Raw genomic sequence first — 57,671 nt, 5'->3', positions numbered from 1 at the left:
TCTTGGCCCTGAAGATGTATTTCAACGAGTGAAAGCAACTTACGGTGGTGATGTTGATATTCGTCTATTGTGGAAATTTGCAGGTGCTGCAGATGGTTGTCATTGGAAACTTCTTCAAGAACCTAGAAAACAACAACTTTTATCCAATGTACACCATTAAGAAAAGATAAACGTTATATGTGATTTCATGTGTCATAAAAAACCTCGCAATGCGAGGTTTTTTTATGGGGCATATATCAATAATTAATCAGTTTAACTAATCGACCCAACGAAGAGGGGGGAATTAGTACTTGAACCGGGTTGTGACCATTAATTGGCTGCCGTAAATGTAATTTAATTTACCTTCTAAGCCGATCGAAAATAATTCAGTAGCATGGAAACGGCCATAAAAGGTACCGTAAACATCGTCGGTATCGGATTGGTTATTAATCTTGAAGTAGCCAACTTGACCACCTAGTTCGAACTGTGGACCAATCCATTGACGTAAACCTAAATTGACTTCAACTCCGGTATCGTTATCGAATTTTTTACGATCATCGACCATTTTAAAAAGCATTTCACCGGTAATATCTGCCCAGTTATTGACTGGAGCATGGAAACCCAAACCCGCCGACATATCATAATCATTATCAAATTCAGAATCGATAGAGAAAACAGCATGAGCATTAGGGTGGATTGATTTGCTGATCCCTGCCCCAAAGGTCATCGGAGCAATACCAACACGTGCATCCACATAGTCGTAGTTAAAATTACTCATGTTGGCAGAGTTGGTTGAGTTACCAGCCGCGAAAGTAGATGTGGATGCCAACAGTAAACTAGTTAAAATTAGTGATTTACGCATGTTCAAGAAAACCCTTTCTTAATACAGTATAAAAAGCGGCAAAAGATAAATGAGAGAATGATGCCTATATACAGTTATATTGCCGTTGTGTGCTTGCCTGTGTTGATATTATCCAATAGGTTCAACTCAGATATGCAATGAAGTGGGTAAATTAACAAAATTCATCGGTTTATTAAATGATTTCGATAAATATTTACGCTGTAATCGCCAAAATTTATACTTTAAAGACGATTTCTCTCTCAATCTTTCAATTTTGTGCTTTTGTGTTGAGTAATTTATGACAACTGAAATTCATTTGCGATAAACTGAATGATAACCATAATGATATTATCAGCAAGGATCAGAATGAATAGTTTGAAAAAATTTGCAGCAATCGGCGGCACGATTGCCGTGGCGGCGTGTTGGCCATTAGCAGTAGGGCAAATTGCTCAAAACATGATTTCCGATGGCATTAGTCACTTGGATCAAAAAGAATTGAAAGTAGAGCTAGTGGATTATAATCGCGGCTACCTCAACTCAACTGCCACCACCAAAGTGACGGTGATTGATCCCGCATTAAAACAGCAGTTAGAATTAAACGGATTCCCGACTAGCATGGTGTTTGATCATAAAATTAAGCATGGATTAATCTCAGTTAGTACCGATACTCAAGCGGAAGACTTTAAAGCGTTACCTCTAAAAGCCCATTCTGTGACTCAATTGAATGGGTCAACTTCGATTGATGTGCAATCTGAACAACTGGTGGTGAATTTTTTACATGATGCGAGTTCAAAATTAACTATTGCACCAATCAAAGCGTCTGCTGATTTTACCTCCGACGGTCATATTAAATTTGATTACCAAATACCTTCTTTTTCTGGCGACTTTGCTAATGGTGAAGCGATTAAAGTGAAAGGTCTGACCGGTTCTGGCGATGGTTATAAAGAGCAAGGTTTCTGGTTTGGTCGTCAGCAAGTCTCGGTGGCGAATGTCGATGCATTAACCTCGGCTGGTGATAAATTATTCAATCTGCATAAATTCCATTATGTATTTAATACCGATGAAGACAGTAAAAAGGTGAGCTTTAACAGTCATCATAACGCCAGTGCCGAAAGCTTAGATTTTGAATCAGACAAATTAACCGATCTTGGTATTGAATTCTCTTTTGATAACATTGATAAAGCATCTTTTACTCAGTTATTATCCGTTTACCAAAAAGACACGCAACCACCATCGCAACAAGATATGAAAGTGGCTATGCAACATGTGGATACGTTATTTGAAAAAGGCTTATCGGTCGCCTTAAATAAAATTCAAGTGACGATCCGTGAAGGTAAATTTAATGGTAATTGGACGCTTAACTTACCGGCAAGCGATCAGAAAGTGACGAAAAACCCAACTGCGGTGTTTAATAGCGTGACCGGTGATACCCATTTCTATATTTCCAATGAAATGGTCGATCAGTTTCCATACATTGAATCTGGCTTAGATAACTTTATCAAAGAAGGCATGATGGCCAAAAAAGAGGATGGTTATTATGTCGATGGTAAAGTGATTAATGGCAACATCGAGTTTAATGGTGGTCACAAAGTGCCAATGTTTATGTTATTGGCGCCGTTTTTGATGCGTTAATCAATGCGGTGATCCTGTTTGTTATGACAAGCAGATAACAGTAAAAAATACAACCAAGAGGTCATTATGGCCTCTTTTTTTATGGTATATCAAAAAGGTATTTTGTACTGACCTCAAAAGGTGGTATTACTATATTTCAGTCATATCTATTGTTAACAATACATTATCGCAGCAGGAGCAAATTCAATCATGGAATCAATCTATAACTTTAGTGCCGGCCCCGCAGCACTACCAAAACCGGTTATGCAGCAGGCTCAAAGTGAGTTTATTAATTGGAATGGTCTTGGCACATCCGTTATGGAAATCAGCCACCGCAGTAAGCCTTTCCTGAAAGTGGCAGCGGAAGCTGAACAAGATCTACGCGATCTGTTATCTATTCCGACCAATTATAAAGTTTTATTTTGCCAAGGTGGAGCACGCGCGCAATTTGCCGCGGTACCAATGAATTTACTGGGTGATAAGAAAACGGCTGATTATATCGATGGTGGTTATTGGGCGCAAAGTGCGGTCACTGAAGCCAATAAATACTGCCAACCGAATGTGATTAACGCCATGGTTGAGATTGATGGTAAAAAAGCCATTACTCCTGCCACAGATTGGCCGTTGTCGGATGATGCTGCTTATGTGCACTTTTGTCCTAATGAAACCATTGATGGTATTGAAATCAATGACCTTCCTGTTACCGATAAGCCGATTGTGGCGGATATGTCGTCAACTATTTTGTCGCGTCAAATTGATGTATCGAAATATGGTGTGATTTATGCTGGCGCACAAAAAAATATTGGCCCGGCTGGTATTTGTATTGTGATTGTGCGTGACGATTTACTCGATCTGGCGAGCGATTTATTACCAAGTATTCTGAATTACAAAGTATTGTCTGAACAAGAATCAATGTTTAATACGCCGCCAACTTACGCTTGGTATTTATCGGGTTTAGTTTTTAAATGGCTAAAAGCGCAGGGCGGAGTGACGGAGATTGAAAAAATTAACCGCACTAAAGGCGAAGTGCTTTATGGTTATATTGATCAATCGAGTTTCTATAAAAATACCATCCACCCAAATAACCGTTCTTTAATGAATGTTCCATTTCAATTAGCCAAACCAGAGCTTGATGGGTTGTTTTTACAACAAGCAGAACAACGTGGTTTACAGGCACTAAAAGGGCACCGAGCAGTTGGTGGTATGCGAGCGTCGCTTTATAACGCTATGCCGCTAGAAGGAGTACAAGCGTTGGTGGACTTTATGCAAGAATTTGAGCAAGCTAATGCGTAACACCAATTCCATTTAGTATTTGATCAATTTGAATACGCTGAAAAGACGCGGATCCGTCTCTGGTCGCTTGATAAAAGGGCATCTATTGCCTTTGAGACTTTTCTCTGTACTCAATTTTGAACGATCATTAAATTTATGGAATAGGTATCACACCGCTTAGAAAATTGACGTTCTTGAGGTTGATTTCAAGCGAATAAAAAACCGCCAGTTGGCGGTTTTTTTGTTGGTCTAATAACCAAAGAGTCAGTATCAACTACAGTCGCTGATGTAACCTATGATACAAACCTTGCTGAGCTAACAACGCTTGATGAGTACCAAGCTCTACAATCTCACCTTGCTCCATTAAAGCAATCGAGTCCATAGCGTCTAGGCCAATCAAGCGGTGGGTGACAAATACCACGGTTTTATTGACCGAGTGTTTGTGTAATAACTGCATGATCTGTTGTTCAGTTTGTTTATCTAAACCTTCGGTTGGCTCATCGAGTAATAAGATTGGCGAATCGTGTAAAATCGCGCGTGCGATCCCAATACGGCGTTTCTCACCACCTGATAACTGTCGGCCTCCGTCACCTAACCAAGCATCAAGACCATTGCCTTCGGTTAAATGCTCTAAACCTACTTCGTGTAAAATGGCGACTAATCCTTGGTCATTAGCGTCTGGTTTTGCTAAAAGAAGGTTATCTTTTAACGTGCCATTTAAAATATCCACCCGTTGACTCACCACTGAAATACTGTGGCGTAAGCCTTTTTCAGTCCACTGTGAGATGGGTTGATTATCAATTAATAACGCCCCTGATGTGACATCAAATTGACGAGTTAACAATTGCAGTAAAGTCGATTTACCAGAGCCAGTTTGACCGACAATCGCCATTTTTTGGCCCGCTTCAAGCGAAATACTCACTTTGTTTAACGCCAATTCCTCGCTGTCTTGATATTTAAAACTCACCTCTTGCAGTTGAATGCTGGCATCTTGACATTGCTCAACACCGGTTGCTGGATAATGTATATCTGGCGTTGCGGTGAGCACTTCATTAAGACGGCGCGCTGATTCTAAGGTTTGTCCAAGATATTGGAATGCGCCGGCAATAGGCATTAACAGCTCAAAACACGCCATAGTTGCAAACGCTAGCATCGCCACCATCGGTCCTGGTGGTTGACCATTCATGCCATCGGCGGCCATCCAAATGATCAAGACCATAGTCCAACCATTAGCCAGCAGAAGTAGCGCACTGGCAAGGCCGGTTAAATTGGCATTGTTAAACTGATTTTTCACCAATTTTTGTTGATGATCGTTGATCGCCTGACGGTATCGAGGCTCTGCGCCAAATAACACCAATTCACTATGACCTTGCACCCAATCTAGAGTAGCAATGCGTAAATTCGCTTTATTTTGGGTTAAATGAGTACCATTATGCTTGCCTAACTTGTAGAACAAAATTGGCCAGATCAACAGCAATGACAGCAAAATGCCACCCAATGTTAAGCCAATGGTCATATCAAACCAACATAGGAAGAAAGTCAGTGAGACAATCCCTAATGTGCCTACTACGATAGGACTGATAAGACGCAGATAGACATGATCCATCGCATCGACATCGGCCACAAGGCGGTTAAGTAAATCGGCATCACGCAGTTTAGAAAAACGCCCAGGGATGAGTGGGGTTAATTTTCTAAAAAAGAAGATACGTAAATCAGCCAATAGCTTAAAAGTAGCATCATGGCTGACTACTCGCTCGCCCCAACGGCCAGCCGTTCTGGCCATTGCAAAACCACGCACACCGCCGCCTGGCAGCATATAGTTAAAAGATTGACGGGCAATGGTTAAACCGGCAACCGATGCTGCTGCAATAAACCAACCGGATAAAGTCAATAAGCCGATAGAGGCCACTAAGGTCGCAAAACCTAATAGCATTCCCAGTGAAAGGCTAAACCAATGCTTTTTATATAATTTGAGATAAGGCAGTAACTCACGCATCTAAATTCCCCTTATTCTCGCTATCCATTTGTTGTTTTGAAGACAGCATTTGTGCAAATAGTCCTGTGTGTTGGATGTCATCATAACGACCCGATTGGACAATGTCTCCAGACTGCATCACCAGAATATTGGCCACTTGTTTCAAATGCTCTAACTGGTGGGTCACCATGAGTGTGGTGGTGCCTTGAGTATTGGCATTAAGCGCTGTCATAACTAAATGTTCGCTATGCGCATCTAAGCTAGCGGTTGGTTCATCGAGTAGCCAGAAGCTGCCTTTTTGTAACATGGCGCGGGCAAGGGCTAAACGTTGTGCTTGTCCAACCGAAAGACCACCAGAGCGATCGCTAATGTGATAATCCAATCCGTGTTTTGAGACAAATTCATCGGCAAAGGCATCTTTTAACACTTTAGTGAGATCGGGTTCGCTAATGTCATGCTGACCCAGAATCACGTTTTCGTAAATACTGCCATTAATCAATAATGGATTTTGACCGACCCAACTTATGTGTTGACGCCAGTGCTTTAAGTTAAGCTCTTTGACTTCAACGCCGTTAATGGTCAGCGATCCTGAATAAGGCAAAAAGCCAAGTATCGCATTAATTAAACTGGTTTTACCTGCGCCACTAGGGCCGACTAAAGCCGTAGTTTGGTTAGCATCAATGCAAAAGGAAACCGGACCAAGCAAATGTGTTTTTTCGGAGCTAAATACTTCGAGATTATCGGCACAGATGATAATGCTATCGGGAGTGGGTAAGTCAGTAGTGCCCGATTTAGCGGCTTCAACATCTGCTTCTAAAAACTCAACTAAGCTTTCTGCCGCGCCTAATGCTTGCGCTTTAGCGTGGTAGTAAGTGCCTAAGTCGCGCAGAGGTTGATAAAATTCAGGTGCTAAAATCAATACAAACAGGCCGGTAAATAAGGTAATGCCAGCGCCGTAATAACCAAAATCAAGTTCACCAATGTAACTAAAACCAAAATACACCGCGGTGATGGCAATTGACAGTGAGGTGAAGAATTCTAGAACCGCAGAGGAGAGGAAAGCAACCCGCAATACATCCATGGTGCTTTTACGCAATACATCGGAGGCACTGCGCAGTAATTCAGTTTCCGCTTCAGCGCGATGGAACAAACGAATGGTGGTCATCGATTGTAAACGATCGTAGAAGTGACCGGATAAACGCTGCAGCGCTTTAAAGTTGCGTTTATTGGCATCGGCGGCTTTCATACCCGCTAAAGCCATAAAGAGTGGCACAAGTGGGGCGGTGATCAAGAAAATAAGCCCTGCCGCCCAGTTGGCAGGAAACACTACCACTAAAATAATAAACGGAATAAACACCGATAACGCCATTTGCGGCAAGTAGCGCGAGAAGAAATCTTGCATATCTTCAACTTGCTCTAACAATAGTGTCGCCCAAGTACCCGCTGGTTTGCCTTTAATATAAGCAGGACCTAAATCACGCAGTTTATCGAGAATTTGCTGGCGAATATAAATCCGCACATATTCCCCACAACGATAACCGGTAATTTCACGTCCCCAAGTACAAGCTGCACGGCCAACAATCATCGCCGCCAAACCAATAAAGGAAGGGATGAGTTGGTGCTTATCAACGTGCTCAATAATGATTTGATGAAGGATCGAGGCGAGTAGACCGGCTTGACCAATTAAAAATAAAGTCGACACGATCCCAAGCGCGATCGTGGCACCTAGCCATACTTTGGCCAGTTTACCTTGTTGCTTGAGCCACTGGTTTAAATGGCGTCTTTGTTGTTTTTCCATGTAAGCTTGTTTCCCATCTGGAGGGTAGGGTCATAAACATTATTTATAGCGGATCAGCTCAGCACAAAGCGCCGGAGCTGATAATAAAGACACCGCTATATTAATGGGTGATGACATTAACTTGAGAGGTTTTAATCATTGAGCGAATCAAGATAGCGCTCGGCATCCAATGCCGCCATACAACCGGTTCCTGCGGATGTTATTGCTTGTCGATAGTTATGATCCATTACATCACCAGCTGCAAATATGCCTTCAATGCTGGTTTGGGTAGCATTACCATTTAAACCTGATTTGACCACAATGTAGCCATCTTTCATTTCTAATTGATTTTGGAAAATATCGGTGTTCGGTTTATGCCCAATCGCAATAAAAGCACCCATCACGTCAATGACTTCTTCGGCGTCCGATGTGGTTGCTTTAATTCGAACCCCAGTCACGCCCATATCATCACCGACCACTTCTTCAAGGGTGCGATCAGTATGCAAAATGATATTGCCGTTATTGACTTTATCCATCAGACGATTGATTAGGATCTTTTCGGCGCGGAAACTATCGCGGCGGTGAACCAGATGCACTTCTGAGGCAATATTAGACAGGTATAATGCTTCTTCGACCGCTGTATTACCGCCACCGATCACCGCGACTTTTTGATTGCGATAAAAGAAACCATCGCAGGTTGCACAAGCCGATACGCCACGACCTTTAAAGGCTTCTTCAGAGTCTAAGCCTAAATATTTGGCTGAAGCACCGGTTGAAATGACCAGTGCGTTACAAGTGTATTCGGTTGAATCGCCTTTTAAGCGAAACGGGCGTTGGCTGAAATCAACTTCATTAATATGATCAAATAACATTTCAGTTTCAAAACGTTCAGCGTGTTGTTTCATTCGCTCCATTAAAGCAGGACCGGTTAACCCCTCAGCATCACCAGGCCAATTTTCAACTTCAGTGGTGGTGGTTAACTGACCACCTTGTTGCATGCCGGTGACCAGTACTGGGTTTAGATTGGCGCGAGCGGCATAAACGGCAGTGGTGTAGCCGGCAGGACCCGACCCAAGAATGAGTAAATTACAATGCTTAACGTTGCTCATTGGAACTCCGAAATGAAATGAGAGGAATGCGAATTCTTATCACGCGATTGTATGGAAAATATCGCGCTAAAGAAAGCGATAGATTGCATTCTTGTTATAGTTCAACAGCCCCGAGCATTAAACCTAATTACCATAAGGTTTTACTGTGGCTGCCTCCTATTAATCACGATTGGGGTTAATCAGAAAATGTCACTTCATAGGAACTGAATTTTCGAATATTGATCACGCCCGTATCTAAAATTAAATATTGGCCTTTAATGCCTTGTAAAACGCCAGATACCACGGGGTTTTTATCAAAGTTATGAGAAACAATTTTTACCGGATGTTGTTCAACAGGGTAGTCAATCGGTGTGATATCAGCGGATAAAATCTCGATCGCGTCTTCGCCATATTGCTGCTTAATGGCCTCAATGGTTGGTAAAACCTGTGGCAATAGCTCAGCAAACTTATCTTGCAATGCCATCGGCGCGCCATCTTCTTTTAGCAAGGTACGCCAATTGGTTTTATCGGCAATATGCTTGGCCAGTTCAATTTCAATTAAACCCGAGATATAACGGGTTTTTACTTTAAAAATCGGCAGGCCTTGAGTCGCCCCTTGATCGATCCAGCGAGTGGGGATTTGAGTGTGACGAGTAATGCCAACCTTCACACTTGAGGTATTGGATAAATAGACGAAATGATCGACCATGCAATTTTCTTCGCCCCATTGTGGTTCACGGCAAGTTCCCACCTCATAATGGCAGGTCTCTGGCTTCATTATGCACATATCGCAGCTGGCTAATTTTTTCATGCACACATAGCAATGGCCTTGTGAGTAACTCTTTTTGGTTTTTTTACCGCAAGATGAGCAAAAAATATTACCCGAGTGAGTCAAGGTGATCACATGCCCAATATAAGGCATTAGGTCAACGCTTTGATCGCCAACCGGCAGGCGATACTGAACTTGATTGTTTTGTTGGGGATCAAGAGAGGAATGCAGTTTGGCCAATGTTCCTGTAATGCTAAAAGTCATGCTTAAACCTAGTAGTAAAATAAACAGTTTACCGGATTTTTTAGCGATAACAATTCGCGATATTAATCACTAACATAAAAGGTGTGAAGTAAACGTGAAAATATGATTTTAAAACTATCAATAGCGATTGTTCCTAGCGTGGTTATTCCAAATATTATTCCTATTTGATATGAATCAAAAAACCTTAGTGTACTAAGGTTTTAGTGATAAATGACTATCAAATTTAGTGCTTTTTTTGTATGGTGAATTAAGTTAGGGAATAAATTGGTGTTGCAGTGTTTGTTGAATCAATAGACGCTCAAACACTCATTGTAATGGATTGCATTTATAACCGCTGCTGCAAGGGTTGCGGAACGAGTTCGTTTGGCGGTTGAACAATACCCATGGCACGTGGTTGGTAAGTTAACCTGCAGTTTTGGTGTAACTGAGTTGGTAGGCTCTGAACGTATTACCGAGATGATTGCTCGCGCCGATGAAGCCTTATACCATGCAAAAAATAACGGACGTAACCGAGTTGAAGTGTTGGAAAAGTTGACGATCCCACAAGATCGTTAATTATTTAAGCGATTGACTTGGTTCAATATGGGATAGATTTTTCTGCTCTGAAGCAGATAGCTTTTCTGCTTCTAATTTATCTTCATGTCCAAAAATAGGATTAATCGGACCTAAAAATTTCGGTTGAGATTTTAAAATATACAGATCAAGAAATGCTTTGGTACGGGCAAATACTTCTCTTAATCGAACATGAAATCCAGAGGTTTCAACTGGCCCTGGTACCGCCAAGCAGCTGGCATCAATATGATGATATTGAGCAATATACAGCGCTCGTTCACAATGAAAGTCTTGGGTGATAATTAAGAAATGATCGGCTTGAAAAATATCTCGTGCACGGATGATTGAGTCGAGAGTTCTAAATCCGGCATAATCTAAATTAATATTCTTGTCTTCAACCCCTGCTTTTAATAAATCCCGCTTCATGGTCCACGGCTCGTTATAAGAGCGGTGGGCATTGTCACCACTGAGTAGAAATGTACGAATTTTACCCTGTTGATACAGTTTGATCGCAGCTTCTATCCGGTGTGAATAATAGGTGTTCAAAGTGTGACCAATGTATTTGCTGGTACCTAAAACCAAGCCGATGTTATACGGAGGAACATCTACAACATTGTGGTAAATAGAGTCTTGGGTTTTCCAGCTAATAATACGATCAATGGCAAAAACAGAAAGGCACAGCAGCAAAACGCCAGTCACAACAATGGACAACGTAATCATGATATATGAACGATTAAGCAAGGTGCGTTTGTGTGGCATTGAAACTGTTTCCATAACTAATCTTTTCCTAGTGGCGACAGTTTAACGCAGTGACGGGGCGCAATGTCATACTTTTTTCAATAAAAAAGTTGAATGAAATTTGTCACATAACAAATCATGTGACATGAAGGATAACAGTCAATGTGAGCCTGAAAAACAAAAATGCCCACTATTTTTAAAATGGTGGGCAAATTAGCTGAATCATATTTTAGTTAAAAGGCTGTTCGTTTGTAATTACGATACTCAGGTTGCCAGAAACCATTATTAATCGCGGTTTCAAGTGCTTCGTCGGTAATTTCAAGCGCAACCCCTTGTTCGATGGCCTTCTTGGCTACCGCAAAAGCAATCTTCTTAGATACCGCATTAATTTCTTCTAATGGGGGTAACAAGGCCCCTTTGCCTTTGATTGCCAGTGGAGAACATTGAGCCAAAGTGCGGCTTGATTCTCTTAGCATTTCATCGGTAACACGCGACGCTGAAACCGCCAATACCCCTAAACCAATACCAGGGAAGATGTAACTGTTGTTACATTGGGCGATAGGGTAATCCTTACCTTCATAGCGTACTGGTTCAAATGGGCTGCCGGTTGCAACCAGTGCTTGGCCCTTGGTCCATTGGAAAATATCGTTCGGTGTTCCTTCTACTCGGCTAGTAGGGTTCGATAATGGGAAAATAATTGGACGCGCACAGTTTGCGTGCATCGCCTCAACCACTTCTTGACTAAATAATCCAGGCACACCTGAAACACCAATCATCACGGTTGGTTTGGCATTTTTGATCACATCAAGCAAAGAGAAACCTTGCTCACCACCTTTCCATTTCGCAATGTTTTTCTTACTCTGACGCAGTTTTTTCTGGAAATCGAGTAGGTTCTTCATGCCTTCTTGCAATAAGCCCCAACGATCAACCATATACACTTGTGAGCGAGCTTGCTGATCGGTTAATCCTTCAGCAACCATTTGCGCAATAATCGCTTCTGCGATCCCACAACCAGCAGAGCCTGCGCCAACAAAGGTAATTCGTTGCTCACATAATTTACTGCCCGCTGCATGACATGCGGCGATCAATGAACCCACCGAGACTGCTGCAGTACCTTGAATATCATCATTAAAACAACAAATTTTATCTTTATAACGCTCAAGTAAAGGCATGGCATTTTTTTGCGCGAAATCTTCAAACTGGATAAGTGCGTCAGGCCAACGACGTTGAATTGATTGAATAAAATCATCAACAAACTTGGTGTATTCATCACCGGTAATTCGAGGGTGACGCCAGCCCATGTACATAGGATCAGCTAGGCGTTGGGGGTTATTGGTGCCCACATCTAATACAATTGGTAGGGTGTAAGCTGGGCTAATACCACCACAAGCGGTATACAGTGATAACTTACCAATTGGGATCCCCATGCCGCCAATACCCTGATCGCCAAGACCAAGAATACGTTCACCGTCAGTCACTACGATTACTTTGACATTTTGGCTGGTGGCATTGTTGACCAGATCATCGATACGATCACGATTAGGGTAAGAAATAAATAATCCACGCCCACGACGATAAATATTCGAGAAGTTCTCACATGCCGCGCCCACCGTTGGGGTGTAGATGATCGGCATCATTTCGGTAATGTGATTTTGAACGAGTCGGTAGAAAAGGGTTTCATTGGTATCTTGAATATTACGCAGATAGATATGTTTATCCATATCATTATCAAAAGCTTTGTATTGCTGATAAGCGCGTTCAACTTGTTCTTGAATGGTCTCAGTTGCTTCAGGCAATAGACCTTCTAAGTTAAATGCTTTTCTTTCTTCAAAGGTAAAGCCGCTACCTTTATTTAAAAGAGGGGTGGCCATTAATACTGGGCCGGCGTAAGTGATATATAAAGGACGTTTATCATTCTTATTCATGTGCGGACTCTTTTGTTTTTCGCGATCGATGGATCTTAAATGGTGTCGTATTGCACTATTTTTTGGCGTTTAACAGTTGTAAGAACATTCTTGACCAATAGTTCAGTGTACTGGGCTTGAAGTAACAATTTGTTACGACCTTTTCTTTATTGCTCTATGATAAAAGGGTTCTGAGTATTGTAAACAATTTTAGCCCTATGTTTGACTATAACGCACAAATTATACAGATTAATCATCTAAGCTGCTGCAAAGGTACTTTAAAGGTAGTGCGAAGGTTAAAATTCTACAACATTAAGTTCACAAAAATACGTGCTCCACCGCTCAATAATTAACATCAATGTACAAATCATTGTATACAATGCTCTGGTGTGGCGTTTGGGTGAGTATTTGCCCTAAGAGCAGGAAGATCAGTGAAGAGTCTCTGGGTATAAATGGTGAGCATAAGAAGACATCGACTGACTTGAGATTGTTGCTTTCAAGTCAGCCGATTTTTATTTTTGGAGCGTTAATTTTTAGATCTTACTTTATTTTGTGATATGAAAACTTAGTCAATTAAATCGTATTCTTTTCGTAGTACATCGATGATTTCTTGTTTTGGATCATCACTCAGTACAATCGTTTTACCGGTGACTTTTTCGGCAATGGCAAGATAGGTCTGTGAGATTTTCATGATCTCTTCTACGGGCAGCGCATTGTCTTCTGCTAAGGAAAAACGCTCTGGCATACGTTTTTTATTTAACAAAATATCGGGATCGGGGAAATGGTTAAGCAAAAATTGACGGAAACCTTCTTTGGAGTTTTCGACAATTTGACCATTGTTATAGGCTTGTTTATCCCAAATACGTGATGAATCTGGCGTGCCAACCTCGTCCATATAAATCAGTTTTTCATTGCCTTTTGCATCTTGAACATAACCAAATTCAAACTTGGTATCGACAAAAATCTGATCAACATTATCCAGTGCTTGGCTAATCACTTTAAAACCTTCTTTTAATAGCTTTTCATATAAAGCGATATCGGATGGTTGAGAGAAGTTAAATGCGGCAAAATTATTTTCAATGTCATGGCGAGTGACATTAACATCATCGGCTTCAGGCACATTAGGAATACCCTTTAAAATACCTTTGGTTGATGGTGTCATAAGAAGTTCTGGTAACACTTTATCTTTTTCTAGCCCTTCAGGCAGTGCAATGCCGCAAAATTCACGTTCGCCTTGTTGATAAGCTCGCCACATTGAACCAGTAATATATTGACGACAAATCGCTTCAATCATGACTGGTTTGGCTTTTTGTACGATCCAGACAAACGGATGAGGGATATCAAGAATATGGCTATCGGCTAATCCATTGTCTTTAAAAAGTTGAAACCAATGATTAGAGATAGCGTTCAGTGCCGCGCCTTTTCCTGGTACGCCATTTAAACCACCTTCGCCACGCCAAATACAATCAAAGGCTGAAATACGATCACTGATCACCATAATGGCAAGTGGGGCATCGGCTGCTACGTTATAGCCTTTTTCTTTAATTAAGCGGCGGCTATCTTCTTCGGTGAGCCAATAAACAGAGCGGACTTTTCCACTGTGGACTGGTTTGTCAGTACGGATTGGAAGATCATCATTGACAGCAAGAACTTGATTAGCAGGGCTCATTTCCACATTCCTATTAAAAGCTAGGGCGAATAATTTAAAGTTAAATACATAACCTAAATCAGATTAATCACGAGAAGTATTATTCTCATACCACAAAGCCGAATAATAACAGAATAGAGGCGTATCCATCCAGCACAAAAGCAAACGATTGCTTAAGATTTAATTGCTGCAAGTTTTATGGTCATAAATGAAACTATGAATTTACTTATTTTGATATTTAGCCTAAGCATTAATGCATATTGCGAGTTAAGGTTTGTTGGATTGCTTGGCTAATAAAGAAGACTTCGCAACCAGTTTGCTGCGCTTGTAATTCGATTTGCTGGCGCTCTTGGTGACTAAATTCATCACCGGTCACAATCGCGCTGGCATTATTGATGGACAGAACTTTCATGATCACGTCTTTTTCACTCATCACTTGAGATGACTTCATCTTGATCACTTTTTTGGCCTCAATATGAAACATGTGTAATTCGCTGACGGTAGGCAGAGCCACTTGGTCAGTAAATATAATCCATTTTTGTTGTTTGGCTAAGATGGCTAAGCGAGCAAACAAAGGGCTACTGGCTGAATACGTTTCTTCATTTGCTGCCAAAATGTGTGAGGTTGATGCTTGATTGAAATTCGTTTGAGTCAACATAGTACTGTCCATATATCCATACTGTATGCATGCACAGTACTTGTGTTTTTATGATTGATCAAGTCAAAAATTGAACTATTTATGACCATCTGTGATGACAATCACTTTTTTAGTGGTGCTTTTTAAAAACTAAGGTAAACTTTCCATATAGCTAACTTGTTAATATTTCAGTAATTAATGAAATGTAGTCTTTAGCTTAGATTTGATTGCAGTCTCGATTGTGATTTCCGATAAATGTTTAGGATAGGACTAGAGCTTGCTCGCTAGAATCACTTAGCAGTCTAAAAGAGGCAAAGCTCTTGAGCGGTTATTTTTTAAAACAAAGGAATTATAAAATGAATAAATATTTAGCAGAATGTTTTGGTACGTTTTGGCTAGTACTTGGCGGTTGTGGTAGTGCTGTATTAGCTGCGGGCTATCCTGAACTGGGTATAGGTTTTGTTGGGGTGGCACTGGCCTTTGGTTTGACGGTATTGACCATGGCATTTGCGATTGGTCATATTTCAGGTTGTCACTTAAACCCAGCGGTTTCTATCGGTCTTTGGGCGGGTGGTCGTTTTCCGGCAAACCAACTTTTACCTTACATTATTGCGCAAGTTGCTGGTGGTATTATCGGTGCAGGTATCCTTTATCTGATCGCATCAGGTAAAGCCGGATTTGATCTTGCGGGTGGTTTTGCATCAAATGGTTACGGCGCTCATTCTCCAGACGGTTATTCTATGATGGCAGTATTGGTGTGTGAAGTTGTAATGACAATGATGTTCTTAATCGTGATCATGGGCGCAACCGATAAACGCGCACCTGCAGGCTTTGCCCCAATCGCGATTGGTTTATGTCTAACCCTTATTCACCTTATCTCTATTCCAGTCAGTAATACTTCTGTTAACCCTGCTCGTAGTACTGCGGTGGCGGTTTTTGTGGGTGATTGGGCAACGTCACAATTGTGGTTGTTCTGGGTTGCGCCAATCATTGGCGGCATTCTAGGTGCGCTGATCTACCGCGTTATTGCTTGTGAAAAAAACGAAGCGGCAGCAGCATAATAAATTCGAGAGTCATGAAATTTTGGTCATGACGGTTTGAATGGAGATGAAAATCAACACTGAACGGTTTTCATTGTTGTGTTGTTAAAAATAAAAAAGGCGCTGATGACTTTCCATGAGAAAGAATCAGCGCCTTTTTAATGTGTGTAACATAGCTGAGTTTGTGCGGTCTAATTCAGACGGGTTTGTTTGGCGCGTAAAGCCAGTTCAGCCAAATTAAATTGTCGTACGTCGATTTTGGCTAAGTCATGACAACCTGTACAAGAATGGTTGCTGATCCCGTCGACATAATCTAAGCGAACCAAATTGTCAGTAAACTGTTTACACCAATCGCATGTTCCGTGTTTATTTTCCATTTTCTTCCTTGTTGTTATCACTCTTCGCTAGTGATAATGCGTTATTTGTATTTCAAAAAAGCGCCATTAAGCGGTAGCGTTTAAGAGACTGCTGGCGACTAGATCCCAAGATTAAATTATCGTTCTCAATCTTGGATGGTTGAATTATTCGATTAACTTTTTATTTTGTTCGTTGCCTGTGCCATCAATAGGGCGGTTGACTGAAATTTTCCGACCTTTCTTTAATCCAACTTCATAATCGGCAGTGAAGTTATTCATCGCCTCTCTTAACTGTTGCTTAAAGGTTTCGCGATCGATGTTGGCAAATTCTTTATCAATGTAGTTATTGATCTTATTGGCCGAATCATCATCGGGTGCGATTAATGGTAGCTTTTCTAATGCGCCTTCAATCCAACCGGAAACAAATGAATTCACCCGACGAGTCACTTCTGCGCTGCTAGTACCAGAACCCGAAAAACTATTGCGAAATTGCCCTGTATGCTCATTCATTTCTCTATAAACGATATCAAAAGCAAACGCTGCAAAAATAGCGCGATCGGCTTCTCCAATAAACTCGACACGTTTTAATCCTTTATGGTTGAGCAATACTGCCTCTACGCCAAAACGAGTGTTGATACCGCGAATAATACGCAGCAAGTTAGAGCTAATATTGGCGGGTAATAAATGACTAGACTGAGTTTTTCCGAGCTTAATGAAATCAATATCGTCTTTATCTAAGCCATATTTTAGCATTAGATTATGGGCCATTTTGATTGCTTGCGCGGCCTCATTCACATTGGCTGAGTTACCAAGTTCAAGACATTTAGCTATTTTTTTAAGCGCTTTTTGTTTAGACATTCAGTTTGGGCTATTTATCGAGTAAGGAAAATGAGCCGAGCATTCTACCGTTTTTCGTGTCCTTTATAAAGCTGAACTGCATTTTGATATCACAATCTTGCTCTGAAAAATCAAAATTATCTATTCCTAACACTAACTTAAATGTTGTAAAGTGAAGGAATTCATAAAAACATCCGAATCCCACATGGAATGGGTAACGCAGTGTTGCTAATCAATACTGTGATGACGTTAGGATAGGGAGCAGAAACACAATGGTCGTTAAACACGATAATGCCACCAACACTGAAGCGACAAGCAAGGACACTTCATCAAATGCCGGCAATAATAAACGCGCGTTGCCAGCCCTGACACAGAGTTATTCTGTCGATCCTAAAGTTGCGACATATCTTGAAGAACTCAAACAATCGGGCTTTGACGGTGATATTGAGCAAACCTATGCCAGCCGTTTGGCTATGGCGACTGATAACAGTGTGTATCAACAATTACCGCAAGCGGTGGTGCATCCTAAACATACTCAAGATGTTCAATTAATTGGGCGAGTGGGCGCGCAAGACCAATATCAGAGTGTGACCTTTTCTGCCCGTGGTGGCGGTACGGGGACTAATGGCCAATCCTTGACCAAAGGCATCGTGGTCGATATGTCTCGCCACATGAATAAAGTTCTCGAAATTAATGAAGCGCAAGCTTGGGTTCGAGTGCAATCTGGGGTGGTGAAAGATCAATTAAATGATGCGGTGCGTCAATATGGCTATTTCTTTTCACCCGATCTGTCTACCAGTAATCGAGCGACAATTGGCGGTATGGTGAATACCGATGCTTCCGGTCAAGGTTCGCTAAAATACGGCAAAACCTCGGATCATGTGTTATCACTGCAAGCGGTCTTTGCCGATGGGTCTGTGTTTGATACCCAAGGTGACACTCAACCTGAATTTGACACTCTTGCCAGTAAAGCGCTGCTTGCAACCGAGCAAATCTGCCGTGAAAATCGCGCGGCGATAGAAGCAAAATTCCCACCACTGAATCGCTTTTTAACGGGCTATGATCTCAAGAATGCGTTGCAATTTAAACCCGTAACCAGTGGATCTGAGCCAGAAGATACACGCACCGAACAAGGCGAGTTTGATTTAGCTCGGGTGTTGTGCGGCGCAGAAGGCTCATTAGCTTTTATTACCGAAGCCAAACTGAACCTAACTAAAATTCCTAAAGCGCGCACTTTAATCAATGTGAAATACAACTCATTTGACGCTGCGTTACGCAACGCGCCATTTATGGTACAAGCGCAAGCGCTCTCGGTCGAAACCATTGACTCCAAAGTATTGAATTTAGCCAAGCAAGATATTGTGTGGCATACCGTCAGTGACTTACTGACCGATGTCGAAGGCAAAGACATGCAGGGTATCAATATTATTGAGTTTGCCGACCCGAGTGAAGCTAAAGTGCATGGGTTGGTCGAAGATTTGGTGGCGACACTAAAAATCAAACTTGCAACCGAACAAGGCGGCATTATCGGTTTTCAAGTGTGCAGCGATTTGGATAGCATCAACAAAATTTATAATATGCGTAAAAAAGCGGTGGGTTTACTTGGCGGCGCAAAAGGTCGAGCCAAACCGATCGCGTTTGCCGAAGATACTTGTGTCCCTCCAGAAAACCTTGCCGATTATATTGCCGAATTTAGAACTTTACTCGATGGTCATTCGTTAAACTATGGCATGTTTGGTCATGTGGATGCGGGTGTGTTGCATGTGCGTCCGGCGCTGGATTTATGCGACCCGGAACAAGAAAAACTGATGCACCAAATTTCGGACGATGTGGTCAAGTTAGTGGCCAAATATGGCGGTTTAATGTGGGGTGAGCACGGTAAAGGTTACCGCTCTGAATATGGCCCTGAATTTTTTGGTGATGAGTTGTTTATGCAACTTCGCCGCGTGAAAACGGCCTTTGACCCACTCAATAAAATGAATCCAGGTAAGATTTGTACTCCGGTCGATAGCGACGATCAGTTGGTGAAAGTCTCGGATACCAAACGAGCATTTTATGATCGTCAGATCCCGGTTAATGTTCGTGATAGCTTTAATCAAGCGATGGATTGTAATGGTAACGGTTTATGTTTTAACTACGACGTAAACTCTCCTATGTGTCCATCGATGAAGATCACCGCCGATCGCCGTCATTCACCCAAGGGCCGTGCTGGTTTAGTGCGTGAATGGTTGCGTCAGTTAACCGAGCAGGGGATTGATGTTTTAGATCTCGAGCAGCAAACCTTAACCCAATCAACGTCAATTAAAACCATGATTGACCGTATTCGTCACAGTATAAATAAGAAAAAACAGTACGATTTTTCTCATGAAGTGTACGATGCGCTCAATGGCTGTTTAGCTTGTAAAGCTTGCGCCAGCCAATGTCCGATCAATGTCGATGTTCCTTCGTTTCGTTCGCGTTTTTTTAATCTCTATTATTCGCGTTATCAACGTCCGGCCAAAGATTATTTAGTCGCCAATATCGAAAGCTTGTTACCGCTAATGGCCAGCGCGCCTAAAGTGGTCAATGGCATGTTAGGGATGAAATGGGTGCAGAGTTTAACCAAGGCAAGCATTGGTTATATTGATACCCCGTTATTATCCGTGCCAACCCTCAAACAACAGTTATCTCAAAAGCAATGGGATAGCCGTTTTAGTTTGTCGTATTTACAAGCGTTATCAGAACAAGAAAAACAAGACTATGTGCTGGTGGTACAAGATCCGTTCACCAGTTATTACGATGCACAAGTGGTGTCAGATTTTGTTGCTCTGGCGGTTAAATTGGGCAAAAAGCCAATCATTTTACCGTTCAAACCCAATGGTAAAGCGCAGCATATTAAAGGTTTCTTAAAGCAATTTACCCAATCGGCCACCACCACCGCTGAGTTTTTAAATGATATCGCGAAATTGGACATTCCTTTAGTGGGGATCGATCCTGCGATGGTGTTGTGTTATCGCGATGAATATAAAGAAGTGCTGGGTGAACAAGCCTGTCAATTTAGGGTGCTGTCGGTGCATGAGTGGCTACAACCTAACCTAGAGTGCTTTAACTATGTAAAACCACCTGTTATGCAGGATGTCGCGCAGCAGCACAGCAGTGATATACAAGCACAGCAAAATCAAGAGAGCTTAACTTGGTATCTATTCTCGCACTGTACGGAAAAGACCAAACTACCTAATGCTGAAAAAGAGTGGGGGCAGATCTTCCAACACTTTGGCGCTCAGTTACAAAGTATTGCGGTAGGATGTTGCGGCATGGCGGGAACGTTTGGCCATGAAGCGGATAAGTTTGATATGTCACAAGGGATCTATCAACTCAGCTGGCAACCGAACTTAAATCGATTGCCTAAGGAACGATGCTTATCGACTGGTTATTCTTGTCGTAGCCAAGTGAAGCGTTTTGAAGGTGAGAAATTACGCCACCCACTGCAAGCCTTGTTGTCGATACTGTAACGAGAGTAAATCAAATTAAAAGCCTAGACTGAGATAATTCAGTCTAGGCTTTTTTGATCATCAAATGATTTAGATTGCGATTATTCTTAATGGCCAGTATTTTCAAACGCGAGCACTTTCTTTTCGACTTGTCTGAAAATTAAAGACAAAGCGCCATTCACCACTAAATAGAAAGCACCTGCAATGCCAAACACCACCAAAGTGTCGTAGGTTTGGGCATTAATGCGTTGCGCGTAACCCATTAAATCCATAATAGTGATGGTACTGGCAAGTGATGTGCCTTTGAAGACTAAAATCACTTCGTTGGAATACGCTGGGATCGCGCGACGAATGGCATAAGGAAGTAACACGCCGAGGGTGGTTTTGGTGCTCATACCTAACGCGCGACAAGCTTGCCATTGACCTGATGGAATGGCATCAAATGCGCCTTTAAACAGTTGAGTACTATAAGCGGCAGTATTAAGCGCTAACGCGAGCATTGCGCAAAACCAAGGCTGGCTTAACCAATTCCACGCGATGCTATTTTTGATCACCTCAAATTGCCCTGGGCCGTAATAGATTAAGAATATTTGCACCAAAAGTGGGGTGCCAGTAAATAAAGTAATTAAAGCGCGACTCAACCAGTGGATCACCGGAGTACGAGTGATCAGACTAATGGTCATTAAGAGCGAAAGGGTGCAACCCACCAGCAAAGCGACGACAGTTAACTCAAGGCTAGTTTGTAAACCGGTGACAAGTTGCCAAATATGTTGTTCATTCATGCTTTGGCTCCGGTTTTGTTGTTATTTATGCTAATGGTGTTTTCTTGCAGTTGGTATTTGTTATTAATGACTTTAACCACGCGTTGTGTGATCAACGTGATCACAAGATACACCATGGCTGCGGTGGCATACCAAGTGAAACTTTGATGCGTGGCTGCCGATGTTAATTGTGCTTGCTTTAATAAATCGGTGACGCCAATTAATGACACCAATGCCGTATCTTTTAATAGTACTAACCATTGATTGGTTAAACCCGGTAGGGCATGGCGGATCGCTTGAGGTAACACAATGCGAATAAAAACTCGGCTCTTACTTAAACCTAAAGCATTCCCCGCCTCTTTTTGGCCCTTAGGTACGGCTTTTAATGCCCCACGTAAGCTTTGGGCGGCGTAAGAGGCAAAGATCAACGAGAGTGCAATCACACCAGATAAAAAAGGGCTAATTTCAACATAGTCGCCAGTAATATAAAAAATCACTTGGCTAGAACCAAAGAAAATAAATAGTACGACTAAAAGCTCAGGTAAACCTCTGATAATGGTTACTAGCGCGGTCGTTGGCCATGAAATCAGGCGCAAACGAGACATCTCTCCACCAGCAAATAATACTGCGAGTAGAAGACCGACCGCTAAACTGCTGAACGCCAATTGAATGGTCAGCCAACTGGCGTTAACCAAAGCAAGAGAATAACCTGAAAGCATTTTTTATTTCCGTTTTACTGATATTTGATCCCGATGAACTTAGTTGGGATAAGATTATCGGCAACTAAGGTTCATCGGGTAATGGGGTTTATTTGTTATTTTGCAAAGTATTGGTCAAAGATTTTTTGATACTGACCATTGGCTTTGATGGTTTTTAATGCTGCATTGAGTTGATCGACTAATGCTTGATTGTCTTTATTGACTGCAATCCCAAAACCATTACCAAAATATTGTTTATTGGTCACAGGCTTACCGACATAAGCGAGCTTGTCGTTACCTTTAAACCATTCTGCCACCACTGCGGTATCACCAAATACGCTATCGATACGACCATTTTGCATATCGATAAACGCATCTTGGTAACTGGCGTAAGGTACCGCGGTGACGCCGGCCATTTGATCAACTAAATAGCTTTGATGAGTTGAACCATTTTGCACCCCGACGCGTTTGCCATTGAGCGCGGCTTGGTCGGCGACTTTGCCCTTATTCGAGACAAATGCAGCAGCATTGTCGTAATAAGCGTTGGTAAAGGTGACTTGTTTTTGACGAGCATCGGTAATATCCATCGCTGAAATCGCGGCATCATAACGTTTGAATTTTAATGCAGGGATCAAGCTATCAAAGGCTTGGTTATGGAAAGTACAGCTCGCCTTGATTTCAGTACATAGCGCTTTGGCTAAGTCGATATCAAAACCTTGAATTTGGTTACTATCATCCATGTATTCAAATGGTGCATAAGTCGCTTCTGTTGCAAATTTCAGCTCTTGTTGGGCAAAAGCATGAGTAGAAGTAAGCGCGATGAGACTGGCTAAAAGAATTTTTTTCATTGTATAACTCCATTTATATCTGTGATTTTTATCATTTGCACCTACATAGGTACGAAGAAATAATTAATGTTGTAAGTAATGTTTAAAAGCGTCGGTTTTAGGGCTGGTGAAGCTGGATTTATCTCCGTATTCCACCACATAACCTTTTTCTAAATACAGTAAATGTGAGGCGATTTTTTTGGCGAAATCGACCTCATGGGTCACCACCACTTGAGTGATGCCAGTGCGGCTTAATTCTTTAATGATATTGACAATTTGACTGGTGATCTCTGGATCTAACGCCGCAGTAGGTTCATCAAATAGTAATACATCCGGTTTCATCATTAATGCTCGAGCAATGGCGACACGTTGTTGTTGACCACCAGAGAGTTGCAGCGGCCAAGCATCGGCTTTATCTTCTAATTGAAGTTGAGTCAAAATGGCAATTGCTTCTTGTTTGGCCATCTCTTTCGTTATACCAAGCACTTTAATTGGCGCTTCAATTAAATTATCGAGCACACTCATGTGAGGCCATAAATTGTATTGCTGAAAAACCATGCCGACTTTTTTGCGTAAGCTTAAGCCGTCTTTCTCAGAAATATTATGGTTAAAGTCATAAGTGGTGCCAGCAACATTAAGTGAACCGCTGTCGGGTAATTCTAATAAATTCAAGATCCGAAGTAGGGAGCTTTTACCCGCGCCACTTGGCCCTAGCAATACTAAGGTATCACCGGATTGACATTCGAAGCTCACATCGTGCAAGACTTGAGTCGAGCCATAGAATTTGTTGATTGTGTTAATTTGAATAGTCATGCTCTCATACTGCATTAATTGTCACTGGCTAGATATACTAATCAGTACGCCATATTATGCAAGAAAAAATTGTTTAAAATAAAGAGTCAAGACGAATACCCTAAAATTGGCGAATAAACAGCCCGACTATACGACATTTGTTATGATAATGTTTCAGGTTTGTTTTTATATTGATGCTTATTGAGTGAGGTTTTAGAATTGAAAAAAGAAAAGGCAATGAATAAAAAAAGCCAAAGAGCTTTAACTCTTTGGCTTTTATTTTGAATGCTACTGGCAGTTAACATAAGATCTAAGCTATGAATAGCGTCAGACGTCATTGATACATTTGATCATGTAATTACTGTGCCGCTAAATAAGCTTCTTTGCGTTTATTGAAAATGTCGACAAAATAGTTGAGTTCTTCACTACAAAAAGGTTTTAAGCCACTCGCAATCATGCGTTTCACCCCACGACCAACGACTTCACCTTGTTCTTTAAAGGCGAAATTTAACGTTACAATTCCTCGTTTGCCGGAAACATCAAAACTGGCGCCTGAAAATTCAACTTCAGGATGGGTCAAATCTAAACGAGAAAATTCAATATCCATGCTTTCATAGATCACTAATGGGCGCTTGCAGTTAAACATCTGCTGTTGCTCTTCCATTAATGGCACCATAATGTGCGGGAAGTTTCGACCAGAAAATTGAACGTAATTAGTGACAACATGTTCGATAAAAACATCATTGTTACAAACCTTACCTTCATGGTGCATGTGTAAGTACTCTTTGCCTTTATCATCTAAAAGTGCAATCTCGTTAGCCGTAGTTTCCTCTATATGTAGAGGGACACCATCTGCAACCATTCCTGAAAAGCGAAAACTCATTTTTTCGCTGATACCTTTTTTCTGTAATAATACGGCAAATAATAGATCGCCAGGAATACAGAAGCGCTTACTATCTTCATCGTGAATAGGATTGAAATCGCCAGCTACTCTTTTGGCAAACTTGCTCGCTTGATCACGAGTAAACTCGAAGGTATTGCCTTCCGTGGATACATAAGGTTTTAAGAACATAAATCACTACTGGTAATAAAAACAGCCGCGATTATATATGACTATTCAATATAAATGGTCATTCCAGTGAAAATAAATGTGAAAAAACAGGTCACCTAAGCGGGATTTTGGAGCGTTACGAGGTTTAGGCAGAAAATCTCAGGCATTTTGGCGTTTATGCAGCCTGAAACTTAAGCTTAATCGGGAAAGAGGAAACACTTTGTGTAAGGGTATGGTACGAAAAAGATATCCTGCTAAAAAGGCATACTGGAAAGAGTGTAATGAATTCACGGTATTAAATTAGCCAGAACGCTCGATAGGATAAATATTGCAGTACAGCTCTTTTTCAAATTGACGTTCCAATGTTTCACGCCAGTTTTTTGCATCGGTGAGAGGGATCAAGAAAAAATGTTCTCGGGCAGTATCAGTAACGAAAGCGATATTAAAGCGCATAAGTTCATAATGAGTATCGTGTACAAAATCCAAGTTAAAGGATTGGCGACCAGTCAAATGCATAATGTCCTCGCGACTGAGAGTCACCCCTTGTTTTTCCTGTAGGAATTTATTTTTTAACCATGATGCAAACTCTTTTGCACTGACCATAGATTCTTCCTTGTCACAATGAACATTCTAAAATTAATCGGTTTTATTTATTATCACTTTTTCGTTGTATTATTTCGTTTAGGAAAAATGTGTGATTTACTAACTAATCATTAACAACTTTAGACAAAAATATCTTAATTCACCAGTTTATAATCAAACTAATTAGAGTTGTCGTAGAGATAAAAAGTAGCCAAATCATTTACCAAGCTCAATAAGTGGATGTAATAGCCTCCTAGGAAGATGATTAATAGTGAGTAATTATTTTTATTGCGCGAGAACACTTTCAATTTTGAGCAATTTCCTTACAATATGTCGCTTAACTTTTGTGTGGCTACTAATGGGTTTAAAACATAGTATCCATAGTCGAGGTTGAAAACATTAACTTACTCATTAACGAGTGAGCTTCAATAAATCATGTGCTACTTGGTATGTGGCACCACTGTAATAGGACAAATCATGCCTGTAATTACTCTTCCTGATGGCAGTACTCGCCAATTCGACAACGCTGTATCTACTATGGATGTTGCACTTTCTATCGGTCCTGGTCTTGCAAAGGCTACGATTGCTGGTCGTGTAGACGGTAACCGTGTGGATGCGTGTGACTTAATTGAAAACGATGCGAGCTTACAAATCATTACTGCTAAAGATGAGGATGGTTTAGAAATCATTCGTCACTCTTGTGCTCACTTGCTTGGACATGCAATTAAGCAATTGTTCCCAGAAGCAAAAATGGCGATTGGTCCAACTATCGACCGTGGCTTTTATTACGACATCGATCTTGAGCACTCATTAACTCAAGACGATCTTGATGCGATCGAAAAGCGCATGAAAGCGTTAGCCAAAACCAAATATCAAGTCGTGAAAAAGAATGTTAGTTGGCAACAAGCGCGCGATACGTTTGAGTCTCGCGGCGAAGAATACAAAATTGCAATCTTGGACGAAAACGTTGCTCGTGACGACCGTCCAGGCTTATACCACCATGAAGAATATATCGACATGTGTCGTGGTCCTCATGTGCCAAATATGAGCTTCTGCCAAAACTTCACACTACTTAACGTAGCAGGGGCTTACTGGCGTGGTAACAGCGACAATAAAATGCTGCAACGTATTTACGGCACTGCATTTGCTGATAAAAAACAATTAAAAGAGCATCTTGTTCGTCTAGAAGAAGCCGCTAAGCGTGATCACCGTAAAATTGGTAAGCACTTAGATTTATTCCACATGCAGCAAGAAGCGCCGGGTATGGTGTTCTGGCATCACAATGGTTGGTCAATCTTCCGTGAGCTAGAAGTCTTTGTGCGTGAAAAACTGACTGAATACGACTACCAAGAAGTAAAAGGTCCATTAATGATGGATCGTGTGCTTTGGGAACGTTCTGGCCACTGGGATAAGTACGCTGATGCGATGTTCACCACTTCTTCAGAGAACCGTGAATACGCGATCAAACCAATGAACTGCCCAGGTCATGTACAGATCTTCAACCAAGGCCTGAAATCTTACCGTGATTTACCACTACGCATGGCAGAGTTTGGCTCTTGTCACCGTAATGAACCGTCTGGCGCATTACACGGCATTATGCGTGTGCGTGGTTTTACTCAAGATGATGCCCATATCTTCTGTACTGAAGAGCAGATCCAAGATGAAGTGATCCAGTGTATTAAGATGGTTTACGATGTCTATAACACTTTCGGTTTTGAAAATATCGAAGTGAAATTATCTACTCGCCCTGAACAGCGTGTAGGCAGTGATGAGATCTGGGATAAATCTGAAAGCGATTTAAAACTTGCCTTAGAATCAATGGAAATTCCATACGAAATTCAAGAAGGTGAGGGTGCATTCTACGGACCGAAAATTGAATTTACCTTACATGATTGTTTAGATCGTGCATGGCAATGTGGTACAGTACAGCTCGATTTCAATTTACCAGGCCGTTTAGGTGCCACTTACGTTGGTGAAAGTAACGAACGTCTCGTTCCTGTTATGATTCACCGTGCGATTTTAGGGTCACTCGAGCGTTTCATCGGTATTTTGATCGAAGAATATGCCGGTTTCTTCCCAACTTGGTTAGCGCCAGAACAGGCTGTGATCACGGGAATTACCGATAAACAAGCCGATTATGTGCAACAAGTTGCACAAAAATTGCAAAAATCTGGCTTTAAAGTGAAAGCGGACTTGAGAAATGAGAAGATAGGCTTTAAAATCCGCGAACACACATTAAAGCGTGTACCGTACATCCTCGTTTGTGGTGACCAAGAAATGGAAGCTGGCGAAGTCGCAGTACGTACTCGAAAAGGCACAGACCTCGGTAAATTCAAAATTGAAGATTTAATTTCATATCTTCAAACCGAAGTTTCAAGCCGTAAGCTCAATCTGGAGGAATAACCTATTAAAGGCGGAAGAAAAGGCCAACAACCGGCCAAGCAAAACCAGCATCGTTTAAACGATGAAATTCGTGGCGTGACCGAAGTGCGCTTAACAGGTGCTGACGGTGAACCAGTTGGTGTTGTCACCATTGATGAAGCCCTCGAAACGGCTCTTGAAGCTGGTATGGATCTGGTAGAAATCAGTCCAAACGCTGAACCACCAGTCTGTCGTGTGATGGACTATGGTAAATTCCTCTTTGAAAAGAGCAAAGCGACTAAAGAGCAAAAGAAGAAGCAAAAACAGGTCCAGACTAAGGAAATTAAATTCCGTCCTGGAACTGATATCGGAGACTATCAGGTAAAACTACGCAACCTGACGCGTTTCCTTGAAGACGGCAACAAAGTGAAAGTAACTATTCGCTTCCGTGGCCGTGAAATGGCTCACCAAGAGATTGGCGTAGACGTTCTTAAGCGTTTGAGAGTGGACACTGAAGAGTTAGCAGTGGTTGAATCTTTCCCAACGCGTATAGAAGGTCGCCAAATGATCATGGTGTTGGCCCCTAAAAAGAAGTAATTAACGGCCTTACAAGTAATAAAACCTCACGCCAAACTTAACGGTAAGGTGCGAGGTTTTGTTCGCCCTAATTACATATTATTAACCGATATGTCTATTAACACATAGAGTGATTAATACATACAATGCGGAGTTATTCATCCAATGCCTAAGATGAAAACAAACCGAGGCGCTGCGAAGCGTTTCAAAAAAACTGGTGGCGGCTTTAAATTTAAGCACGCGACAAAACGTCATATCCTGACTAAACGTACTACTAAAAACAAGCGTCAGCTTCGTCCAAACGCCATTCTTCCTAAATGTGAAGTTGCTGGTGTTGTACGTATGCTTCCATACGCTTAATTTTTTGTTAGTTAGTTAATTTTAATAGTTTAGGAGAGACATAATGCCTCGCGTAAAACGTGGTGTACAAGCTCGTGCACGTCATAAGAAAGTTCTAAAGCAAGCTAAAGGTTACTACGGAGCACGTTCACGTGTTTACCGCGTAGCTTTCCAAGCAGTTACAAAAGCTGGTCAATACGCATACCGTGACCGTCGCAATAAAAAGCGTACGTTCCGTCAACTATGGATCGCTCGTATTAACGCTGCTTCTCGTCAAAATGGTCTATCTTACAGCCGTTTCATTAACGGTCTTAAGAAAGCATCTATCGAGATCGATCGTAAGATCCTTGCTGATATCGCTGTATTCGACAAATCTGCATTTGCAGTACTAGTTGAAAAAGCGAAAGCTGCTCTTTAATTAGAACCAGTTATTAGAATAATAAAAAGAGAGCCTCGGCTCTCTTTTTTTATACCTGAAATATGGCGTTAATCCATATAAGTATTAAAGGTATATCAATATTGACACGAATGATTTTTAATGGACGCAACAGTGACAGCGGTGCGCAATTAAAGTACAGTGAGTCCTACTAAATTTAACCGCTCACCGATATGAGGATTGTACAATGACCACATTTAGCACAAGATCCTCGTGTTTTCATGCTCTTGACTCTTCGATTCCAACTCAAGCGGTGGCGATATATACCTCCCCTGTAATTAGCACTTCAAAACCTTGCTCAAAAGATTCGACATATAACTAGCACGTCAAAATAGAACGCAATTTTGCAGCTTGCTATAAGCCATTTCGGGTGAATAATGAGCATCCTACATTCTTTTTATCGTTGTTATTGTTAGTGGAGGGCTGATGTCCTTTTTTATTGCATCACAAATATGGTAGGCGTAGCAGCTTTATTTGATATTGCCTCATTTCAGTTTAAAAACCGTACTTCATTGTTGACTGCATTATGTATTTCAGCGCTTTTAATTGCCGCACATTTTGCACTGCTCGGGCAATGGACCGCTGCATGTTTGCTTTTGATTGGGGCTTGTCGTTATTTAGCTGGAATTTTCTTTTTCGACCCTAGAATGAAATGGCTATTTTATTTTGTGACAATGCTCGCCACTGTGGTGACATTCAGTGGATTAACCAGTGTGTTAAGTTGCATGGCTTGTTGCTAAATACCAAAGCATCGTTTAGCCATAATGATAAATTGATGCGCTTGTTAATGACGATTGCCATGACAGTTTGGTGTGTGCATGATTATATTGTCGGATCGCCAGTAGCGGTACTTATCGATATTGTATTTATAGTGAGTTGTGCGGTGGGCTATTATAGAATTTATGGCAAAAAGCCAATTTTGGTAAGCTAACTGCTATTTTCTGTGGATGAACTGTTCACACCGACATGCTTTAGGTAAAGTGCCAAATACGACATTTTATTGTAGAGGACATTTATGTTTACGATAGAGATTGATAGCGAATTGAAATTAGCCCTTATTGAGCGATCTTTTGCCCACAAATACTTTGAGATAGTCTCCAAGGAAGAAAAATATTTATCTCAATGGCTTGCATGGCCCTCTCATGCTAAATCGGAAGATTTTTTCTTACGGTTTGTACGTAAATCGTTACTGGATTACGCCGAAGGTAAAGCAATGACATGCGGTATTATTTATCAAGATGAATTGGTAGGTAATATCAGTTTTAATTCGATTAATCATAACCTTAAAATGGCTGAAATCGGATACTGGTTACGGGAATCGTACCAAGGTAAAGGCATCATCACTCGCTCTGTCTCTAAATTTATCAACATCGCATTTTCTGATTTAAATCTCGAGAAAATTCAAATATCCGCGGGCGAAAATAATATACCGAGTAGAAAGGTTTGTGAACGTTTAGGCATGAAGTTAGAAGGAGTGATTTCTAATTGTGAAAATCTAAATGGTCGAATTATCAATCATGCTGTTTATGGCTTATCGAAAGAGTAAATTAACTTCAGTTAAAGTCTTTTAAGCCTTAGTGGCCCTCAATTTTTATAGGTATCGAATCAATGAAAGAAATAAAAACCCTCGATTCTACAGTGGTTTATCAAAATAAATGGATGACAGTTCGTGAAGATAAGATCGAGCGAGCTAGCGGAGCGGAAGGGATCTTTGGGGTAGTAGAAAAACCGGATTTTGTGGTCATTCTACCGATTGAGAATGGATGTGTGCATTTAGTGCAGCAATACCGTTATGCGGTAGAGCAACGTTTGTGGGAATTGCCACAGGGTGCATGGGAAGATAATCCTAATGCGGATCCGCTGGAGCTGGCTGCCGGAGAGTTACGCGAAGAAACCGGTTTAATCGCAAGCAATATGCAATACGTTGGCTTTCAGTACCTCGCTTATGGTTATTCTACCCAAGGCTATCATATTTATCTGGCGTCTGACTTTAAACACACTGCCACACAACTCGATGCGGAAGAAGAAGGTTTGGTGTCGAAATCATTTTCACTATCTGAATTTGAAGCGATGATTTTGTCGGGTGAGATTAAAGATGCCACCAGTGTCAATGCCTATGGATTGGCGAAGTTAAAAGGGTTGATATAGTTACCATTGGCTCAATTATGGTTAAGTGACGCTAATCTCGCCATTATTAGGGTAAATTAACCAGAATAAACGGCGATTTCAATTTGGCTTTAGGGCTGCATTTCATTACTATATAGCACTATTTTCGTGGGCTTTTTGAAAGCGTTTTAGGTGATAGTCATTTTGCATAACTTTTTACTGGGGTTATTCAAGCTTAACCTCTACGAGACGTTGAGCAAAATGGCAATATCTACTTAATAAGCAGAATAAAAGCCAAACTAAAAACCATAGCCAACACTACCCAACGGTAGGTGAGGAAACGATGCAATTAGAACAAATTATTGCCAATGCAACGGCCGCGATTGAGCAGGCTGATTCTGTTGTCGCGCTAGAAGATGTGCGTGTACAGGTATTAGGAAAAAAGGGCGATTTAACCCTTCAACTGCAAAGCTTAGGTAAATTACCGCCTGAAGAGCGTCGCACTGCGGGTCAAGAAATCAATAAAGCAAAAGGTTTAGTGCAACAAGCGATCGCCGCTCGTAAAGACGCATTACAACGTGCAGAACTAGAAGCGAAGCTAGCAGCAGAAACGCTGGACGTTTCTCTACCTGGTCGTCGCATTGAAAACGGTGGTATTCACCCTGTAACTCGTACTGTTGAACGTATCGAGCAATTCTTTGGCGAACTTGGTTTTAGTGTTCATTCTGGTCCTGAAATCGAAGATGCGTTCCATAACTTCGATGCTTTGAATATTGCAGAAGATCACCCAGCCCGTACCGATCACGATACTTTCTTCTTTAATCCTGATCTTATGTTACGTACCCATACTTCTGGCGTGCAAATTCGCACCATGGAAGAGGGCAAACCGCCATTCCGCTTTATTGCGCCTGGTCGTGTATATCGTAACGACTACGATCAAACTCACACGCCAATGTTTCACCAAGTAGAAGGTATGCTGGTGGACGAGCATGTGAACTTTGCTCAACTTAAAGGCATTTTGAACGACTTCTTGCGTAACTTCTTTGAAGAAGATCTAGAGGTGCGTTTCCGTCCGTCTTACTTCCCATTCACAGAGCCTTCTGCTGAAGTAGATGTAAAACGTAAAGATGGAAAATGGTTAGAGATCTTAGGTTGTGGCATGGTACATCCAAATGTATTGCGCAGCGTGGGCATCGACCCTGAAAAATACTCAGGTTTTGCCTTTGGTATTGGTATCGAGCGTTTAACTATGCTTCGTTACGGCGTAAATGATTTACGTGCATTCTTTGAAAACGATCTTCGTTTCCTAAAACAGTTTAAGTAAGGGCTAGAGCATAATGAAATTTTCTGAATCTTGGCTACGTGAGTGGGTAAACCCAGCCGTCAATAGTGAAGAACTAGCACATCAAATTACTATGGCTGGTTTAGAAGTGGATGATGTACTGCCGGTTGCAGGCACATTTACTGGTGTCAAAGTAGGTCAAGTGGTGTCGTGTGAACAACACCCAGATGCCGACAAACTGCGTGTTACCAAAGTCGATGTTGGCGCAGAAGAATTATTAGATATTGTTTGTGGTGCTTCTAACTGTCGTTTAGGCATTAAAGTGGCTGTTGCGACCGTTGGCGCAGTACTGCCAGGCGATTTCAAAATCAAAAAAGCGAAATTACGTGGTCAGCCATCTCACGGCATGCTGTGTTCGTTCACCGAGCTTGGTATTGATGTGGAATCTGATGGTATTTTAGAGCTGTCTCAAGATGCGGTATTAGGAACCTGTTTCCGTGAATACCTTGATCTTAATGATGTCACTATTGATGTTGATTTAACCGCTAACCGCGCCGATTGCTTTAGTTTACGCGGTCTTGCGCGTGAAGTTGGTGTATTGAATCGCCTTGAAGTGAAGCAACCAAGTGTTGAAGCCGTTGCGGCAAGCATTGACGATACCATCACGATTGATATTAACGCTGCTGACGCTTGTCCTCGTTACCTTGGACGTATTGTCCGCAATGTGAACGTAAAAGCCGAAAGCCCGGTTTGGATGCAAGAAAAACTGCGTCGCTGTGGTATTCGCTCTATTGATCCAATCGTTGATATCACCAACTTTGTGATGCTTGAGCAAGGTCAACCAATGCACGCGTTTGATTTAGCTAAAATCGACAGTGGCATTGTGGTTCGTATGGCTGAGCAAGGCGAAAAACTGACGCTGCTTGATGGCAACGAAGCGGAGCTAAACAGCGATACATTAGTGATCGCAGACAAATCAAAAGCCTTGGCAATTGCCGGCATCTTTGGTGGCGAAGCATCAGGTGTAAGCACCGATACTCAAGACGTATTGTTAGAGTGTGCATTCTTCGGACCCGATGCGATCCGTGGCCGTGCTCGTAGCTACGGTCTACACACAGATTCATCCATGCGTTTTGAACGTGGTGTGGATTGGTGTTTACAAGTTTCTGCAATGGAACGTGCGACTGCATTATTGGTTGAGATTTGTGGTGGTGAGGTTGCCCCAATCGTTACCGCTGAATCAAAAGCCGATCTTCCAACTGCTAACACGGTGGCTTTACGCCGTGCAAAACTAGACAGCTTGTTAGGCCATGAAATTCCATCAACCGATGTAGTTGAGATCTTAACTCGTCTAGGCTGTGATGTTAAAGAAACAACAGAAGGTTGGACGGCAACATCTCCTTCATGGCGTTTTGATATCGCGATTGAGCAAGATTTGATTGAAGAAGTAGGCCGCATTTACGGCTACGACAACATTCCAAACCAAGCACCTGTTGCCGCGCTTAGCATGAACTTGCATAAAGAAGTTAATCAACCGCTAAAACGCGTACGTGATTTACTGGTTGACCGTGGTTACTTTGAAGCGATCACATACAGCTTTGTTGAACCTGAACAGCAAAAATTGATCGTGCCAGATATTGAGCCATTGATTTTGCCATTCCCAATTTCTGCCGATATGTCAGCGATGCGTCTTGGTTTAATCCAAGGTTTGCTCAACACCGTAGTACATAACCAGAAACGTCAACAATCTCGCGTACGTATGTTTGAATACGGTATGCGTTTCATTCCTGATCAATCTGCTGAAAACGGCATGCGCCAAGAAGAAATGCTAGCCGGTGTGATCGCTGGAACTCGCGGTGAAGAACATTGGGATATCGCCACTAACAGCGTTGATTTCTTTGATCTGAAAGGCGACTTAGAGGCGGTACTTGAGCTGACTTCAAAGGAGCTTGCTTACAGCTTTAAATCGTCGAAACACCCAGCATTACACCCAGGTCAAACGGCTGCTATCGTGATCAATGCCGGTTTAGAGACTGAAAAAGAAGTCGGTATTATTGGTACGGTTCACCCAGAACTCGAACGTAAGTTTGGTCTTAACGGCCGCACTATCGTGTTTGAAATCGAATGGGCAGCGATTAATCAACGTGTATTGCCAGAAGCGGTAGCGGTATCTAAATTCCCAGCTAACCGCCGTGATATTGCGGTAGTCGTCGATGAAACCGTAGCCAGTGGCGATATCGTTGCAGCTTGTCTTGCTTCTGGTGGCGAGCTATTAACGGGCGCGAAACTGTTTGATGTGTATCAAGGTCAAGGCGTGGAAGAAGGCAAGAAGAGCCTAGCTATCGCATTAAGCCTTCAATCAATCGAACGTACCTTAGAAGATGCAGACATTGCCGCTTCTGTAGAGGCGATTGTTGCCACATTAAGCGATAAATTTAATGCCAGCTTACGCGACTAATTCTCGTAATATGTTGGATTAATAAGTTGTAACCTCACTCGCAAAAGAGTGTGTAAAATCCGTTTCAAGACTATTCATCTGCAATAGCTCTGGAAGCGGATTTTTTTGTCTAAAACTTGCTCATAATATTACTTTATTCTTCTAATTTTACGTATTCGATGATCAGAAGGTTTCTATAGGAAGTATTAAGTAAGATAAGTGTAACGAGATTGGTTGTTTTTGATTTAAGGTAATGAATTTTTGTTAAAAGTCTGGTAAAAATAATGATGCTTTCTATCAGGAAGGCTACATTATTGGTGTAATTGATATGATATTTACAGTGAGTTTGAAATGACTATTTTGAATTTGCGGTTTGAAATGAATAGCTTTGAATAAGACACACAGATAGTGTCACTCAAGATGAGACAAAAGCGATCATATCTGCAGGATGCACAAATCTTATAAAAGGAATTACCAGATGCAAAAACTGATAAAAACAGGGGTGGCAACCGCCATTTCTTTGCTGCTTATAAATCCCTCTTTTGCCGCACAAATTCCCGCTGGTGTTGAACTGGCTCAAAAACAAGAAGTGGTGCGCGGTAATGGCGATGAAGTACCAACCCTTGATCCGTCTATGTCTTCGGACACCGCCAGTTCACGTGTGATCAGCGATATGTTTGAAGGTCTTGTAACCGAAGATCAACAAGGCAATATCATTCCAGCGCTGGCTACTAAATGGGAAGTCTCGGACGATGGAAAAACCTATACCTTCCATTTGCGTGATGCCAATTGGTCGGATGGCTCGCCAATCAAAGCCAGTGATTTTGTGTTTGCGTTTAAACGTGTCGTTAACCCAATTACGGGTGCGCCATATTCTTGGTATTTAGAAATGGCCGGCATCAAAAACGCCAAAGACATTACCAAAGGCAGTAAGAATATTGATACCTTAGGCGTGAAAGCGCTAGATGATCATACCTTCCAAATTGAACTTGAACGTTCAGTGCCGTATTTCACCAAAATGCTGGCGCATGAAAGTACTTTTGCGGTACCCGAAGCAGCAGTGAAAAAATTTGGTCAAGCGTGGACCAAGCCGGGCAACATTGTTACCAGCAGCGCCTACATATTATCCGATTGGGTGATCAATGAAAAAGTTGAGCTAGTTCGTAATAAAGCCTATTGGAATGATAAAGATACCGTGATCAACAAGGTGACCTATCTGCCGATTTCGGATGTGAATGCAGAGTATAACCGCTTCCGTACTGGCGAAATGGACATCACTTCAGTGGTGCCACTGGAATTGTATCAAACCATCAAAAAAGAGCGTCCAGATCAGTTATTAACCATGCCATCACTCGGCACCTATTATTACTTGTTCAATCTTGATAAAAAACCATTTGATGATCCGCGGGTACGTAAAGCGCTGGCGTATTCTATTGATCGCGACGTGATCGCCGAGCGTATTTTAGGGCAGGGGCAAATTCCAGCTTACACTAATACACCACCGGCCGTTGCTGGCTTTAAAGTACCGGATCTTGATTGGGCGAAAATGTCGCAAAAAGATCGTATTGCTAAAGCTAAGCAGTTATTGGAAGAGGCAGGCTACAATAAAAGTAACCCACTAAAATTTGAGCTTGAATACAACACTAGTGAAGCACATAAAAAACTGGCGATTGTGATGGGATCAATGTGGAAAAAGAATTTAGGCGCGGATGTAACCATTGCAAACCAAGAATGGAAAACCTTTATTCAAGCCTTGGCCGATAAAAACTTCTCTGTCGCGCGTTACGCATGGATGGGGGATTACAACGAAGCGTCAACCTTCTTATCGTACTTTGATTCAGCAGGTATGAATTATGGCGGTTGGCATGATGCGGATTACGATAAAGCCATGGCAGATGCTAGCCAAACGCAAGATGAAGCCAAACGTTTAAGCTACTATCAACATGCCGAGCAGATCTTTGCTAATGATATGCCTGCTATTCCGGTGTATTTCTACACTCGTTCTGTGCTAAAAAATGAGGCACTTGGCGGATTTAGCGCCACCAATGCGTCAGACCGACGTTATACTCGTGATATGTACATGATGAAGAAATAATAGCGTTTGCTTATTGCTGTTAATTTAAGCCACAAGCGACTTTATAAGACACAAGCTATTTTATAATCCAAAAACCAGTCCAATCACTAAGCGGATGCTTTAGAGGTTGGGCTGGTTTTTTTGCTAGTGACTGTTTTTTGATGAGAAAGGCAAATAAAATGACGAGTAATGTGTGGGATCAAATTAGTTTCAGAGGGATTCAGTTAATATGAGTGTTCAATAAAAATAAGCTTTAGAAACTCATAAAACCTCGTAATAGATAACAATAGGAAGCGTTAATGATTGGGATTTTTGGTGTGGTATTGGTGCTTGCCGTGGTGGTGTATTTAGCTTATTGGCGCAGTAAAAAGAACACTCAAAATAGCCCTAATGGGTGGTTTCCAATCTTGCTAGTCACGGTCTTAGCCTCGGCGTCATTAACTATTTATCATTATATTGGCCAACCTGATTGGCAGCAAAAGCAAGCCTCGACTCAAAATAGCCGACAGCAACACAGCGATCCCCAATCAAATCAACAAGGTTTGATCCAAACCGGCTCACAAGTTAATCAACAACAAATTGAAGCGATGCAAGCGTTAGTGATGAAAGACAAACAAAAAGGGGAGAGTTGGTACGCGTTGGGCAATGCTTATATGTACGCCAATCAGTTTGAAAATGCCGCTACCGCTTTTAGTTACGCCGAACGTTTAGCTAAAGAGCCACAAGCCAATATTTATTCCGCCCATGCGACTGCGTTATATTATGAAAATAATCAAAGGATTACCCCACAAACACAAGCCTTGTTAGATAAGGCGCTTGCGGTCGATAAAGACAATGTGCCTACATTGATGTTATTGGCATCGGATCATTTCTTAAATGCTGAATACCAAGATGCGATTGATCTTTGGCAGCATGCACTCGACACCAATCATGACGATGTTGATCGCGTCACCATTATTAAAGCAATTAACCAAGCCAAAGCGTTGATGCATTGATAATACGAAGCCCTAGTCCTAAGCTTTAGTCTATACTCGCCCACCCACGTTACTTGGCATCTTCAGTATTCTGATAGGCTTGTTTTTGTTTCTTATTGATGTGTATTAAGCCGGCAAGTTTGACTATTGGTTTGATAAGTAATTGGACACTGCCAGCAATGAATAACCAAGTACCATCGGTCACAAGGCTGTCATAAAGAAAAAAGAAACTACCGATCAAGAACCAAACGGTAATAAGAAAATCATTAAAAGCCCCTGCGGCCTCATAACGTTGCTGAATAATAATATGTTCACGCCCAATCGTAATATCGATGGGAGAGGGATGTGTTCTATCCATAAGTTATCGTCCCTGTTGTTGTTTTTGTCAGTCGTTGATGACCTTTAGTCAGTTGATTCGAGAGTTATGGTGATGCGCTGAGAGCTAGAAATGTACGCGACATAAAAAAGCCAGATGATTATTGTTCTATACAGAACGTCATCTGGCTTTATTGTATGGTGAAGAGGTGTTAAGAGGCGTTAAGAGCTTGGCCTGTTTTAGCTCAGCTCTTAATCATTATCTCTCATTATTGAGGATAGCTTGCTTCTCGTTTCTTCGCTTCTTTATCCCACTCAGGTACAACCGTCTTCAAGAAGTCTTGTTTCTCTTGATTCATGCCTTTCATATCCATACCCAGTGCTTTTTGCGCCGCTTCTTTGGTTGAGATATCAGGGATCTTGACTGGATCCGTGATGCCTTTCTTCGCAAGTAGGCGGATAAGTTTGGTACGAGCATCTGTCGCACGGTCTACCGCAGTACCAAGAACGCGTAGCGCGACTTCTGGTGCGTGCATGTGAACACCGTGTGAGGCGATTGCATAATCCCAACGCCATTGTGCATGTCGAATATCAAGTAAGATGTCTTTCATTTCTGCTGGGGTAGCACCCGCATCCCAAGCGGCTTTAGCTTCAAAGTGTGCTGCCACAATTTGTTTCTCAGCCAGAAGTTTCATCTCTTGAACTTTGTCTTTACGAGACTTAACAATGTTCATCATGGTTTTCTTGTCTTGGGTATGACATTGCGCACAGGTGTCGTCAAAGCGGTCGAAAGGGTTACCTACTTTATGGTCGGTATACACTTTGCCATCTTTGTTTTTCACTTTAGGCATATGACAATCAACACAAGCAACGTTGTTTTTACCGTGGATGCCAAGCTGCCAAGTTTCATACTCTGGATGCTGCGCTTTTAGCATTGGTGTTTTTGAAACGGCATGAGTCCAATCACTAAAGCCAATTTTGTCGTAGTATGCTTCCATTTCGTCAACGGTTACTCCGTTATCCCATGGGAATTTAACCGCGTTTTTCTTGTCTTTCTGGAAGTAGTATTCAACGTGACATTGACCACACACTTGAGACTGTTGACCAAAACGATCTTGTTTCTCAAATGGGCGACCGATAGTATCCATTGCGCGCTTGCCGTAAGGACGGGCAACACGTAGCGCAGGTTTGCCTTTTTTGAAATCATCACTTTGAGTATCATGACAATCGGCGCAACCAATCGGGTTAACAATTTGCGCTCCTAAGCGAGCCCACTTGCCTTCAAAGTAACCGTCTTCACCACGCTCATCAATCACACGCGGTACGTCAGGGCCTTTACAGCTCCAACATGCCATTGGCATCGGGCCAGATTTCGCATCTTTAGGGCCGCCAGTACGCAGAGTTTCACGCACATCGGTAACCGCATAGAAGTGGCCGCGTGGGGCATTGTAGTCTTTAGCAAAGCCATAACCTGCCCATAAAACCACCATATTAGGATCGTTTTTGAGTGCATCGGTAATGTGTTTGCTTTTAGAGGTATCTTTCCAGCTTTGATATTGCTCTGGGTGGTCAGATTCAAATTTTTCATTTCGAGGATCAAAACGCATTTTCTGATTCGCGGATTGAGTCGTCGCTTGGGTTTGCTTTGCTTCGGTCGCTTGAGCTGAGGTGGTTAACGCAAAAGTAGTTACGCTCAACAGAGACAAAAGGGTCGCATTCACAGCGTTTTTTTTCATCCATTTTATATTCACAGTGATTACTCCAGTCATTATTTCAAAAAGCCAAGCGTTGTGAATGCGGCAAATGATTAATAAGCAGTAGAGTGCTGATAAATAATAGCAACAAGTTTGATTCATAGGCAGTATGAATTGTAAGGTTATTGATCAAAATCAATAGAAGATATATTAAAAATGTGAGTTTAAAATAGTGCCGATCAGCGCCATTTATTTTTGCTGAAAATAGGTTTCAATGTCGGTGTTAAGCGTTGTGGCTAATACATTTTTAAGTACCCTTTGATTCAAAGGATTTGAGTTGCATCTGAGAGCGATTGTGATCCCAGAACGATAATATGATCGTTGACTTCTACTGTTAGACTTGGTAGCCGAAATGTTACCAATGAACTCAACCATCAAAGAAAAATCGTGGGCTGAGTAATTTCTCGCATAGTTTATATGAACAAAATAGGTCTTTGATCGATCATTTTGTTAAGAAAAAGGTGCAGAAAATGGACTGTAAAAAGAAAGCCTTAAAATCAATAGGGGTAGGACTTACCTTATTGATCGGGTTGGTTTTTTCAATAGGAGCGTCCGCCAACACTGAGATAGCACAACTAAATCAAACACAAAAAATCTCTTCTGATGGGAAGTATGAGGTTCAATTTGTGCGTGATAAAAATTACGCGTGTACTCAATGTCATAAGGACGATCATGACGCTTTAAAAGGTGCTCATGCGACCGCTATTAATGAAAAAACTGGCCGTAATGTCGGTTGTATCGATTGTCATAGTAATATTGGACCTCATCACCGTGATCGCGCTGACAAAGTGATTAAATTTCACCGTGGTCAAGTGGCGGCAAGTTTAGTTATGCCAGTTGATGATGCAAAAAACATATCCAAACAAAATGCACAATGTGTTGATTGTCATGCCCCTGCAGAACTGCGTAAAGCTGACTGGACCCATGATGTACATGCATTAAAACTATCTTGTGCTTCTTGTCATAAGGTTCACCCAACGACTGATCCGATAAAAAATATTGAAAGTAAGCAGCGCATTCAGATGTGTGTTGATTGCCATTCAGCTTTTGAAGCTAACCATAAACGAGGTGACTAGTATGTCGTGTTCAAGACGTAACTTTTTACTTGGTACTGGTGCGGTAATTTTTACCACTGGTGTGATCTCCAATACCGCAGTGGCTTCGGGCAAAAAACTGATCGCGAGCATGAAAGATGGCAAGATCCGTTATGGCATGGTGCATGATGAAAATCTTTGCATCGGCTGTACGGCCTGTACCGATGCTTGTCGTGAAGTGAATAAAGTACCTGAAGGCGTAACGCGTTTAAAAATCAAGCGCAGTGAAGCAATTGGCGAATACCCAAATGCGGGTTATACCTTTGAGCGTATTTCTTGCCAACATTGTGATAATGCGCCTTGTGTGCATGTATGCCCAACGGGAGCTTCTTACAAAGATCCTAAAACGGGCATTGTCGATGTCCATCATGATTTATGTGTCGGTTGTGGTTATTGCCTTGCAGCTTGCCCTTATCAGGTTCGTTTCTTTAATCCAGAAACCCATGTAGCTGATAAGTGTAATTTCTGCCGTGATACCAACCTTAAAAATGGTAAGCAACCAGCTTGTGTTGAATCGTGTCCAACCAATGCATTGGTATTTGGTGACTTAAATGATCCAAGTAGTGAGATAAGCAAAGTGATTCATTCTCACCCTGTGTATCGCATGAAATCTGAACTCGGTACCGAGCCTAAGATGTATAAAGTGCCGAACAGTAAAGGGGAGATCTTAGGATGAGTGATATCTTAACCAATGCGTTTCATTTCGATTCTTTAGTTTGGGATTGGATCATTGCGCTGTACTTGTTTTTGACAGGCATGTCGGCGGGTGGGGTGATGATTTCAATTTACTTAAAGCGTAAAGTGATTGAAGGCCCTGCAAATTTAAACGGTATTTTAAGAGCAAATGCCATTTTTGCGCCACTTGGGATCATCTTTGGTCTCAGTATTTTGGTTTACCATTTACAACGTCCGTGGACCTTTTGGAAAATCATGCTGCATTACAACCCAACATCCGTGATGTCGATGGGGGTAATGTTGTTCCAAATCTACATGGTGGTGTTGTTTATTTGGTTGGGCGTGATGTTCAAACAAGAAATCTACGACTTTATGAGCAAGTATTTGTCGGGATTATCGGCCATTCGCAACCTGATTAATACGGTTTTAACCGCGTGTAAAAAGTTTGAGAATGGAATTGAAATATTTCTGGTGGTATTAGCGGTGCTACTGGCTGCGTATACTGGTTTCTTACTTTCAGCGCTCAAAACCTATCCATTACTTAATAACCCTGTTTTGCCGGTATTATTCTTGTTCTCAAGTTTATCCTCTGGCGCAGCCGCGTGTATTTTGTTTGGGGTCGCAGGCTTTAAAGAGCCAACCGATAGCCCAAGTATAAAATGGATCCACGGATTTGAGCGTCCGGTGGTTTTGGTCGAACTGTTTGTATTGTGTGCTTTTTTTGTTGGCCTGTATTTTGGCGGTGGACAAAAAGAAGTGGCGGTGGCAACGGCAATCGGCAGTGGTTTTTGGGCAACGTGGTTCTGGATTGGTGTTGTCGGTATAGGTATGTTGTTACCTTTAGCGTTAAATCACTTTAGTTCGGCGCAAACCCAACATAAGAAAACCTTTGTTATCGTGGTAACCGGATTGAGTTTACTCGGCGTGTTAATGCTGCGTACCTTTATTTTGTATGCAGGACAAATGACGGTGGTGTGATTGGATTCCTATATTGCTTGGAGAATACAAATCTTTAAGCGATATAGGTCTATTACTCTCCAAGTTAATAAAGGCAGCGCTATTTAAGTTCCGCCTTTTGTTTTTATTTTTTTAATTGGTAACTCTATGCTTCCAGAAGTCGGTCATTTTATTCTTATTCTTGCGGTAATGTGCGCAGTGTTAACCGCGTGCTTGGCAAGTCTATGCTTATATAAAACATCGATTATGGACCCTAAATTTATTCAAGCTAATCACGTTGGCCTCTCGGATACAAACCATCGAGCTGACTTTTATGCTAAAGCCGCAAGAGAGTTAAGCTACGCCACATTTATTTTAGTGGCGATCAGTACTGTTATCTTAGCGGTGTGTTTTGCGCAAGATGATTTCTCGGTTCAATATGTGGATCTGCATTCTAATACTCATTTGCCTATTTTTTATAAAGTGGCTGCCGTTTGGGGCGGACATGAAGGTTCATTCTTATTTTGGTTGTTGTCGCTCACCGGTTGGTCGGCGCTGGCCGCCTATGTTGGTCGTAAACGAGATCAACAATTTATGACGATTGTTATTTTGGTGTTGGCCTTAATTGCAATCGCGATTGGTGGTTACATTATTTTTGCTTCTAATCCTTTTTTGCGGGCATTTCCTGTGCCATTTGAAGGGCGCGACTTAAATCCTATGTTGCAAGATATTGGACTCATCATTCATCCACCGATGTTATATCTCGGGTATGTGGGTTTTTCGGTCAGTTTTGCTTTCGCTATCGCCACCCTTATTTCACCTAAGATTGAATTGGATTGGGCTAAGTGGATGCGGCCGTGGGCGGTGGCTTCGTGGGTGTTTTTAACTGGCGGAATTGTATTAGGCGCTTCGTGGGCTTATTACGAGCTAGGTTGGGGCGGCTGGTGGTTTTGGGATCCTGTTGAAAATGCCTCTTTAATGCCATGGTTAACCGGCACGGCATTGCTGCATTCTTTGTCTATTTCTCAGCATAAAAAGCAACTGGTAGGCTGGAGTTTATTGCTGGCCATCTTTAGCTTTTCACTCAGCTTACTCGGCACCTTTATTGTGCGCTCTGGGGTGCTAACCTCGGTGCATGCGTTTGCCGCCGATCCGACTCGTGGCGTGGTGTTGCTGGTGATATTGTCACTGGTATTGATCTCGTCATTGAGTTTATTTGCTTGGCGAGCCAATCGTTATATTCAACCAGTACAATTCTCGTGGTTGTCGCGCTCAATGGCATACTTTATGACCAACGGCTTATTGGTTCTAGCGACATTTTCGGTGTTGCTCGGCACGCTATACCCAATGATTTTCCAAATTTTTGATTTGGGTAATATTTCGGTCGGCGCGCCTTATTTCAACAGTATTTTTGTGCCGATTGTGTTTGTGATGTGCATTGTGATGGGGATCATGCCGGCTTTAAAATGGCATAAAACCAATATGAAAGCTTTGTTAGAAAATACCAGAATGGGCTTTTTATTGGCGATTGTGATTGGCGGTGCGGCCAGTTACGGATTGTATCGACCTGAATATCAATGGTATGAGCAAAGTTACGCTTTGGTCGTATTGAGCCTGATTTTGTCTTGTTGGGTGATAGTATCGGCGTTGCAAGCTTGGTTTAAATCATCGGGGGCGCGACTCAAGCAACTTGCGATGGTACTCGCTCACTGCGGCGTGGCGGTGACGATTATTGGGGCAACTTTAGTCAGTTATTGCGCGGTGGAAACCAATCAAAAGCTCGCGCCGGGTTCACAAGTGACATTAAATGGTCATCAATTAGAATATCAAAAAACCAAACTGGTACTAGGACCAAACTATACTGCGGAGAAAGGGGTAGTGGCACTGTATGACCCTCAAGGGCAATATATCACCACCATTTATCCAGAACGTCGTCATTACACCGTTCGAACCATGAATATGACTGAACCGGGTGTTTATAATACCGCGTTAGGAGACTGGTATATCACAATGGGCGATAAAATAGATAAAACCCATTACGCAGTGCGGATCCAATATAAACCGTTCGTTGGCTGGTTATGGCTTGGCGGATTATTAATGGTGTTAGGTGGAGGCCTATCTGTTACGCGTTATATGTTACAAAAACCTCGATGCCTATTGGAGAGTCACTATGCTTAGATTGTGGAGTGGATTAAAAATCAGCGGTGTGATGTTATTGAGTGTATTAGTGTGGCAAAACGTGGCAGTAGCCAGTGGATCGGTGAGTATTCAAGCTGCTACCGAAACGCAAAATAGCGATAACGCTCAGTTGGTGGATGTGTTTGCGTTTAAAAATGCCCAAGATCAGCATCGAGCCGATTATTTAGCCCGCCAACTTCGCTGTCCTCGCTGCCAAAATCAAAACTTGACCGAGTCAAATGCGTCGATTGCGCGAGATATGAGACTGCAAGTGTATAAGATGGTCGATCAAGGGCACAGCAACGAAGATATTCTTAACTTTATGACCGATCGTTTTGGTGAGTTCGTACTCTATAAACCAAAATTTGAAGCCTCAACCTATGTGCTATGGTTAACACCATTAATGCTGTTGCTTATGTTGATAGTGGCGGCGAGATCTTATACAAGAAAAAAATCAGCGTTAAATAAATGAGTTTAGATAATTTTTAACTTTATGTTATAACAGTAATTATTATGTAAATGACACTTTAAATGCATCTTTTTATTGCCAGATCGCGTAATTTCAAAAACAAAGTTAAACACTAATTATATTATTTAAATAGATATTAATTTTCAAAAATCACTAATTTGCAGATAATAAAACCAATAACTTCCACTATTTATACTATGCTCAGTGCTGTAAATGGCTAGAAAGCTAAATATTGAATTAAAAAAATTTGGCGAAAATCATAAGGTTGGCTTACACTTTCGTAGTTATCGTTAGCTTTTAGCTTGCTGACATGTAAATACAACATATTCCACAAATACTGTGGTTACAAATGAGGGATAGTTTTATGGCGCTCACTAAGGCCGATTTGGCTGAAAACCTGTTTGAAAAACTTGGCTACAGTAAACGTGATGCTAAGGAAACCGTAGAAGTGTTTTTTGAAGAAGTTCGAAAAGCATTAGAGAACGGTGAACAGGTAAAATTGTCTGGTTTTGGTAACTTTGATCTTCGTGATAAAAGTGAACGTCCAGGACGTAATCCTAAAACTGGCGAAGACATTCCAATTTCTGCACGTCGAGTGGTGACATTCCGCCCGGGTCAGAAGCTTAAAGCTCGTGTTGAAAATATCAAGATAGAAAAATAACATTGAGTATTTAACCAATAAAGGTCACTTAGGTGGCCTTTTTGTTATCTGAAGTAAGGATAAAAATGCAAGATCAAGAATTTTGGCACAGTAAATGGGCAGCAAATAAAATTGGTTTTCATCTGGCTGATGTGAACCCCTTACTGCCGCAGTTTTGGTCACACTTACAACCGAAACAAGAACACAATGTTTTAGTGCCCTTATGTGGTAAAAGCGAAGATTTGATTTGGCTTGCCACTCAACATCAATCGGTCACTGGGGTTGAGCTCAGTAATATTGCGGTACGTGCTTTTTTTGCCGAGCATCTCTACACACCAACCGTAACATCGCTTAATAACCTGCATGAGCTTTATCAATTTGATGAGTTGTCGATCTACAGCGGTGATTTTTTTACTGCGCCATTAGAAAGTTATGACTTAATTTATGATCGCGCCGCGATGATAGCGCTACCACCAGCGTTGCGTGTTGACTATGTAGCAAGAATTAAGTCGTTAATGAAACCAAACGGTAAAATTTTATTGATTGGATTGGATTACGATCAAAATGAAATGCAAGGCCCACCGTTTAGCGTGCCGGAAGATGAGATCCGCGCCATGTATGCGGGTATGAAAGTGACGCGTTTACAACGTGATGAAGCCAGTGCCAATCACCCCAAAATAGAAAATGGATTATCACGCTTTGCTGAAGAAGTGTGGTTAATTGAAAACTAATGTACCTTTTTCGTGGCTCACATTCCGAGCCACGATGATAATAAGCGATTAGTAGCGGATCTCTATTTTGCTGGCACTTTCAACGGCCTCTTCTATTGCCAGCTCAACACTGTCTCTGCGAGTTAATGCTATCCCTAAACGGCGGCGACCATCAATGTCGGGTTTACCAAATAAACGGATTTGAGTTTGAGGCTGCGCGACCGCGTTTGCCAAGCCATCAAAGCCAATATTGTTTGATGTTCCTTCCCCTAAAATAACCGCAGATGCCGATGGCCCATATTGGATGATAGAGTTAATTGGCAAGCCGATAAAAGCGCGCACATGTAAGGCAAACTCGGATAACTCTTGTGATATCAAAGTCACCATGCCGGTATCGTGTGGGCGAGGGGAGACTTCACTAAAGATCACTTGATCGCCTTTAACAAATAATTCCACGCCAAATAAACCATAACCGCCCAGTGCATTGACGACTTTCTCTGCCATGTGCTGCGCCGCTTGGATCGCACTCGCCGACATAACTTGTGGTTGCCAAGATTCACGGTAATCGCCATCTTCTTGTCGGTGTCCAATCGGAGCACAAAAATGCACACCATCGACCGCGCGAACAGTCAGTAGCGTTATTTCATAATCAAAATCAACAAAGCCTTCCACAATGACCCGACCCGCACCCGCGCGGCCACCTTCTTGAGCGTATTGCCAAGCGGTTTGCATATCAGCCTTGGTTTTTATTACGCTCTGTCCCTTGCCTGATGAGCTCATGATGGGTTTAACCACACATGGCATGGAGACAAATTCAACCGCTTGTTCAAACTCTTGATAAGTATCACAGAAGCGATATGGTGAGGTTTGAATATTAAGATCTTCAGCCGCTAAACAGCGAATACCTTCACGGTTCATTGTCAATTGTGTGGCTTTCGCAGTCGGGACAACATTTAAGCCTTTTGCCTCAAGTTCCACCAATTTGTCGGTCGCAATCGCTTCGATCTCGGGGACGACATAGTCTGGTTTTTCTTTGGCGATAATGGCTTCAATCGCTTCAGCATCGAGCATATCCACCGTATAACTGCGATGAGCAACTTGCATGGCAGGAGCATTAGGGTAGCGATCAAGCGCGATAACTTCTAATCCCAAACGTTGGCATTCTATCGCCACTTCTTTACCGAGTTCGCCTGAACCTAATAATAAAACTTTCGTTGCGCTTGTTGCCGTCGCCGTTCCAAACATAATGTCATTCTCGCAAGATTAATTTGGGACAGATCATACTCGTTTTTCATACTCAAGCAATCGTTTGCGCGACGTGTTTAAGAAAAATAAACTTGAATGTATAAAAAATGCCCAATCTGTGGTTGTAGTCACCAACAACAGATTGGGCATTATTGTTTTTGAACTCTATCTTAAAGCGCTGCGTATTCCAGCGTAATATCAGGATTAATCGCTTCTAAAGTGGCTTGGGTATCCGCTAAATGACTAATGGATCCATCAGCGATCTCAGCTAAACAAGCGGCTTCAATAGTATCGAGTGAATGACCGGCTAATAGTAATAAATTAATCGCGACTTGCAGTGGTGGCAAACTTGGATTGAATGCCGCGTTCTCGGCGTAGCTGCCATTAAAAATCGCGCCGCTTGTCACTTGTAATGAAACGCCGCTGTAATTGTTAGAGTAAGGTGCGTGACTCATATTTAAAGCATCCACTGCCGCTTGCATTAATGGTGTGACTTCTGGAGCGCTATGGGATTGCTTGTTTTGATCCATTAAACGGCGAGGCTCTTCTAAATCACCAGGGCCAAAAGAATCAGGTAATAATTGTGCCAGTGACATTGCAGGGCGCTGTGGTAATTGAATAATCAGATCGTTGGCACTGGTTAACTCATTCATAAACTGACGGCAGTGACCACACGGAGAATGATTGATGGTGATATTTTTAATTCCCGTTTCACCTTTCATCCAAGCATGGCTGATCGAAGATTGCTCTGCATGAACCGTTTGTCCTAATTGCGTGCCTGAAAACTCAAGGTTGCCACCAAAATAGATTGCACCAGATAAACCTTCAGCAATCGCGCCAACATGAAAATCAGAAATAGGGCAATAGGAATGTGAAGCGGCAAGCGGAAGTAAAGCCAGTTTAAGTTGCGTATCGTTTAAGCCAGAATCGGCCAAAAGATCTTGATATTGGCTTGCATCAAGGTGACCACTAAAGTCTGGATGATTAAAATACTGGGTAGCCTTGGCTTGGACATGTGATGGTAAAGATCCAAAAAGCTCAATGTTGTGCTGAATCGTCATGGGATGTTCCTTTTAATTTTTCGATACCGAATGGGCACTTAAGAAATTTGTGCAAATGATTCGATAATTAACAATATGGGGTTGATCACGTTTTTTTTAAAGTATATACATTCAAGTTTCATTAAAGAGTTACATGCGTCAAATAATGAGGCGGAGTCGACAATTTATTGCTTTATTAAGTGAGCTAGATCTCATTTAAAGTGGTATTGCTATTGATGTTCAAAGATTGGAGAGAAAAACAGGAAGCATAATAAGCTTCCTGTTGTTTTTGGGGGCAGATTGACTGAACATTTAACACTAGCAACTTGCCGAGCCAAGCCCTTTTTAAATCAAGCTTTAACTTTAACCAATAAAGCCACCTACCCACAAACAAAAAGCGAAGAATACTGGCGCAAGTATAGACGTTATAATGCCGCAACTAACGAGTGCCAAAGAGCTAAAAGCAGCATCTTCAGCGTTTTTACCTGCGCAAGTAGCGGTACCTAACGCGTGCGATACTGTCCCCATAGTCAAACCGCGTGCAATTGGGTGGGTCACGCCGAGTAATGTATAAATTGGGTAGGCAAATACCGAACCAAATACACCAACAATTAACACTAAAATGGCCGCGATAGCGGGTTCGCCACCTAAGCTTTTGCCTATTTCCATCGCAATCGGGGTAGTGACTGATTTACCCATAAGGCTGGCGACTAACGTCGGGTCGGTATGCAAGGATACGGCAATTAATCCGGCGGTGAGCATCGACATGCAACTGCCAACACCGCAAGCAAGAAAGATGATTTTCCAATTTTGTTTTATTTGGGGCAGTTGTTCATAAAGTGGGTAGGCAAGCGCCACAACGGCAGGTTGCAGTAGATAGGTCATCCAGTCGTTTTGAGCGTAATAGACTTTATATGGCACATCAAGCGCCATTAAAATCGGAATAATAATGATGATGCTCAACAACAAAGGATTGGCGAGTGGATTGTTGATTTTTATCGCCAGCCATCGCACCGCAAAGAAAACCACAAACGTTAGTAGTAACCACATATTATGACTCCTTACTTTTGCTTGTTTTTTCTACTTTATCGTGAGAGCTGAGTATTTTTTGTAAGCTCAGTGCGAGCACCACTAAAACAATGGTTGTTGCCCCCACGCTGCTGGCAAAAATAGACAGCGCATTGTCAATCAGCATCGGGAAGTGATCCATTAAGCCGACACTGATCGGCACAAATAGAATGATCATATAGCGAATAAAAGCATGCGCACTAGGGCTTATCCATTGCACTTTTATCAGCCCTGATGCCAAAAGTGCAAACAAAATCAACATGCCAAAAATACTGCCAGGGATCGACAGTGACAGCAAAGCTTGGATGCCATTACCGAGCCATAGACAGCCCATGATAATGGCAAAAGAAATAATATACCCCATAACCTTTTTAAACACTTTACATCCTTATAGTGCTTGTTTAAGAAGCGATCGATTCAACATATTGATACACCGCTTTTAGTACTTCCATTTTCGCGCTATCACTTTCATGTTCGTGTGCAAGATTCTCAAGATTTAGGAGGTAATCTTCAAGGTTAGCTTCAAAGTATTCTCGGCAATGTGCGCGCCATTGGTCTTGTTCTTGCTCATTGAGTGTCGCTGGGTAATTTCGAGCGCGGTAACGGAATAATAAGGGGGCGATCCGGGAGTCTTTAACCGAAAGCTCTAAACCGGCTAGATTCTCCGGTTTTGTTTCACGGATAATATCCATTGTTGATTTATCGGCAGGTGAGAAAAAGCCTGAATAAAGCTGGGTATCCACATTATCATCTTGCGGATATTCACGCTCAATACTGTACAAACCGATTAATTTTTCGCGGATCTCAGGATTGGCTTTTAATATGGCCAAATTAGCCAAGCACTGGGCGCGATCGATCCCTATGTTAGCGGCATTTTCTGCGGTTAAGGTTTTTGCAGGCGCTAGGATTGGGCACTTATTGAGATGCACCAGTTTTATCGGAACCGGCAATTCATCGGGTGCTAAATCATCTCGCTTGGTATATAAACGTTTTTGCAGCTGCTCGGCATCTAATTCCAGTAATGGCGCTGGATCTTTAGCAAGATCGACCACTATTACTGCATTGGCGTTAGTTGGGTGCCACGCCATTGGCACAATCCAACTGGTATTAGAGCGCTGCACACCAAACATGCCAGAGACATGCATTAAGGGCGTCATGTTCACAATATCAATTTGTGCTTTTAATTTGTTTTTATGGCGCATATTGAGTAGGTAATTGAATAGCTTAGGTTGCGCAGCTTTTAATTTTTTCGCCAGTTCAATGGTGGCGATCACATCCGCCATCGCATCATGAGCATTACTGTGTTCGATACCGTTGGCAACCGACAGTCGATCGAGTTTAAAACTTGGCAGTCCATCGTCGTTTTCTGGCCAATTGATGCCATCTGGGCGCAGCGCGTAACAAGTCCGCATTACATCTAATAAATCCCAACGCGAATTGCCGTTTTGCCATGACCATGCATACGGATCGTAGAAATTACGATAGAGAGTGTAGCGGGTGACTTCATCATCAAAACGCACATTGTTGTACCCTAACGAAGTAGTATTAGGTTGGGCGAATTGCTCATGGATAAGGCGAATGAATTCAGGCTCAGGCAGTCCTTTTTGCACGGTGAGTTGCGGTTTAATTCCAGTCACTAATGCCGCTTCTGGATTGGGTAGGTAATCGGCAGGCGGCTTGCAGTAAATCACCAAAGGCTCGCCAATAATATTGAAATCGGCATCGGTGCGCACCCCAGCAAATTGGCTAGGTCTGTCTTTAGCCGGACTCACGCCCCATGTTTCATAATCGAAGAAGAAAAAAGTTGGTTGCTCATTGTTTTGCATTGATGTCACCCGTTTGGAATGAATTTCTTTCTAACGCCTTATGAACCATGGGGTATTAGGCCTTATCCGCATTGTGTCGTGTTGCAATCAATATCATGGTTGATGCCATTAAAAAATCAACCCACGAAGATAGGTAAGTATCCAACAATAAGCCTTAACTAGGCAAGCTGAATCAATAAATTAATGCCCGATCGGCGTAAATAAGGACGATATTTGCAGCGATAATAATCAAAGGCTGCATATTAAAACAGTAGTATTAGCTATGAGTCCGGGTATTAATCTAAAGGGCCTTTTGTGAAGCAAAACTGACTTCCAATGATATGTGTATATAATTCCGTGGTTCTTACATCGCTGTGACCTAAGAGCTCTTGAATCGTTCTTGATTCTGAGCCCACAGCCATACAAAAGGGCGCATATTAACCAGTTTTGCCCATTAAGATGGCTTAAAACTACATTGGCTTCTTGATGAGTTAATACGGTAGGTATTCGCTTCGGTTTCTTTGTAAATTAATAGCTTAAATCCGGTGTCTCAACTTTTAGAACGTGTCGATACATAAAAATGATGGCACATAATACTTGGTTTTGTGTCGCACTGGATACTTTCCTCTCGTTTGCTAAGTAAGAAAGAAAAGTTTCAATGTGAGAATTTGACATGTCTCGGTGTCTTTAGGGGGTTTCATTTTGTTAAAACGAATGAATTGTCGAATCCAAAAGAGATAGGATTTCTCCGTTTTTAAGCTGTAATGGCGCACTTTAATTTGTTGTCGAATAGACTCAATAAATGGTGAAGGCATTATACAATCTCTTAACTGTGTTTATATACAGTTATAATGGTGTTTTGACCAAAGTGCCATTAAAATGGAGAAAGCGAGAACAAAAAAGAACGGTTCAGTATTGTGATTTTAATCTAACTCACTGATTTAAAATTAAAGTATGTAATAACCTTAAGTTTGGGATTGTTACAATTGGCTTGTTAAACCCAGTTCTCGCTTTCTCCATCGCATAAAATCGGCTAAATGCTTTAAAAAATTCATCATTAGAGTATCTTATGATGATCAATGAATTGATTAGCAGTGAACGTGTTGAAATAATCTTCGGGTTTATCCGTGTTTCTTGCTAATACACTGTTAGGCTTTAAAGAGGTAATCGTGGATATCAATAAAATAATTAAAAATAGGGAAGCCAGAGATAGCCGAAATAGTCGTCCAATTTCAGCATTTATGGAACTATATCAAGCGACAGACAAAGCGCTTAAAGAAGTTCAAAATTTAGGGGCAAGTATAGAAACGCAAGAAACTTTAGTTAAAAGTCATGTTATCAATATAGTCACTGCGGTTGAAGTCTATTACCGAGATATGCTCGACTCTGTATTTAAAATGTGTGATCCAAGTTCATTTGAAAATAAACTTAAAAAACTACATGATAAGTCATACAAAATTGATGATTTAATCGCAATGTATGTAAATAAAATTCACCCTCTAGAGTTAATTGCTAGTAATCACAGTTTTCAAAATACAAATACGATCGATAAGGTATTTTCTATAGTTATTGAAAAGCCATTTTTAAAACAAGTAAGGCATATTAAATGGTGTTTCAAGGATGATCCGAAGTCGGAATCCGAGGCTACTCAAGAAGATATTTTGGCATTACAAGACTTGTTTGAATATAGACATTTGCTTATCCATAATCCAAATCAATCGCTCAAAGCTTCCATTGATGTTATTGAAGATCAAATAAATTCAATATTGGGTGTCGTTATGGCTTCGGATCTGGTGATGACTCAATATTTAAATGACAATATAGATCCAGAAATAAAAGCCTAACAAGGCGTTTAAACGGAACTAAAACAGTGGGTTGCGTTTCGCTTCGCTACACATTATAACCCACTATTTTAGTCCGCTTAACGCGGCGTTATAAGTCTTGGAGATTTATGAAATATAACTTAACCCTAGTTAGTCTAAATCAAGATCAAATTGGTCGTGCAAAAGAGATTAACGGGCCTCGTAAAAAAATTACGCATGCTTTAATTTGTGGCGATTATGGCCAAATATTCGGTACAGAAAAGCAATGTAGAAAATATTACTCGGCTTGGATTAATGTATTCCCACTTATTTTTAAAGAAGTCGTTGAGTCTACGTCATTTGAAATACAAAACTATGGAAGCACTTTTGATCTTGTGAATAAACTAATTGAAATTCATGATCCTTTGGTTAAAGCTAATAACCCAGTATTTCAAGAAGCAGACACAATAAAAACTAAGAAAAAAGGTTTCCTATCCAGATTCTTTAACTAACCGGCTTATAACAAGTCGCTTAAACGGAATAAAAACAGTTGGCCATCGCTCCGCGATTATAGCCACCATTTTTATCCGCTTAGCAAGGCGTTAGCACTCATAGGAATGTATGGATTACGAAGTTGTATTTATGATGGCTAGGGGAGGTTTGGGGAGCTTAACTTTTGCTATTCCAGGCTTAGTATTCATTGCTATAGGTTTTTTCCTAATAAAAAACAGAGATCGTTTAGCTAAATATAGATCACGTTTGTTCGTTACTATATTCTCTTGGTTTTTCTTTGTTTTCGCTGTGCTCTGGACTTTGTTGGCTGGGCTGGGAATCGGCCTTATACAATACCAATTGCGTTCTGATTATGCCGAAGGTAACTATGAAATAGTAGAGGGCATTGTTGAAAACTTTGAGCCTATGCCATACGAAGGCCATCAATCAGAGTCCTTTACTGTAAATGGAATAAAGTTTAAATATTCTGATTTTAGAGTAACCTCGGGCTTTAACAATACAAAATCCCACGGTGGCCCTATAAGAGAAAACTTGCCTGTTCGTATTTCGTATATTGGAAATACTATCATAAAGTTAGAGGTCGGAACACGTGCTAACAAGACAATAAAGCAGGACTAAAAAAAGTTGGCTGTCGTTCGTGCCTCACTATTTTAGCCAACCATTTTTAGCCTCTTATTGGGGCGTTAGTTTTTTAGGAGTGCTGTCATCGCTAGAATTTCAGAAAAAAATGATAGATTTCGCACGAAAGAAGAAATTTGTCACGATTTAAAAATGATATTAGATATGGATTTAAGCTACGGAACTCAGTTTTGTGTTGCATCTGAAATTTTGTGGGTTTGGTCTGAATTTTATGGCAAGCATAAAGGCTGTAAGTATTGGTCTGAAGAAGCTCTAAGAATCTGGCCAACGCAGGAACCATCAGTTAAAGGGTTGGTACATGAACATCTTATTCCTAGGAAAGTACTTATTCATAAATTATTTAACGAAGTCGAGTGTGACCAGTATAAAATATATGAATTCTTAGAAAAGTTTTGTATCGGTGTTGTAGTTACGAAAACCGAAGATCAAGCACTTAATGATGCAGGTTTAAACTCAAAAATGCCGGATGATTGGGATAACCAAGATCCTTGGGCAAGATATACTGAAATTGGCTTGAGTGTTGTAGAAAAAAACTAACAAGTTGCTCAAGCAGGACAAAATACAGTTGGTTTTTTGCTCGTGCCTCGCTTATTTTAACCAACTATATTTTGCCTCTTAGCAAGGCGTTAGGTAACTAGGAGAATTCAGTGGAAGATAATAACTCTCTAGTGGCGAATGAGAATTCGTCAGAAATAGAAAAAATTAAGGAAGAGCTTTCTCAAGTAGCTCCTACAACTAAAAAACGCGCCCTAGAAAAGTTTGGTTTAGCTGCCCTTGGTAGTATTCCTTGGGTTGGTGGTTTTATTAGTGCTGCTGCTAGCATGAAAACCGAGGAAGGCACTTTAAAAACTGACTCATTACAAACTCGCTGGTTAGAAGAACATGATACAAAAATGCAAATATTGGGTGAAACACTAACTGAAATTAGCGCAAGTTTTGAAAGGTTAGGTGAAGCTGTTGATGAACGTATTCAAAGTGAAGAATACTTAGATTTAGTTAGAAAATCATTTAGAACGTGGGATGCAGCTGACACAGCTGAAAAGCGCAAATATATTGCTAATTTAATCAGTAACGCTTCTGGCACACAAATCTGCTCGGATGATGTTGTACGTTTATTTATTGATTGGCTAGCGGGTTATCATGAATCACACTTCGCGGTAATTCGAGAAATATATAAAACTCCTGGCGTTACACGCTACGATATATGGTCTGCTATAAATGGAGTTGTTCCACGCGAAGACTCCGCAGAAGCTGATTTATATAAATTGCTAATTAGAGACCTGAGCACTGGTGGTGTAATTAGACAAGCTCGTGATACAACTCATGATGGTCAATTCTTAAAACGTAAGCCTGCTCCAAAAAGAACAGGCTCTCGTACTACTGAATCAGCATTTGAAAACAGCAAGCCATATGTCTTAACTGAGCTCGGTAAACAGTTTGTGCATTATACAATGAATGACGTTGTAACTAGGATTGGTTAAATCGTTACCTAACAAGAATTTAAAGCGGGACTGCTAACAGTTTGCTCGGTTTCGCTTCGCTACACATTTTAGCAAACAATTATCAGCCCCTTAAATGGGCGTTAAGTGTCAGTAATTTTCATATCACGGAGTCACAATGAATTATGTAGAACCGAATATAACTAAACAATCATTCCATTGTCCGCTGTGTGGTACTTACGCTCATATGAAATGGGATTGGTTAAGTAATAGTCGCCGTGGCAGAAGGAGGTACATAGAAGCTGAATGTTCTCATTGTGAGCAATCTTCTTTGTGGCTTACCACTGAGGAGGGGAAAAATGAATACGGTCATTTAATTGCTACCAAAGGGGAAATGCTATTGCCTGACTTTGGATTATCACCTTTGCCTGTGGCGGATATGCCTGAAAGTGTTAAAACTGATTACATGGAAGCTTCTCGAATTTTTTCTCGATCACCTCGAGGATCTGCTGCTTTACTAAGGTTGGGTTTGCAAAAATTATGCAAGCATTTGGGTCAAAAAGGTGAAAATATAAATGAAGATATTCGTGCTTTAGCGGCTAATAATGCAATTCCCCCAATGGTTGTAAAGGTAGCTGATACAGTCCGTATTGCTGGAAATAATGCAGTCCATCCTGGTGAAATGTCAGATGAAGATTTTGATCACGTGGCCTCAAAAATGTTTGAACTCATTAATTTTATTGTTAAGAAAGCTATTAGCGAACCGAAGGAACTCGAAGGCCTTTATCAAATGATTCCTGAAGCACCGAGGAAAAGCGCAGAAAAAAGAGACAGCAAAAACAAACTGTAATCAAACACTTAACAAGCGCTTTAAACGGAACGTCAACAGTTGGCTATTGTTCGTTCCTCACAAATTTTAGCCAACAATTTCCGTTCGCTTAAGCGGGCGTTATACGCTAATGGAATCGTAGTATGCATATCGTAAAATGTACTGAAGATCACTTGGAATCGCTCGTTGATATTTTTGAAGAGTATCGCCAATTTTGTGGCTTTGAGCGCAGCCAAAATGAAACTAAAGCATTCTTAACAAAATTAATCAGTAATGGTGAATCTACCATATTTGTAGCCATCGATTCTGAAATAAATAGTGTTATGGGATTCGTTAATTTATACCCTTGTTACTCAAGCCTTGCGTTACAGCGCTTATGGATATTAAACGACTTAGGTGTTGCTAGTAGTTATAGAGGGAAAGGTGTTTCGAAAGCATTAATTCAAAGGGTTCAAGAGTTTGCAAA

Annotated in this window: 56 protein-coding genes and 1 pseudogene (2 of these 57 running past the window's edge); 31 read left to right on the top strand and 26 right to left on the bottom strand. The window is 41.5% G+C overall.

Annotated elements, in window-relative coordinates:
• Nucleotides 1-160 carry the 3' portion of a TfoX/Sxy family DNA transformation protein gene (locus tag HC723_RS04490; RefSeq protein ID WP_190338348.1) on the top strand. 434 nt of this gene lie to the left of the window's left edge, so only the last 160 of its 594 coding nucleotides appear in the window; its start codon lies off the left edge, out of view; the stop codon is at nucleotides 158-160.
• Nucleotides 161-283: 123 nt separating this feature from the next.
• On the opposite strand, the gene HC723_RS04485 is transcribed toward HC723_RS04490, so the two are convergent.
• Nucleotides 284-841, bottom strand: a complete 558-nt coding sequence (locus HC723_RS04485) for a hypothetical protein (protein ID WP_190338336.1) — start codon at nucleotides 839-841, stop codon at nucleotides 284-286.
• A 345-nt stretch (nucleotides 842-1,186) separates the two neighbouring features.
• Between HC723_RS04485 and HC723_RS04480 the strand changes: the two genes are divergently transcribed.
• Both HC723_RS04480 and serC read left to right on the top strand, forming a co-directional pair.
• Complete coding sequence (locus tag HC723_RS04480) at nucleotides 1,187-2,452, top strand: DUF945 family protein (protein ID WP_190338335.1); 1,266 nt, start codon at nucleotides 1,187-1,189, stop codon at nucleotides 2,450-2,452.
• 189 nt (nucleotides 2,453-2,641) lie between these two features.
• Nucleotides 2,642-3,724, top strand: a complete 1,083-nt coding sequence (gene serC, locus HC723_RS04475) for a 3-phosphoserine/phosphohydroxythreonine transaminase (protein WP_190338334.1) — start codon at nucleotides 2,642-2,644, stop codon at nucleotides 3,722-3,724.
• A 253-nt stretch (nucleotides 3,725-3,977) separates the two neighbouring features.
• On the opposite strand, the gene cydC is transcribed toward serC, so the two are convergent.
• From cydC to HC723_RS04455, 4 genes are all read right to left on the bottom strand, one after another.
• Nucleotides 3,978-5,699, bottom strand: a complete 1,722-nt coding sequence (cydC, locus tag HC723_RS04470) for a heme ABC transporter ATP-binding protein/permease CydC (protein WP_153447227.1) — start codon at nucleotides 5,697-5,699, stop codon at nucleotides 3,978-3,980.
• Nucleotides 5,692-7,476: a heme ABC transporter permease/ATP-binding protein CydD gene (gene cydD / locus HC723_RS04465; protein WP_190338333.1), complete on the bottom strand. Its 1,785-nt coding sequence runs from the start codon at nucleotides 7,474-7,476 to the stop codon at nucleotides 5,692-5,694. Before cydD ends, cydC begins: the two co-directional genes overlap by 8 nt.
• 131 nt (nucleotides 7,477-7,607) lie before the next feature.
• Entirely contained in the window at nucleotides 7,608-8,564 is a 957-nt protein-coding gene (trxB, locus tag HC723_RS04460) for a thioredoxin-disulfide reductase (RefSeq protein ID WP_153447225.1), read from the bottom strand.
• Between the two features lie 175 nt (nucleotides 8,565-8,739).
• A complete protein-coding gene (locus HC723_RS04455; protein WP_153447224.1) occupies nucleotides 8,740-9,576 on the bottom strand; it encodes a DUF2797 domain-containing protein in 837 nt (278 codons plus the stop codon).
• Nucleotides 9,577-9,894: 318 nt separating this feature from the next.
• Between HC723_RS04455 and HC723_RS04450 the strand changes: the two genes are divergently transcribed.
• Nucleotides 9,895-10,131 (top strand): diguanylate cyclase domain-containing protein, encoded by a 237-nt coding sequence (locus HC723_RS04450; RefSeq protein WP_190338347.1) that lies wholly within the window; start codon nucleotides 9,895-9,897, stop codon nucleotides 10,129-10,131.
• Here the strand turns inward: HC723_RS04450 and HC723_RS04445 are convergent, their stop codons facing one another.
• From HC723_RS04445 to HC723_RS04430, 4 genes are all read right to left on the bottom strand, one after another.
• Entirely contained in the window at nucleotides 10,132-10,902 is a 771-nt protein-coding gene (locus tag HC723_RS04445; protein ID WP_446751386.1) for a SanA/YdcF family protein, read from the bottom strand.
• A 197-nt stretch (nucleotides 10,903-11,099) separates the two neighbouring features.
• Nucleotides 11,100-12,791, bottom strand: coding sequence for an NAD-dependent malic enzyme (locus HC723_RS04440; protein WP_153447222.1), 1,692 nt, complete (start codon nucleotides 12,789-12,791; stop codon nucleotides 11,100-11,102).
• 544 nt (nucleotides 12,792-13,335) lie between these two features.
• Entirely contained in the window at nucleotides 13,336-14,439 is a 1,104-nt protein-coding gene (locus tag HC723_RS04435; protein WP_153447221.1) for a phosphoribosylaminoimidazolesuccinocarboxamide synthase, read from the bottom strand.
• 229 nt (nucleotides 14,440-14,668) lie between these two features.
• Nucleotides 14,669-15,076 (bottom strand): hypothetical protein, encoded by a 408-nt coding sequence (locus HC723_RS04430; protein WP_153447220.1) that lies wholly within the window; start codon nucleotides 15,074-15,076, stop codon nucleotides 14,669-14,671.
• Between the two features lie 335 nt (nucleotides 15,077-15,411).
• On the opposite strand from HC723_RS04430, the gene aqpZ reads away from it, so the two are divergent.
• Nucleotides 15,412-16,116 (top strand): aquaporin Z, encoded by a 705-nt coding sequence (aqpZ, locus tag HC723_RS04425; protein WP_153447219.1) that lies wholly within the window; start codon nucleotides 15,412-15,414, stop codon nucleotides 16,114-16,116.
• Nucleotides 16,117-16,286: 170 nt separating this feature from the next.
• On the opposite strand, the gene HC723_RS04420 is transcribed toward aqpZ, so the two are convergent.
• Nucleotides 16,287-16,472, bottom strand: a complete 186-nt coding sequence (locus HC723_RS04420; RefSeq protein WP_153447218.1) for a hypothetical protein — start codon at nucleotides 16,470-16,472, stop codon at nucleotides 16,287-16,289.
• Nucleotides 16,473-16,616: 144 nt separating this feature from the next.
• A complete protein-coding gene (locus HC723_RS04415; protein WP_153447217.1) occupies nucleotides 16,617-17,309 on the bottom strand; it encodes a DUF2786 domain-containing protein in 693 nt (230 codons plus the stop codon).
• Nucleotides 17,310-17,560: 251 nt separating this feature from the next.
• On the opposite strand from HC723_RS04415, the gene ydiJ reads away from it, so the two are divergent.
• Nucleotides 17,561-20,779 carry a D-2-hydroxyglutarate dehydrogenase YdiJ gene (gene ydiJ / locus HC723_RS04410; RefSeq protein WP_190338332.1) on the top strand — a complete coding sequence of 1,073 codons (3,219 nt, stop codon included), beginning with the start codon at nucleotides 17,561-17,563 and terminating at the stop codon, nucleotides 20,777-20,779.
• An 86-nt stretch (nucleotides 20,780-20,865) separates the two neighbouring features.
• Here ydiJ and artM read toward each other — a convergent pair whose 3' ends face one another.
• The 6 genes from artM to HC723_RS04380 all read right to left on the bottom strand — a co-directional run bounded on the left by artM (nucleotide 20,866) and on the right by HC723_RS04380 (nucleotide 25,490).
• On the bottom strand, nucleotides 20,866-21,540 hold the full coding sequence (gene artM, locus HC723_RS04405) for an arginine ABC transporter permease ArtM (RefSeq protein WP_153447215.1): 675 nt from the start codon (nucleotides 21,538-21,540) through the stop codon (nucleotides 20,866-20,868).
• Nucleotides 21,537-22,238: an arginine ABC transporter permease ArtQ gene (artQ, locus tag HC723_RS04400; RefSeq protein WP_153447214.1), complete on the bottom strand. Its 702-nt coding sequence runs from the start codon at nucleotides 22,236-22,238 to the stop codon at nucleotides 21,537-21,539. Before artQ ends, artM begins: the two co-directional genes overlap by 4 nt.
• A gap of 95 nt (nucleotides 22,239-22,333) precedes the next feature.
• Nucleotides 22,334-23,065: an arginine ABC transporter substrate-binding protein gene (locus HC723_RS04395; RefSeq protein WP_153447213.1), complete on the bottom strand. Its 732-nt coding sequence runs from the start codon at nucleotides 23,063-23,065 to the stop codon at nucleotides 22,334-22,336.
• Nucleotides 23,066-23,128: 63 nt separating this feature from the next.
• Complete coding sequence (gene artP / locus HC723_RS04390; RefSeq protein WP_342365662.1) at nucleotides 23,129-23,857, bottom strand: arginine ABC transporter ATP-binding protein ArtP; 729 nt, start codon at nucleotides 23,855-23,857, stop codon at nucleotides 23,129-23,131.
• Between the two features lie 337 nt (nucleotides 23,858-24,194).
• A complete protein-coding gene (locus HC723_RS04385; RefSeq protein WP_153447211.1) occupies nucleotides 24,195-24,908 on the bottom strand; it encodes a DUF3581 domain-containing protein in 714 nt (237 codons plus the stop codon).
• 279 nt (nucleotides 24,909-25,187) lie between these two features.
• Nucleotides 25,188-25,490, bottom strand: a complete 303-nt coding sequence (locus tag HC723_RS04380; RefSeq protein WP_190338330.1) for a hypothetical protein — start codon at nucleotides 25,488-25,490, stop codon at nucleotides 25,188-25,190.
• Nucleotides 25,491-25,946: 456 nt separating this feature from the next.
• Here HC723_RS04380 and thrS point away from each other — a divergent pair, with 456 nt between their 5' ends.
• The 11 genes and pseudogenes from thrS (at nucleotide 25,947) to HC723_RS04320 (ending at nucleotide 38,075) form a co-directional block, all read left to right on the top strand.
• Nucleotides 25,947-27,872, top strand: coding sequence for a threonine--tRNA ligase (gene thrS, locus HC723_RS04375; protein WP_153447209.1), 1,926 nt, complete (start codon nucleotides 25,947-25,949; stop codon nucleotides 27,870-27,872).
• Nucleotides 27,873-27,875: 3 nt separating this feature from the next.
• On the top strand, nucleotides 27,876-28,427 hold the full coding sequence (gene infC / locus HC723_RS04370; RefSeq protein ID WP_153447208.1) for a translation initiation factor IF-3: 552 nt from the start codon (nucleotides 27,876-27,878) through the stop codon (nucleotides 28,425-28,427).
• Nucleotides 28,428-28,571: 144 nt separating this feature from the next.
• Nucleotides 28,572-28,766 (top strand): 50S ribosomal protein L35, encoded by a 195-nt coding sequence (gene rpmI / locus HC723_RS04365; protein ID WP_027695677.1) that lies wholly within the window; start codon nucleotides 28,572-28,574, stop codon nucleotides 28,764-28,766.
• Nucleotides 28,767-28,809: 43 nt separating this feature from the next.
• Nucleotides 28,810-29,163, top strand: coding sequence for a 50S ribosomal protein L20 (gene rplT / locus HC723_RS04360; protein WP_153447207.1), 354 nt, complete (start codon nucleotides 28,810-28,812; stop codon nucleotides 29,161-29,163).
• 470 nt (nucleotides 29,164-29,633) lie between these two features.
• Nucleotides 29,634-30,112, top strand: a pseudogene (locus tag HC723_RS17865) (YgjV family protein).
• 84 nt (nucleotides 30,113-30,196) lie between these two features.
• Nucleotides 30,197-30,727 carry a GNAT family N-acetyltransferase gene (locus HC723_RS04345; protein WP_190338327.1) on the top strand — a complete coding sequence of 177 codons (531 nt, stop codon included), beginning with the start codon at nucleotides 30,197-30,199 and terminating at the stop codon, nucleotides 30,725-30,727.
• 62 nt (nucleotides 30,728-30,789) lie between these two features.
• A complete protein-coding gene (locus HC723_RS04340; protein WP_153447204.1) occupies nucleotides 30,790-31,329 on the top strand; it encodes an NUDIX domain-containing protein in 540 nt (179 codons plus the stop codon).
• 301 nt (nucleotides 31,330-31,630) lie between these two features.
• Entirely contained in the window at nucleotides 31,631-32,611 is a 981-nt protein-coding gene (pheS, locus tag HC723_RS04335) for a phenylalanine--tRNA ligase subunit alpha (RefSeq protein ID WP_153447203.1), read from the top strand.
• 13 nt (nucleotides 32,612-32,624) lie between these two features.
• A complete protein-coding gene (pheT, locus tag HC723_RS04330) occupies nucleotides 32,625-35,027 on the top strand; it encodes a phenylalanine--tRNA ligase subunit beta (RefSeq protein ID WP_190338326.1) in 2,403 nt (800 codons plus the stop codon).
• A 457-nt stretch (nucleotides 35,028-35,484) separates the two neighbouring features.
• Nucleotides 35,485-37,101, top strand: a complete 1,617-nt coding sequence (locus HC723_RS04325) for a peptide ABC transporter substrate-binding protein (RefSeq protein ID WP_190338325.1) — start codon at nucleotides 35,485-35,487, stop codon at nucleotides 37,099-37,101.
• A 278-nt stretch (nucleotides 37,102-37,379) separates the two neighbouring features.
• A complete protein-coding gene (locus HC723_RS04320) occupies nucleotides 37,380-38,075 on the top strand; it encodes a TPR domain-containing protein (RefSeq protein WP_190338324.1) in 696 nt (231 codons plus the stop codon).
• Between the two features lie 49 nt (nucleotides 38,076-38,124).
• Here the strand turns inward: HC723_RS04320 and HC723_RS04315 are convergent, their stop codons facing one another.
• On the bottom strand, nucleotides 38,125-38,412 hold the full coding sequence (locus HC723_RS04315; RefSeq protein ID WP_190338323.1) for a YrhK family protein: 288 nt from the start codon (nucleotides 38,410-38,412) through the stop codon (nucleotides 38,125-38,127).
• Nucleotides 38,413-38,638: 226 nt separating this feature from the next.
• The gene (nrfA, locus tag HC723_RS04310) at nucleotides 38,639-40,105 is read right to left on the bottom strand and encodes an ammonia-forming nitrite reductase cytochrome c552 subunit (protein ID WP_153447198.1); all 1,467 of its coding nucleotides are present in this window, start codon (nucleotides 40,103-40,105) and stop codon (nucleotides 38,639-38,641) included.
• A 488-nt stretch (nucleotides 40,106-40,593) separates the two neighbouring features.
• Between nrfA and nrfB the strand changes: the two genes are divergently transcribed.
• From nrfB to HC723_RS04275, 7 genes are all read left to right on the top strand, one after another.
• The gene (nrfB, locus tag HC723_RS04305; RefSeq protein ID WP_153447197.1) at nucleotides 40,594-41,199 is read left to right on the top strand and encodes a cytochrome c nitrite reductase pentaheme subunit; all 606 of its coding nucleotides are present in this window, start codon (nucleotides 40,594-40,596) and stop codon (nucleotides 41,197-41,199) included.
• 1 nt (nucleotide 41,200) lies between these two features.
• Complete coding sequence (gene nrfC, locus HC723_RS04300) at nucleotides 41,201-41,893, top strand: cytochrome c nitrite reductase Fe-S protein (RefSeq protein ID WP_153447196.1); 693 nt, start codon at nucleotides 41,201-41,203, stop codon at nucleotides 41,891-41,893.
• Nucleotides 41,890-42,870: a cytochrome c nitrite reductase subunit NrfD gene (gene nrfD, locus HC723_RS04295; RefSeq protein ID WP_153447195.1), complete on the top strand. Its 981-nt coding sequence runs from the start codon at nucleotides 41,890-41,892 to the stop codon at nucleotides 42,868-42,870. Before nrfC ends, nrfD begins: the two co-directional genes overlap by 4 nt.
• 126 nt (nucleotides 42,871-42,996) lie before the next feature.
• A complete protein-coding gene (locus HC723_RS04290) occupies nucleotides 42,997-45,006 on the top strand; it encodes a heme lyase CcmF/NrfE family subunit (RefSeq protein WP_190338322.1) in 2,010 nt (669 codons plus the stop codon).
• Complete coding sequence (nrfF, locus tag HC723_RS04285) at nucleotides 44,999-45,478, top strand: heme lyase NrfEFG subunit NrfF (RefSeq protein WP_203218751.1); 480 nt, start codon at nucleotides 44,999-45,001, stop codon at nucleotides 45,476-45,478. Before HC723_RS04290 ends, nrfF begins: the two co-directional genes overlap by 8 nt.
• A 361-nt stretch (nucleotides 45,479-45,839) precedes the next feature.
• Entirely contained in the window at nucleotides 45,840-46,136 is a 297-nt protein-coding gene (gene ihfA / locus HC723_RS04280) for an integration host factor subunit alpha (protein ID WP_153447193.1), read from the top strand.
• 65 nt (nucleotides 46,137-46,201) lie between these two features.
• Nucleotides 46,202-46,846 (top strand): thiopurine S-methyltransferase, encoded by a 645-nt coding sequence (locus HC723_RS04275; RefSeq protein ID WP_153447192.1) that lies wholly within the window; start codon nucleotides 46,202-46,204, stop codon nucleotides 46,844-46,846.
• Nucleotides 46,847-46,894: 48 nt separating this feature from the next.
• Here the strand turns inward: HC723_RS04275 and purT are convergent, their stop codons facing one another.
• The 7 genes from purT to HC723_RS17855 form a co-directional block, all read right to left on the bottom strand.
• A complete protein-coding gene (gene purT, locus HC723_RS04270) occupies nucleotides 46,895-48,070 on the bottom strand; it encodes a formate-dependent phosphoribosylglycinamide formyltransferase (RefSeq protein ID WP_190338321.1) in 1,176 nt (391 codons plus the stop codon).
• A 170-nt stretch (nucleotides 48,071-48,240) separates the two neighbouring features.
• Complete coding sequence (cdd, locus tag HC723_RS04265; RefSeq protein WP_153447190.1) at nucleotides 48,241-49,131, bottom strand: cytidine deaminase; 891 nt, start codon at nucleotides 49,129-49,131, stop codon at nucleotides 48,241-48,243.
• A 342-nt stretch (nucleotides 49,132-49,473) separates the two neighbouring features.
• Complete coding sequence (locus HC723_RS04260) at nucleotides 49,474-50,160, bottom strand: LrgB family protein (protein ID WP_153447189.1); 687 nt, start codon at nucleotides 50,158-50,160, stop codon at nucleotides 49,474-49,476.
• A 1-nt stretch (nucleotide 50,161) separates the two neighbouring features.
• The gene (locus tag HC723_RS04255) at nucleotides 50,162-50,557 is read right to left on the bottom strand and encodes a CidA/LrgA family protein (protein ID WP_190338320.1); all 396 of its coding nucleotides are present in this window, start codon (nucleotides 50,555-50,557) and stop codon (nucleotides 50,162-50,164) included.
• A gap of 22 nt (nucleotides 50,558-50,579) precedes the next feature.
• The gene (sbcB, locus tag HC723_RS04250; protein ID WP_190338319.1) at nucleotides 50,580-52,004 is read right to left on the bottom strand and encodes an exodeoxyribonuclease I; all 1,425 of its coding nucleotides are present in this window, start codon (nucleotides 52,002-52,004) and stop codon (nucleotides 50,580-50,582) included.
• A gap of 507 nt (nucleotides 52,005-52,511) precedes the next feature.
• Complete coding sequence (locus HC723_RS17860) at nucleotides 52,512-52,658, bottom strand: phage integrase N-terminal SAM-like domain-containing protein (protein WP_203218750.1); 147 nt, start codon at nucleotides 52,656-52,658, stop codon at nucleotides 52,512-52,514.
• Entirely contained in the window at nucleotides 52,619-52,798 is a 180-nt protein-coding gene (locus HC723_RS17855) for a phage integrase N-terminal SAM-like domain-containing protein (RefSeq protein WP_203218749.1), read from the bottom strand. The genes HC723_RS17860 and HC723_RS17855 overlap by 40 nt, the downstream gene beginning before the upstream one ends.
• A 354-nt stretch (nucleotides 52,799-53,152) precedes the next feature.
• Here HC723_RS17855 and HC723_RS04240 point away from each other — a divergent pair, with 354 nt between their 5' ends.
• The 7 genes from HC723_RS04240 to HC723_RS04210 all read left to right on the top strand — a co-directional run.
• Nucleotides 53,153-53,827, top strand: a complete 675-nt coding sequence (locus HC723_RS04240; RefSeq protein WP_190338318.1) for a HEPN domain-containing protein — start codon at nucleotides 53,153-53,155, stop codon at nucleotides 53,825-53,827.
• Between the two features lie 107 nt (nucleotides 53,828-53,934).
• On the top strand, nucleotides 53,935-54,297 hold the full coding sequence (locus HC723_RS04235; RefSeq protein ID WP_190338317.1) for a hypothetical protein: 363 nt from the start codon (nucleotides 53,935-53,937) through the stop codon (nucleotides 54,295-54,297).
• A gap of 109 nt (nucleotides 54,298-54,406) precedes the next feature.
• Nucleotides 54,407-54,916, top strand: a complete 510-nt coding sequence (locus HC723_RS04230; protein ID WP_190338316.1) for a hypothetical protein — start codon at nucleotides 54,407-54,409, stop codon at nucleotides 54,914-54,916.
• Between the two features lie 165 nt (nucleotides 54,917-55,081).
• The gene (locus HC723_RS04225; RefSeq protein ID WP_153447084.1) at nucleotides 55,082-55,474 is read left to right on the top strand and encodes a hypothetical protein; all 393 of its coding nucleotides are present in this window, start codon (nucleotides 55,082-55,084) and stop codon (nucleotides 55,472-55,474) included.
• A gap of 110 nt (nucleotides 55,475-55,584) precedes the next feature.
• Nucleotides 55,585-56,418, top strand: coding sequence for a hypothetical protein (locus tag HC723_RS04220; protein WP_190338315.1), 834 nt, complete (start codon nucleotides 55,585-55,587; stop codon nucleotides 56,416-56,418).
• A 136-nt stretch (nucleotides 56,419-56,554) separates the two neighbouring features.
• A complete protein-coding gene (locus HC723_RS04215; RefSeq protein ID WP_190338314.1) occupies nucleotides 56,555-57,226 on the top strand; it encodes a DUF4145 domain-containing protein in 672 nt (223 codons plus the stop codon).
• Between the two features lie 122 nt (nucleotides 57,227-57,348).
• On the top strand, nucleotides 57,349-57,671 hold the 5' portion of the coding sequence (locus HC723_RS04210) for a GNAT family N-acetyltransferase (protein ID WP_190338313.1). 124 nt of this gene lie beyond the right edge of the window; only the first 323 of its 447 coding nucleotides appear in the window; the start codon lies at nucleotides 57,349-57,351; its stop codon lies off the right edge, out of view.

Origin of the sequence: Vibrio sp. S11_S32, from assembly GCF_014694465.1 — a bacterium.
In the GTDB taxonomy this organism is placed as follows: Bacteria; Pseudomonadota; Gammaproteobacteria; order Enterobacterales; family Vibrionaceae; genus Vibrio; species Vibrio algicola.
Note: the sequence above shows the minus strand (reverse complement) of the source record. Positions and strands in the feature narration are given on the sequence as shown.

Excerpts from the sequence above, each read along its gene's own strand:
- HC723_RS04485 (WP_190338336.1), bottom strand. The coding sequence starts at position 841 with ATGCGTAAATCACTAATTTTAACTAGTTTACTGTTGGCATCCACATCT.
- HC723_RS04480 (WP_190338335.1), top strand. The coding sequence starts at position 1,187 with ATGAATAGTTTGAAAAAATTTGCAGCAATCGGCGGCACGATTGCCGTG.
- serC (WP_190338334.1), top strand. The coding sequence starts at position 2,642 with ATGGAATCAATCTATAACTTTAGTGCCGGCCCCGCAGCACTACCAAAA.
- cydC (WP_153447227.1), bottom strand. The coding sequence starts at position 5,699 with ATGCGTGAGTTACTGCCTTATCTCAAATTATATAAAAAGCATTGGTTT.
- cydD (WP_190338333.1), bottom strand. The coding sequence starts at position 7,476 with ATGGAAAAACAACAAAGACGCCATTTAAACCAGTGGCTCAAGCAACAA.
- trxB (WP_153447225.1), bottom strand. The coding sequence starts at position 8,564 with ATGAGCAACGTTAAGCATTGTAATTTACTCATTCTTGGGTCGGGTCCT.
- HC723_RS04455 (WP_153447224.1), bottom strand. The coding sequence starts at position 9,576 with ATGACTTTTAGCATTACAGGAACATTGGCCAAACTGCATTCCTCTCTT.
- HC723_RS04445 (WP_446751386.1), bottom strand. The coding sequence starts at position 10,902 with ATGGAAACAGTTTCAATGCCACACAAACGCACCTTGCTTAATCGTTCA.
- HC723_RS04440 (WP_153447222.1), bottom strand. The coding sequence starts at position 12,791 with ATGAATAAGAATGATAAACGTCCTTTATATATCACTTACGCCGGCCCA.
- HC723_RS04435 (WP_153447221.1), bottom strand. The coding sequence starts at position 14,439 with ATGAGCCCTGCTAATCAAGTTCTTGCTGTCAATGATGATCTTCCAATC.
- HC723_RS04430 (WP_153447220.1), bottom strand. The coding sequence starts at position 15,076 with ATGTTGACTCAAACGAATTTCAATCAAGCATCAACCTCACACATTTTG.
- aqpZ (WP_153447219.1), top strand. The coding sequence starts at position 15,412 with ATGAATAAATATTTAGCAGAATGTTTTGGTACGTTTTGGCTAGTACTT.
- HC723_RS04420 (WP_153447218.1), bottom strand. The coding sequence starts at position 16,472 with ATGGAAAATAAACACGGAACATGCGATTGGTGTAAACAGTTTACTGAC.
- HC723_RS04415 (WP_153447217.1), bottom strand. The coding sequence starts at position 17,309 with ATGTCTAAACAAAAAGCGCTTAAAAAAATAGCTAAATGTCTTGAACTT.
- ydiJ (WP_190338332.1), top strand. The coding sequence starts at position 17,561 with ATGGTCGTTAAACACGATAATGCCACCAACACTGAAGCGACAAGCAAG.
- artM (WP_153447215.1), bottom strand. The coding sequence starts at position 21,540 with ATGAATGAACAACATATTTGGCAACTTGTCACCGGTTTACAAACTAGC.
- artQ (WP_153447214.1), bottom strand. The coding sequence starts at position 22,238 with ATGCTTTCAGGTTATTCTCTTGCTTTGGTTAACGCCAGTTGGCTGACC.
- HC723_RS04395 (WP_153447213.1), bottom strand. The coding sequence starts at position 23,065 with ATGAAAAAAATTCTTTTAGCCAGTCTCATCGCGCTTACTTCTACTCAT.
- artP (WP_342365662.1), bottom strand. The coding sequence starts at position 23,857 with ATGACTATTCAAATTAACACAATCAACAAATTCTATGGCTCGACTCAA.
- HC723_RS04385 (WP_153447211.1), bottom strand. The coding sequence starts at position 24,908 with ATGTTCTTAAAACCTTATGTATCCACGGAAGGCAATACCTTCGAGTTT.
- HC723_RS04380 (WP_190338330.1), bottom strand. The coding sequence starts at position 25,490 with ATGGTCAGTGCAAAAGAGTTTGCATCATGGTTAAAAAATAAATTCCTA.
- thrS (WP_153447209.1), top strand. The coding sequence starts at position 25,947 with ATGCCTGTAATTACTCTTCCTGATGGCAGTACTCGCCAATTCGACAAC.
- rpmI (WP_027695677.1), top strand. The coding sequence starts at position 28,572 with ATGCCTAAGATGAAAACAAACCGAGGCGCTGCGAAGCGTTTCAAAAAA.
- rplT (WP_153447207.1), top strand. The coding sequence starts at position 28,810 with ATGCCTCGCGTAAAACGTGGTGTACAAGCTCGTGCACGTCATAAGAAA.
- HC723_RS04345 (WP_190338327.1), top strand. The coding sequence starts at position 30,197 with ATGTTTACGATAGAGATTGATAGCGAATTGAAATTAGCCCTTATTGAG.
- HC723_RS04340 (WP_153447204.1), top strand. The coding sequence starts at position 30,790 with ATGAAAGAAATAAAAACCCTCGATTCTACAGTGGTTTATCAAAATAAA.
- pheS (WP_153447203.1), top strand. The coding sequence starts at position 31,631 with ATGCAATTAGAACAAATTATTGCCAATGCAACGGCCGCGATTGAGCAG.
- pheT (WP_190338326.1), top strand. The coding sequence starts at position 32,625 with ATGAAATTTTCTGAATCTTGGCTACGTGAGTGGGTAAACCCAGCCGTC.
- HC723_RS04325 (WP_190338325.1), top strand. The coding sequence starts at position 35,485 with ATGCAAAAACTGATAAAAACAGGGGTGGCAACCGCCATTTCTTTGCTG.
- HC723_RS04320 (WP_190338324.1), top strand. The coding sequence starts at position 37,380 with ATGATTGGGATTTTTGGTGTGGTATTGGTGCTTGCCGTGGTGGTGTAT.
- HC723_RS04315 (WP_190338323.1), bottom strand. The coding sequence starts at position 38,412 with ATGGATAGAACACATCCCTCTCCCATCGATATTACGATTGGGCGTGAA.
- nrfA (WP_153447198.1), bottom strand. The coding sequence starts at position 40,105 with ATGAAAAAAAACGCTGTGAATGCGACCCTTTTGTCTCTGTTGAGCGTA.
- nrfB (WP_153447197.1), top strand. The coding sequence starts at position 40,594 with ATGGACTGTAAAAAGAAAGCCTTAAAATCAATAGGGGTAGGACTTACC.
- nrfC (WP_153447196.1), top strand. The coding sequence starts at position 41,201 with ATGTCGTGTTCAAGACGTAACTTTTTACTTGGTACTGGTGCGGTAATT.
- nrfD (WP_153447195.1), top strand. The coding sequence starts at position 41,890 with ATGAGTGATATCTTAACCAATGCGTTTCATTTCGATTCTTTAGTTTGG.
- HC723_RS04290 (WP_190338322.1), top strand. The coding sequence starts at position 42,997 with ATGCTTCCAGAAGTCGGTCATTTTATTCTTATTCTTGCGGTAATGTGC.
- nrfF (WP_203218751.1), top strand. The coding sequence starts at position 44,999 with ATGCTTAGATTGTGGAGTGGATTAAAAATCAGCGGTGTGATGTTATTG.
- ihfA (WP_153447193.1), top strand. The coding sequence starts at position 45,840 with ATGGCGCTCACTAAGGCCGATTTGGCTGAAAACCTGTTTGAAAAACTT.
- HC723_RS04275 (WP_153447192.1), top strand. The coding sequence starts at position 46,202 with ATGCAAGATCAAGAATTTTGGCACAGTAAATGGGCAGCAAATAAAATT.
- purT (WP_190338321.1), bottom strand. The coding sequence starts at position 48,070 with ATGTTTGGAACGGCGACGGCAACAAGCGCAACGAAAGTTTTATTATTA.
- cdd (WP_153447190.1), bottom strand. The coding sequence starts at position 49,131 with ATGACGATTCAGCACAACATTGAGCTTTTTGGATCTTTACCATCACAT.
- HC723_RS04260 (WP_153447189.1), bottom strand. The coding sequence starts at position 50,160 with ATGTGGTTACTACTAACGTTTGTGGTTTTCTTTGCGGTGCGATGGCTG.
- sbcB (WP_190338319.1), bottom strand. The coding sequence starts at position 52,004 with ATGCAAAACAATGAGCAACCAACTTTTTTCTTCTTCGATTATGAAACA.
- HC723_RS17860 (WP_203218750.1), bottom strand. The coding sequence starts at position 52,658 with ATGTCAAATTCTCACATTGAAACTTTTCTTTCTTACTTAGCAAACGAG.
- HC723_RS17855 (WP_203218749.1), bottom strand. The coding sequence starts at position 52,798 with ATGCCTTCACCATTTATTGAGTCTATTCGACAACAAATTAAAGTGCGC.
- HC723_RS04235 (WP_190338317.1), top strand. The coding sequence starts at position 53,935 with ATGAAATATAACTTAACCCTAGTTAGTCTAAATCAAGATCAAATTGGT.
- HC723_RS04230 (WP_190338316.1), top strand. The coding sequence starts at position 54,407 with ATGGATTACGAAGTTGTATTTATGATGGCTAGGGGAGGTTTGGGGAGC.
- HC723_RS04225 (WP_153447084.1), top strand. The coding sequence starts at position 55,082 with ATGGATTTAAGCTACGGAACTCAGTTTTGTGTTGCATCTGAAATTTTG.
- HC723_RS04215 (WP_190338314.1), top strand. The coding sequence starts at position 56,555 with ATGAATTATGTAGAACCGAATATAACTAAACAATCATTCCATTGTCCG.